Source organism: Pseudomonas sp. BF-B-26, from assembly GCF_019956495.1.
Taxonomy (GTDB): domain Bacteria; phylum Pseudomonadota; class Gammaproteobacteria; order Pseudomonadales; family Pseudomonadaceae; genus Aquipseudomonas.
The window spans coordinates 1-57,671 of sequence record NZ_JAHBDP010000055.1 but is presented as its reverse complement, the minus strand read 5'-3'; the positions used below and the strand labels follow the sequence as shown (position 1 = coordinate 57,671).

The 57,671-nt window shown below is 59.9% G+C and carries 50 protein-coding genes and 1 pseudogene (1 of these 51 running past the window's edge); 23 read left to right on the top strand and 28 right to left on the bottom strand.

The window, feature by feature from the left end:
* The 7 genes from pqqF to KGB03_RS05500 all read left to right on the top strand — a co-directional run.
* Positions 1-562 carry the 3' portion of a pyrroloquinoline quinone biosynthesis protein PqqF gene (gene pqqF, locus KGB03_RS05530; RefSeq protein WP_223526541.1) on the top strand. The gene continues 1,871 nt to the left of window position 1, outside the view, so the window shows 562 of its 2,433 coding nt (coding positions 1,872-2,433); its start codon lies off the left edge, out of view; it ends in the stop codon at positions 560-562.
* Between the two features lie 154 nt (positions 563-716).
* Complete coding sequence (pqqA, locus tag KGB03_RS05525) at positions 717-791, top strand: pyrroloquinoline quinone precursor peptide PqqA (protein WP_009045898.1); 75 nt, start codon at positions 717-719, stop codon at positions 789-791.
* A gap of 76 nt (positions 792-867) precedes the next feature.
* Positions 868-1,779 (top strand): pyrroloquinoline quinone biosynthesis protein PqqB, encoded by a 912-nt coding sequence (gene pqqB, locus KGB03_RS05520; RefSeq protein WP_223526540.1) that lies wholly within the window; start codon positions 868-870, stop codon positions 1,777-1,779.
* Between the two features lie 139 nt (positions 1,780-1,918).
* Positions 1,919-2,671, top strand: coding sequence for a pyrroloquinoline-quinone synthase PqqC (gene pqqC / locus KGB03_RS05515; RefSeq protein ID WP_223526539.1), 753 nt, complete (start codon positions 1,919-1,921; stop codon positions 2,669-2,671).
* Complete coding sequence (pqqD, locus tag KGB03_RS05510) at positions 2,668-2,943, top strand: pyrroloquinoline quinone biosynthesis peptide chaperone PqqD (protein ID WP_223526538.1); 276 nt, start codon at positions 2,668-2,670, stop codon at positions 2,941-2,943. Before pqqC ends, pqqD begins: the two co-directional genes overlap by 4 nt.
* Positions 2,915-4,090, top strand: a complete 1,176-nt coding sequence (pqqE, locus tag KGB03_RS05505; RefSeq protein WP_411739932.1) for a pyrroloquinoline quinone biosynthesis protein PqqE — start codon at positions 2,915-2,917, stop codon at positions 4,088-4,090. The genes pqqD and pqqE overlap by 29 nt, the downstream gene beginning before the upstream one ends.
* Positions 4,056-5,882: an alpha/beta hydrolase family protein gene (locus KGB03_RS05500; protein ID WP_223526537.1), complete on the top strand. Its 1,827-nt coding sequence runs from the start codon at positions 4,056-4,058 to the stop codon at positions 5,880-5,882. Before pqqE ends, KGB03_RS05500 begins: the two co-directional genes overlap by 35 nt.
* A gap of 133 nt (positions 5,883-6,015) precedes the next feature.
* Here KGB03_RS05500 and KGB03_RS05495 read toward each other — a convergent pair whose 3' ends face one another.
* The 4 genes from KGB03_RS05495 to KGB03_RS05480 all read right to left on the bottom strand — a co-directional run bounded on the left by KGB03_RS05495 (position 6,016) and on the right by KGB03_RS05480 (position 8,462).
* On the bottom strand, positions 6,016-6,174 hold the full coding sequence (locus KGB03_RS05495) for a YqaE/Pmp3 family membrane protein (protein WP_007904205.1): 159 nt from the start codon (positions 6,172-6,174) through the stop codon (positions 6,016-6,018).
* 83 nt (positions 6,175-6,257) lie between these two features.
* Positions 6,258-6,578, bottom strand: coding sequence for a helix-turn-helix domain-containing protein (locus KGB03_RS05490; protein WP_192409265.1), 321 nt, complete (start codon positions 6,576-6,578; stop codon positions 6,258-6,260).
* The gene (locus KGB03_RS05485; RefSeq protein WP_111448576.1) at positions 6,571-6,927 is read right to left on the bottom strand and encodes a type II toxin-antitoxin system RelE/ParE family toxin; all 357 of its coding nucleotides are present in this window, start codon (positions 6,925-6,927) and stop codon (positions 6,571-6,573) included. Before KGB03_RS05485 ends, KGB03_RS05490 begins: the two co-directional genes overlap by 8 nt.
* 251 nt (positions 6,928-7,178) lie before the next feature.
* The gene (locus KGB03_RS05480; protein WP_223526536.1) at positions 7,179-8,462 is read right to left on the bottom strand and encodes an aspartate aminotransferase family protein; all 1,284 of its coding nucleotides are present in this window, start codon (positions 8,460-8,462) and stop codon (positions 7,179-7,181) included.
* Between the two features lie 169 nt (positions 8,463-8,631).
* Between KGB03_RS05480 and KGB03_RS05475 the strand changes: the two genes are divergently transcribed.
* On the top strand, positions 8,632-9,561 hold the full coding sequence (locus KGB03_RS05475; RefSeq protein ID WP_111448574.1) for a LysR family transcriptional regulator: 930 nt from the start codon (positions 8,632-8,634) through the stop codon (positions 9,559-9,561).
* A 227-nt stretch (positions 9,562-9,788) separates the two neighbouring features.
* On the opposite strand, the gene KGB03_RS05470 is transcribed toward KGB03_RS05475, so the two are convergent.
* From KGB03_RS05470 to bioB, 10 genes are all read right to left on the bottom strand, one after another.
* Positions 9,789-11,567, bottom strand: coding sequence for an acyl-CoA dehydrogenase C-terminal domain-containing protein (locus KGB03_RS05470; protein WP_223526535.1), 1,779 nt, complete (start codon positions 11,565-11,567; stop codon positions 9,789-9,791).
* Positions 11,568-11,754: 187 nt separating this feature from the next.
* Positions 11,755-13,551: an acyl-CoA dehydrogenase C-terminal domain-containing protein gene (locus KGB03_RS05465; protein WP_223526534.1), complete on the bottom strand. Its 1,797-nt coding sequence runs from the start codon at positions 13,549-13,551 to the stop codon at positions 11,755-11,757.
* Between the two features lie 90 nt (positions 13,552-13,641).
* Positions 13,642-14,931 carry a GGDEF domain-containing protein gene (locus KGB03_RS05460; RefSeq protein WP_111448571.1) on the bottom strand — a complete coding sequence of 430 codons (1,290 nt, stop codon included), beginning with the start codon at positions 14,929-14,931 and terminating at the stop codon, positions 13,642-13,644.
* A 198-nt stretch (positions 14,932-15,129) separates the two neighbouring features.
* Positions 15,130-16,935, bottom strand: a complete 1,806-nt coding sequence (locus tag KGB03_RS05455) for a phenylacyl-CoA dehydrogenase (protein ID WP_111448570.1) — start codon at positions 16,933-16,935, stop codon at positions 15,130-15,132.
* A 277-nt stretch (positions 16,936-17,212) separates the two neighbouring features.
* Positions 17,213-17,509: a hypothetical protein gene (locus KGB03_RS05450; RefSeq protein ID WP_046045346.1), complete on the bottom strand. Its 297-nt coding sequence runs from the start codon at positions 17,507-17,509 to the stop codon at positions 17,213-17,215.
* A 120-nt stretch (positions 17,510-17,629) separates the two neighbouring features.
* Positions 17,630-18,310, bottom strand: coding sequence for a dethiobiotin synthase (bioD, locus tag KGB03_RS05445; RefSeq protein ID WP_218538431.1), 681 nt, complete (start codon positions 18,308-18,310; stop codon positions 17,630-17,632).
* The gene (gene bioC / locus KGB03_RS05440; protein ID WP_192409261.1) at positions 18,307-19,119 is read right to left on the bottom strand and encodes a malonyl-ACP O-methyltransferase BioC; all 813 of its coding nucleotides are present in this window, start codon (positions 19,117-19,119) and stop codon (positions 18,307-18,309) included. The genes bioD and bioC overlap by 4 nt, the downstream gene beginning before the upstream one ends.
* On the bottom strand, positions 19,112-19,843 hold the full coding sequence (locus tag KGB03_RS05435; protein ID WP_223526533.1) for an alpha/beta fold hydrolase: 732 nt from the start codon (positions 19,841-19,843) through the stop codon (positions 19,112-19,114). The genes bioC and KGB03_RS05435 overlap by 8 nt, the downstream gene beginning before the upstream one ends.
* Complete coding sequence (gene bioF / locus KGB03_RS05430) at positions 19,836-21,014, bottom strand: 8-amino-7-oxononanoate synthase (protein WP_223526532.1); 1,179 nt, start codon at positions 21,012-21,014, stop codon at positions 19,836-19,838. The genes KGB03_RS05435 and bioF overlap by 8 nt, the downstream gene beginning before the upstream one ends.
* A 156-nt stretch (positions 21,015-21,170) precedes the next feature.
* Positions 21,171-22,226, bottom strand: coding sequence for a biotin synthase BioB (bioB, locus tag KGB03_RS05425; protein WP_008147151.1), 1,056 nt, complete (start codon positions 22,224-22,226; stop codon positions 21,171-21,173).
* A 93-nt stretch (positions 22,227-22,319) separates the two neighbouring features.
* Between bioB and KGB03_RS05420 the strand changes: the two genes are divergently transcribed.
* The 5 genes from KGB03_RS05420 to rarD all read left to right on the top strand — a co-directional run bounded on the left by KGB03_RS05420 (position 22,320) and on the right by rarD (position 28,201).
* Positions 22,320-23,060, top strand: a complete 741-nt coding sequence (locus tag KGB03_RS05420; RefSeq protein WP_223526531.1) for a ComF family protein — start codon at positions 22,320-22,322, stop codon at positions 23,058-23,060.
* Positions 23,061-23,241: 181 nt separating this feature from the next.
* Positions 23,242-24,006 carry a TOBE domain-containing protein gene (locus KGB03_RS05415; RefSeq protein WP_223526530.1) on the top strand — a complete coding sequence of 255 codons (765 nt, stop codon included), beginning with the start codon at positions 23,242-23,244 and terminating at the stop codon, positions 24,004-24,006.
* A 58-nt stretch (positions 24,007-24,064) separates the two neighbouring features.
* Positions 24,065-25,966 (top strand): PhoX family protein, encoded by a 1,902-nt coding sequence (locus KGB03_RS05410; RefSeq protein ID WP_223526529.1) that lies wholly within the window; start codon positions 24,065-24,067, stop codon positions 25,964-25,966.
* 191 nt (positions 25,967-26,157) lie between these two features.
* Entirely contained in the window at positions 26,158-27,132 is a 975-nt protein-coding gene (locus KGB03_RS05405) for a serine/threonine protein kinase (protein ID WP_111448561.1), read from the top strand.
* Between the two features lie 181 nt (positions 27,133-27,313).
* On the top strand, positions 27,314-28,201 hold the full coding sequence (gene rarD, locus KGB03_RS05400) for an EamA family transporter RarD (RefSeq protein ID WP_218538425.1): 888 nt from the start codon (positions 27,314-27,316) through the stop codon (positions 28,199-28,201).
* Positions 28,202-28,416: 215 nt separating this feature from the next.
* On the opposite strand, the gene KGB03_RS05395 is transcribed toward rarD, so the two are convergent.
* Complete coding sequence (locus KGB03_RS05395; RefSeq protein WP_007947710.1) at positions 28,417-28,935, bottom strand: glycine cleavage system protein R; 519 nt, start codon at positions 28,933-28,935, stop codon at positions 28,417-28,419.
* 534 nt (positions 28,936-29,469) lie between these two features.
* Between KGB03_RS05395 and KGB03_RS05390 the strand changes: the two genes are divergently transcribed.
* Entirely contained in the window at positions 29,470-31,647 is a 2,178-nt protein-coding gene (locus KGB03_RS05390; RefSeq protein WP_223526528.1) for a malate synthase G, read from the top strand.
* A gap of 71 nt (positions 31,648-31,718) precedes the next feature.
* On the opposite strand, the gene KGB03_RS05385 is transcribed toward KGB03_RS05390, so the two are convergent.
* Positions 31,719-32,165, bottom strand: a complete 447-nt coding sequence (locus KGB03_RS05385; protein ID WP_111448558.1) for a response regulator — start codon at positions 32,163-32,165, stop codon at positions 31,719-31,721.
* Positions 32,166-32,418: 253 nt separating this feature from the next.
* On the opposite strand from KGB03_RS05385, the gene KGB03_RS05380 reads away from it, so the two are divergent.
* The 8 genes from KGB03_RS05380 to KGB03_RS05345 all read left to right on the top strand — a co-directional run bounded on the left by KGB03_RS05380 (position 32,419) and on the right by KGB03_RS05345 (position 41,642).
* Positions 32,419-34,359, top strand: a complete 1,941-nt coding sequence (locus KGB03_RS05380) for a putative nucleotidyltransferase substrate binding domain-containing protein (protein ID WP_223526527.1) — start codon at positions 32,419-32,421, stop codon at positions 34,357-34,359.
* A complete protein-coding gene (locus KGB03_RS05375) occupies positions 34,356-35,063 on the top strand; it encodes a PolC-type DNA polymerase III (protein ID WP_218538422.1) in 708 nt (235 codons plus the stop codon). Before KGB03_RS05380 ends, KGB03_RS05375 begins: the two co-directional genes overlap by 4 nt.
* Positions 35,064-35,302: 239 nt before the next feature.
* Positions 35,303-35,821 carry an RNA polymerase sigma factor gene (locus KGB03_RS05370; protein ID WP_223526526.1) on the top strand — a complete coding sequence of 173 codons (519 nt, stop codon included), beginning with the start codon at positions 35,303-35,305 and terminating at the stop codon, positions 35,819-35,821.
* Positions 35,818-36,792, top strand: coding sequence for a FecR domain-containing protein (locus KGB03_RS05365; RefSeq protein ID WP_223526525.1), 975 nt, complete (start codon positions 35,818-35,820; stop codon positions 36,790-36,792). The genes KGB03_RS05370 and KGB03_RS05365 overlap by 4 nt, the downstream gene beginning before the upstream one ends.
* 254 nt (positions 36,793-37,046) lie before the next feature.
* Entirely contained in the window at positions 37,047-39,476 is a 2,430-nt protein-coding gene (locus KGB03_RS05360; RefSeq protein WP_223526524.1) for a TonB-dependent siderophore receptor, read from the top strand.
* A gap of 72 nt (positions 39,477-39,548) precedes the next feature.
* Positions 39,549-40,679 (top strand): PepSY-associated TM helix domain-containing protein, encoded by a 1,131-nt coding sequence (locus KGB03_RS05355; RefSeq protein ID WP_223526523.1) that lies wholly within the window; start codon positions 39,549-39,551, stop codon positions 40,677-40,679.
* Positions 40,676-40,855, top strand: coding sequence for a hypothetical protein (locus tag KGB03_RS05350; protein ID WP_223526522.1), 180 nt, complete (start codon positions 40,676-40,678; stop codon positions 40,853-40,855). The genes KGB03_RS05355 and KGB03_RS05350 overlap by 4 nt, the downstream gene beginning before the upstream one ends.
* 157 nt (positions 40,856-41,012) lie before the next feature.
* On the top strand, positions 41,013-41,642 hold the full coding sequence (locus KGB03_RS05345; RefSeq protein ID WP_223526521.1) for a glutathione S-transferase: 630 nt from the start codon (positions 41,013-41,015) through the stop codon (positions 41,640-41,642).
* Between the two features lie 210 nt (positions 41,643-41,852).
* Here the strand turns inward: KGB03_RS05345 and creD are convergent.
* From creD to KGB03_RS05325, 4 genes and pseudogenes are all read right to left on the bottom strand, one after another.
* Positions 41,853-43,223, bottom strand: a pseudogene (creD, locus tag KGB03_RS05340) (cell envelope integrity protein CreD).
* 286 nt (positions 43,224-43,509) lie between these two features.
* A complete protein-coding gene (gene creC / locus KGB03_RS05335; RefSeq protein ID WP_218538415.1) occupies positions 43,510-44,931 on the bottom strand; it encodes a two-component system sensor histidine kinase CreC in 1,422 nt (473 codons plus the stop codon).
* Entirely contained in the window at positions 44,931-45,611 is a 681-nt protein-coding gene (gene creB, locus KGB03_RS05330; RefSeq protein WP_223526520.1) for a two-component system response regulator CreB, read from the bottom strand. The genes creC and creB overlap by 1 nt, the downstream gene beginning before the upstream one ends.
* Before the next feature lie 74 nt (positions 45,612-45,685).
* Positions 45,686-46,192, bottom strand: a complete 507-nt coding sequence (locus KGB03_RS05325; protein ID WP_192409243.1) for an ATP-dependent zinc protease — start codon at positions 46,190-46,192, stop codon at positions 45,686-45,688.
* Between the two features lie 299 nt (positions 46,193-46,491).
* Here KGB03_RS05325 and KGB03_RS05320 point away from each other — a divergent pair, with 299 nt between their 5' ends.
* Positions 46,492-47,379: an acyltransferase gene (locus tag KGB03_RS05320; protein ID WP_223526519.1), complete on the top strand. Its 888-nt coding sequence runs from the start codon at positions 46,492-46,494 to the stop codon at positions 47,377-47,379.
* A gap of 1 nt (position 47,380) precedes the next feature.
* On the opposite strand, the gene KGB03_RS05315 is transcribed toward KGB03_RS05320, so the two are convergent.
* The 8 genes from KGB03_RS05315 to glyA form a co-directional block, all read right to left on the bottom strand.
* Positions 47,381-47,932, bottom strand: a complete 552-nt coding sequence (locus KGB03_RS05315; RefSeq protein ID WP_223526518.1) for a DUF2780 domain-containing protein — start codon at positions 47,930-47,932, stop codon at positions 47,381-47,383.
* 203 nt (positions 47,933-48,135) lie between these two features.
* Entirely contained in the window at positions 48,136-49,335 is a 1,200-nt protein-coding gene (gene fdhA, locus KGB03_RS05310; protein WP_111448543.1) for a formaldehyde dehydrogenase, glutathione-independent, read from the bottom strand.
* Between the two features lie 205 nt (positions 49,336-49,540).
* Positions 49,541-50,398 carry a formyltetrahydrofolate deformylase gene (gene purU, locus KGB03_RS05305; protein ID WP_111448542.1) on the bottom strand — a complete coding sequence of 286 codons (858 nt, stop codon included), beginning with the start codon at positions 50,396-50,398 and terminating at the stop codon, positions 49,541-49,543.
* Positions 50,399-50,697: 299 nt separating this feature from the next.
* Positions 50,698-51,330: a sarcosine oxidase subunit gamma gene (locus KGB03_RS05300; RefSeq protein ID WP_218538411.1), complete on the bottom strand. Its 633-nt coding sequence runs from the start codon at positions 51,328-51,330 to the stop codon at positions 50,698-50,700.
* Between the two features lie 175 nt (positions 51,331-51,505).
* Positions 51,506-54,523, bottom strand: coding sequence for a sarcosine oxidase subunit alpha (locus KGB03_RS05295; protein WP_192409238.1), 3,018 nt, complete (start codon positions 54,521-54,523; stop codon positions 51,506-51,508).
* Complete coding sequence (locus KGB03_RS05290; protein WP_046818244.1) at positions 54,520-54,849, bottom strand: sarcosine oxidase subunit delta; 330 nt, start codon at positions 54,847-54,849, stop codon at positions 54,520-54,522. The genes KGB03_RS05295 and KGB03_RS05290 overlap by 4 nt, the downstream gene beginning before the upstream one ends.
* Positions 54,850-54,863: 14 nt before the next feature.
* Positions 54,864-56,114 (bottom strand): sarcosine oxidase subunit beta, encoded by a 1,251-nt coding sequence (locus tag KGB03_RS05285; RefSeq protein WP_007947735.1) that lies wholly within the window; start codon positions 56,112-56,114, stop codon positions 54,864-54,866.
* A gap of 23 nt (positions 56,115-56,137) precedes the next feature.
* Positions 56,138-57,391, bottom strand: a complete 1,254-nt coding sequence (gene glyA / locus KGB03_RS05280; RefSeq protein WP_223526517.1) for a serine hydroxymethyltransferase — start codon at positions 57,389-57,391, stop codon at positions 56,138-56,140.
* Positions 57,392-57,671 lie beyond the last annotated feature (280 nt).

The following is a 57,671-nucleotide window of genomic DNA, read 5'->3' as shown; positions in this document are numbered from 1 at the left end:
GGTCGATACCGGGTCCAGCGAACATGCGCTGCTGCTCTTCTGTCCGACCGCAACGGCAAACATCGCTGACGAAGCCGCCTGGCGCTTGCTGGCTCACGTCTGTCAGACGCCGTTTTACCAACGCCTGCGGGTAGAACTGCAGCTCGGTTATGCGGTGTTCAGCGCACTGCGGCAGATCCATGGGCAGACAGGGCTGTTGTTCGGCGTGCAATCACCCAGCGTTGCCCCTCTGGATCTGCTGGAACACATCGAACACTTCCTGAGCGGATTGGCCGGGATGATCAACGACCTCGATGACGAGACCTTCATCGACCAACGCCAGGCACTGGCCGATCAATTCGCTAGCGCAGCGCTGCCCAATGCGCAGGCCGCCGAACTGCTCTGGCAGGGCAAACTGGCCGGCCACTCGTCGGATTATCTGGAGCTGCTACCTCAGACGATTCTGAAGATCGACCGCGAAACGTTACTGGCCGCAGCACACCGACTGAATCAGGCCGAAGGCGGTTGGCGCTGTCTGGCCAGCGGACCGGGCCCGGGCTCGCCTTGGCAAGCGGCAAAATGATCATTACCGGTGCTGCAATTAGCTTTCTCAAAGATTCCCGGTCAATTGCCCTGTAATTTTGAGTAACATAGCCACCTAACTATCTGAACATCTCCGGCTGGAGGTGGACTATATGTATAGATCTCAACTGTCCCATCACCTGAAGGAGCGCTCTATGTCCTGGTCCAAACCTGCTTACACCGACCTGCGTATCGGCTTTGAAGTCACCATGTACTTCGCAAGCCGCTAATCTTTTTGTAGCGCAGTGCAACGCCTCGGCTCGCCGGGGCGTTTTTATTTTCAGTTTTCAAAATGATGGAGCGGCCATGTTTGTCCAGATTCTAGGTTCCGCCGCCGGCGGTGGTTTCCCCCAGTGGAACTGCAACTGCGTGAACTGCGCCGGTTTTCGCGATGGCAGCCTGAACGCCAAGGCGCGGACCCAGTCGTCCATCGCCATTTCCGATAACGGCGTGAATTGGGTGTTGTGCAACGCATCGCCGGACATCCGCGCCCAACTCCAGAGCTTCGCCCCGATGCAACCGGGCCGCGCCCTGCGCGATACCGGCATCAACGCGATCATCCTGATGGACAGCCAGATCGACCACACCACCGGCCTGCTCAGCCTGCGCGAAGGTTGCCCGCACCAGGTCTGGTGCACCGACATGGTCCACGAAGACCTGAGCACCGGTTTCCCGCTGTTCACCATGCTGACCCACTGGAACGGCGGGCTGACCTGGAACCCGATCGAGCTCGACCGCAGCTTCACCATCCCGGCCTGCCCAAGCCTGCGCTTCACCCCGTTTCCACTGCGCAGCGCCGCCCCGCCGTACTCGCCGCACCGTTTCGACCCGTACCCCGGCGACAACATCGGCCTGATCGTTGAAGACCTGAACACCGGCGGCAAACTGTTCTACGCGCCGGGCCTGGGCAAGGTCGACGCACCGCTGCTGGAGATCATGGCCGGCAGCGATTGCCTGCTGGTGGACGGCACGCTGTGGGATGACGACGAAATGCAGCGCCGTGGCGTCGGCACCCGCACTGGCCGGGAAATGGGCCACCTGGCGCAGAACGGCCCCGGCGGCATGCTGGAAGTGCTGGAACAACTGCCCAAGCAGCGCAAAGTGCTTATCCACATCAACAACACCAACCCGATTCTCGATGAGGATTCGCCGGAGCGTGCAGAACTGGCTCGGCGCGAGGTTGAAGTGGCGTATGACGGCATGAGTATTGTGCTGTAGGACATCGAGACCGCTGCGCGGTCTATCGCCAGCAGGCTGGCTCCCACAGTTGGTCGCATTCCAATGTGGGAGCCAGCCTGCTGGCGATAAGGCCCGACCAGACACCACATAATCCGATGGTTGTTCCCGGAGAACAGACATGACTGACACCGCACTGTCCCCCGTCGAGTTCGAAGCAGCGCTGCGCGCCAAAGGCGCCTATTACCACATCCATCACCCGTACCACGTGGCGATGTACGAAGGCCGGGCAACGCGCGAACAGATCCAGGGCTGGGTCGCCAACCGTTTCTACTATCAGGTGAACATCCCGCTCAAGGATGCCGCGATCCTCGCCAACTGCCCGGACCGCGAGATTCGTCGTGAGTGGATTCAGCGCCTGCTCGACCATGACGGCGCCCCCGGCGAAGACGGCGGCATCGAGGCCTGGCTGCGTCTGGGTCAGGCCGTCGGCCTCGAACCGGATCAACTACGCTCGCAGGAATTGGTACTGCCCGGTGTACGTTTTGCCGTCGATGCCTACGTCAACTTCGCCCGCCGTGCCAGTTGGCAGGAGGCCGCCAGCAGCTCGCTGACCGAACTGTTTGCGCCACAAATCCACCAGTCGCGCCTCGACAGCTGGCCGCAGCATTACCCGTGGATTGACCCGGCGGGTTACGAGTATTTCCGCACCCGCCTGGGTCAGGCACGTCGCGACGTGGAACATGGCTTGGCGATCACTTTGCAGCACTACACGACGCGGGCCGGCCAAGAGCGCATGTTGGAAATTCTCCAGTTCAAACTGGACATTCTTTGGAGCATGCTCGATGCCATGAGCATGGCCTACGAACTGAAACGCCCGCCGTATCACAGCGTGACCGAGCAGCGGGTCTGGCATAAAGGAATCACCTTATGAGTTTTGATCGCAGCAAGACCCCGACCTGGCGCACCGGCTACCGCTTCCAGTACGAACCGGCACAGAAAGGTCATGTGCTGCTCTACCCGGAAGGCATGATCAAACTCAACGAAAGCGCCGCGATGATCGGCGGTTTGATCGACGGCGAGCGTGACGTCGCGGCGATCATCGCCGAACTGGACGCGCAATTCCCCGGCGTGTCCGAGCTCGGTGACGACATCGAACAATTCATGGAGGTCGCCCGTGCTCAGCACTGGATCGAACTTGCCTGAATCGGCGTCAGACAAGTTACCGCGCAAACCGGAAATCGGCCTGCCGCTATGGTTGCTGGCCGAGCTGACGTATCGCTGCCCGCTGCAATGCCCGTACTGTTCCAATCCGCTGGACTTCGCCGAGCAAGGCAAAGAACTGAGCACCGAACAGTGGATCAAAGTGTTCCGCGAAGCGCGGGAGATGGGCGCGGCACAATTGGGCTTCTCCGGCGGCGAACCACTGGTGCGCCAGGACCTCGCCGAGCTGATTGCCGAGGCGCGCAAGTTGGGGTTCTACACCAACCTGATCACCTCCGGCATCGGCCTGACCGAGCAAAAAATCAGCGACTTCAAAAAGGCCGGTCTGGACCATATCCAAATCAGCTTTCAGGCCAGCGACGAGCAAGTGAACAACTTGCTGGCCGGCTCGAAAAAAGCCTTCGCCCAGAAGCTGGAAATGGCCCGCGCCGTGAAAGCCCACGGTTATCCGATGGTGCTGAACTTCGTGACCCATCGGCACAACATCGACAAGATCGACCGGATCATCGAGCTGTGCATCGCCCTTGAGGCGGACTTTGTGGAACTCGCCACGTGCCAGTTTTACGGTTGGGCGCAACTCAACCGGGTCGGTCTGTTGCCGACCAAGGAACAACTGGTCCGCGCTGAACGCATCACCAACGAATACCGCGCCAAACTGGAAGCCGAAGGGCATCCGTGCAAGCTGATTTTCGTCACCCCTGACTATTACGAAGAACGCCCGAAAGCCTGCATGAATGGCTGGGGCAGTATTTTTCTGACGGTCACGCCGGACGGAACCGCCCTGCCCTGTCACGGTGCCCGACAGATGCCGGTGCAGTTTCCCAACGTGCGCGACCACAGCATGCAGCACATCTGGTACGACTCGTTCGGCTTCAATCGCTTCCGCGGTTACGACTGGATGCCCGAGCCGTGCCGTTCCTGCGACGAGAAAGAAAAAGACTTCGGCGGCTGTCGCTGCCAGGCCTTCATGCTCACAGGGGACGCGAGCAACGCCGACCCGGTGTGCAGCAAATCGGAACATCACGGCGTGATCCTCAAGGCTCGCGAAGAAGCCGAACACACGACCCAGACCATTGAACAACTGGCCTTTCGTAATGAACGAAATTCACGACTCATCGCTAAAAGCTGAACCCTTCAGCGCTGCCAGGGCCGTCGCGGCCGGCATCGACTTCGCCGAGTTACAGGCCGGCCCACATGGCCTGTTCTGGAACGAATACCGACCCGAGGATGGCGCCTGCCGGATCTGGCATTGGCGTGACGGCCAGGCGCATTGCCTGACGCCAGCGGGCTTCAGTGTGCGCAGTCGGGTGTACGAATACGGCGGCGGCGCGTTCTGTCTGACCGATGACGGGATCGTGTTCGTCAACGAGGCGGACCAACAGCTGTATCGACAGTCGCTGGCCGGCGAGACACCTGAGTTACTGAGCTCAGGCGAATGTCGATATGGCGATCTGCAGTTCGCTGACGGGCAGGTATTGGCGGTTGAAGAAAACCGCGATCGGCATCGTCTGGTGGCTATCGACCTGGCTGACGGAGTACGTCATCTGCTGGCCGAAGGCGCTGATTTCTATGCCGCGCCGACGTTGAGTCCCGACGCGCAACGACTGGCGTGGATCGAGTGGAGCCGCCCGGATCAGCCATGGACCGCGACTCGCCTGATGGTTGCCGAACGCCAGAACGATGGCCGTTTTGCTCTGCCGCGATGCGTGGCGGGCGAAGGCGCTGAGGAATCGCTGCAACAACCGAGATTCGATACAAGCGGCCGTCTGTTTTGTCTGACTGATCGCGGCGGCTACTGGCAGCCTTGGGTGGAATCGGCAGACGGTCTGAGCCCGCTGCCGAGTGCCGCAGCGGATCACGGGCCTGCGCCGTGGCAGCTGGGTGGCTGCACCTGGTTGCCACTGAGCGAAGGTCGTTATCTGGCGAGCTGGACTGAAGACGGGTTTGGCAAACTGGGGCTTTGTGGTGATGCCGGTGAAGATTTCACCGGCGATTACAGCCGCTTCCGCTCTCTCGCACTGGATGAGCAGTTCATTTACTGCATCGCCGCTTCGCCAGTCAGTTCCTCGGCAGTCATTGCCATCGACCGCCAGACCCGGCAGGTCAAAACATTGGCTGGCGGTATTGCACCGTTGCCCGCCGAGCAGATCAGCGTCCCGCAAACCCTGCGTTACCCCAGCGGTTCGCGCGAGGCCCACGGCTTCTTCTATCCAGCGATGACCGGTGATGCGAAACCGCCTCTGGTGGTGTTCATCCACGGCGGCCCGACGTCGGCCTGCTACCCCATGCTCGATCCGCGTATCCAGTACTGGGCGCAACGCGGCTTTGCCGTGGCTGATCTCAACTACCGCGGCAGCAGTGGCTATGGTCGGGCTTATCGGCAAGCGCTGCATTTGAGCTGGGGCGAAGTGGACGTGGAGGACGCCTGCGCCGTCGTCGCTCATCTTGCCGAACGCGGATTGATCGACGGCAACAAGGCGTTTGTTCGCGGCGGCAGTGCCGGCGGCTACACCACTCTGTGTGCGCTGGCCTTTCACACAGTCTTCCGCGCCGGCGCCAGCCTGTATGGCGTCAGTGACCCCGTGGCACTGAGCCGGACGACTCACAAGTTCGAAGGCAATTATCTGGACTGGCTGATCGGCGACCCGGAGCAGGATGCCGAACGCTACGCCGCACGAACGCCGTTGCTGCATGCGGGCAACATCAGCGTTCCGGTGATTTTCTTTCAGGGTGAACTGGACGCTGTGGTGGTGCCGCAACAGACCCGCGACATGGTCACAGCGCTACAGGACAACGGCATCCTGGTTGAAGCGCATTACTACGCCGACGAACGCCATGGCTTTCGCAAGGCCGGCAATCAGGCCCATGCGCTGGAGCAGGAGTGGTTGTTTTATCGAAGGGTGATGGCGTTGGCGGACTGAAACCTGCGGCCCGTGCAGGAATGGTGTCGCCCCATTCGCGAGCAGGCTCGCTCCCACAATGGATCTGTGGTGTACAGAAATCCTTGTGGGAGCGAGCCTGCTCGCGAAAGCGATCTAACGGGCGCCGCTAAACTCAGCGCTTGGCAATGATGTACACCGCATGCACGATCCCGGGGATGTAACCGCACAGCGTCAGCAGAATATTCAGCCAGAACGCCCCGGCGAAACCAACTTGCAGAAACACACCCAGTGGCGGCAACAGAATGGCGATGATGATGCGAATAAAGTCCATGGGGTTAGCTCCTGATTGAAGTTGGCTCGTGTGGGCCTACAGCTAATCGACCTTTGCCGTTCGTCAGGGTTCAGTGCGGTTCTTCAGGCCAGTATCTCAAGACCGTGTTTCTGAACGATGCTCAACAACTTCAGCGCCATGCCGCTGGGGTGCTTGTCTCCCGCTTCCCATTGTTTAACCGTCGAGGCGCTGGTGTTCAGATAACGCGCAAACACTGGCTGGCTTACGTTGTTGCGTTCGCGTAACGCTTTGATCTGCTCAGCGGGGATCGCATCTGGAACTGTTGCAAGACATGATTCATCGAATTTGCGCATGGTTGCCTTGCTGATTGCACCGATGGCAAACAAGGCACTGGCTGACTCGTGTATCGATTCCGAAATTTCATTTTTGAATTTTTTACTCATGAGGTATCTCCACAAACTCCTTCATATCCAGCAAGCGCTGGATTTCCATCTCGGTCAGCCCTCCATACGTCTTGGCTAACTCGCGCAAGTCGGCCAACTGCCTCGGACTGATATTGCTCTGGTCTTTCTTGGCATACAGAAACTGATAAACCCAGTAACGGCCACCTTTGGCCAAAACAATTGACCGATGACGGTTGGCATTCAACCGTTTTTTCCAGACCCCGCCGCCGAGATTGTCCGCCTGGCCGTTGAGCATTTCGGCGAATGCTTCACGAAGCTCGTCATCATCGATCCAGGCCTTCCCGACTTGCATCGAAAAACGTTTCGTTTTGAATAACCTTGGTGACATCGGCTTCCCTTCCAAAACATACCACCCAGTGGTATAGAATTCAAAGCCAGTTCCACGACAATATTGTTTCACTGACACCGACACTCCTTGCCGATACGCTCTAAAAAGCCATTGATCCCACTACCGCTCAAGCACTGAATGGCATTTGGCAAAACGCAGAGACAAAAAAACGCCCCACGCCAAAATAATCAGGCATGGGGCGATGCGTTATACCGCGAGACGGTTCGGGAATTCGTGTAGGGCGGGTCTGATCAGACGGCAATCCCTTTGCGGCACTGCAGTTGCGCAGTGCGCACGCGGGAGAAGGCACGGGCCAGGCGCAGGAGCATTTCGTCGATGTTGGCTTTGCTGACGGTCAGGGCCGGGGTAAAGCGCAGGCAATCGGGCTGCGGAGCGTTGAGCAGCAGGCCTTCGTTCAACGCCGCCTTGACGACGGCGTCAGCCGATTCGTCGGACAAGGTAAGACCCCTGAACAGTCCTTGCCCGCGCAACTCGCCATGACCATAGCGATGGGATAAACGCTGCAGACCTTCGCTCAGGTGCTGACCGATTTCCCCGACATGATCGAGAAACCCCTTGTCCTGAACGCTGTCGAGGACGGCAAGACCGGCCGCCATCATCAGTGCATTGCCATGATGAGTACCTGTCACTTCGCCGACGTCGAAACAGCAGGCTTTGCCCCGCGCCAACAACGCCGCCAATGGCACGCCGCCACCCAGCCCTTTGCCGAGAACGACGATATCTGCCCGCACGCCGTAGGATTGTTCGGCGAGTAAAGTGCCGCAACGACCGATACCGGTTTGCACTTCGTCGAAGATCAGCAGAATCCCAAGCTCACGGCACAGGCGCTCGACGCCTTTGAGGTAATGCTCGGTGGCCGGTATCACCCCGGCTTCGCTCTGGATCGGTTCGAGCATGATCGCCACGGTCTGGGCGTCGACGGCCGCATGCAAGGCCGCAAGATCATTGAACGGCACGTGACTGAAGCCCGGAAGCAGCGGCTCGAATCGGTTAGTCAGATTCGAACTGTCCGACGCCGACAGCGTCCCCAGACTACGACCATGACAGCCGTTATTAGCAACGATGATCCGCGAAGCCCCGCCGCGATGTCGCTGGCCCCATTTACGCGCCAATTTGATCGCTGCTTCACAGGCTTCGCTGCCACTGTTGAGCAGGTAGGCCTGATCACTGCCGGTGCTGGAACACAGTCGCTCAGCAAGATTGAGCATGCCGCGGTTATGCAGGCCGAAGCCGGGGTTGATCAGCGACTGAGCCTGCGCCGCGATGGCGTTGACCAGAACCGAAGGACTGTGTCCGAGGCTATTGGCCCCGCCACCCTGTGAGAAATCCAGATACGCGCGGTCATCGCTGTCCCACAACCATGAGCCCTGGCCGCGCACGAATATCTGTTTCGGTCGCTCGACACTGGGCATCAGGCACTCGCTGGAAAGATTGTCGCCTTGGGACGGCAAGAAGGCGTCCACGGCCAAGTCATCAAGACTCGGAAGATTGCGCCGCAAGCTGAACAAGTTCATCTGATCAAACCTCGTGCGAGGTTTTTTGCCTTACCTATGTAAACACCATTGAAGCAAACGGTATTCATCGCGCTCTGTGGCCCTGTAAGCCTTGTGAATGCGGTTAGACTAGGCTCACGCGAGGCCTTGAGCCATTTCGTTTTCCCAGCATTTTCGATAAGCACACCTTATGGATTTCAAACAACTGCGTTATTTCGTCGCGGTCTACGAAGAAGGTCATGTGGGCCGGGCTGCCGAGCGGCTTTCAATCTCCCAACCAGCACTGTCCCAGCAGATCCGCCACCTCGAACAAAACCTCGATGTGAGCTTGTTCGAACGCAGCAGCAAACGCCTGCTGCCCACCCTGGCGGCACATACGTTGTACAACCATGCGCTGCCCTTGCTGGATGGATTGCAACGGGCACGGGAAGCCTTGGGCAACTTCAAGGGTCAGGCTTTGCGCACTCTGGCTATCGGCGTATTGCAGACTGTTCATAGCAGCCTGGTGCCACAGATGCTCGAACGCGTGCGCAAGGCGCAGCCGCATTTGGTGGTGCAAATCTATGAACTGACGGGGCTGGAAATCGAGCGGCGCTTGCTCAATGGCTCGCTGGACATCGGCATCGGCTATCTGCCACCTCGTCAGCCGGGGTTGCACGGCGTGATGCTGTACGAAGACGAGCTGACCCTGGTCATCCCGGCGGATCACCCGTTGCGCGAATTCAAGAAAGTCTCGATGAGTCAGGCTGCCGAATTGCCGATGTTGCTGCTGGGCGAAGAGTTTCAAGTGCGGCAGATCTGGCAAGCGCAACTGGCCAATCTGGGACGACGCCCGCAGGTACAGGCAGAACTGAACAACATGGCGGGGATTCTCGACAGTTTGCCGCACACGCGACTGGCGACGGTACTGCCCGGACGCTCACAACAGGCACACGGCAATAAGGAACTGTTGTGGAAACCACTGAGCGAGCCGAGGGTGCCGCTGAAAGTCGGATTGGTGTGTCGGGATGTGCAGCGACAACAGGCCTCGCTGACCTTGTTGCGTACGCTGTTGGAAGAAGTGATGAATGGCGCGGATGGGCGTTTGATCAGCCCGGCAACACTGGATGAGATGAGCTAAGCACTTTTTTGCAGGCAAAAGAAAACCCCGCCGAAGCGGGGCTTTGCAGACTGTTTCCCTGACATCCATTTCACTCCGCCGTCCTGGCAGAATCCTACGTGTCCGTGTTGTTGCTTTGCGCTTCCTGCGCGACGTCCATGTGAAGTAGATTAGCTGTGGATCCAATCTTCATCTATGGGAGAAGAGCAGCACGTCATGTAAGAGAATGCTTACATGATGTTACATTGTCAGAACTGTCCTGCGTCCAGCAGGAACAACGACTCGCTGCCGGCCTTCACCGACGCGCTCAACGAGTGAATACGCGGCAGCAGGCGTGCGAAATAGAACCGCGCCGTGCCCAACTTGCTCGCGTAGAAATCGTCCTGCGCTTCTTTGCCAAAAGCGGCCTTGGCCATCAGTGCCCACATGTACGCATACGCCGTGTAACCGAATGCTTGCAGATACTCGACCGAAGCAGCACCGATTTCGTTCGGGTTGTTTTTCGCCCGATCCAGCAACCAGGCGGTCAGTTCGTCGAGGGTAGTCACCGCATCGTTCAGCGGTTTGGTGAACTCCACCAGATCAGCGCTGGCGGTCGCAGTGAAATGACGGATCTCGTCGGCAAACAGATTGTAGAACGCCCCACCGGTGCCGACGATCTTGCGGCCTACCAGGTCCAACGCCTGAATGCCGTTGGTGCCTTCGTAGATCTGGGTGATGCGCACGTCACGCACCAGTTGCTCCTGGCCCCACTCACGGATGTAACCGTGGCCGCCGAAAACCTGCTGGCCGTGAATGGTGGTTTCCAGACCCAGGTCGGTCAGGAACGCCTTGGCCACCGGAGTCAGCAAGGCCACCAAATCTTCCGCGCGTTTGCGGGTGGTGGCGTCTTCGCTGAACTTGGCGGTGTCCAGTTGCATGGCCACGTAAGTCGAAAAGGCGCGACCGCCTTCGTTCGAGGCTTTCATGGTCAGCAACATGCGACGCACGTCTGGGTGGACGATGATCGGGTCAGCGACCTTGTCCTTGTTCTGCGCACCGGTCGGCGAACGGCTTTGCAGGCGGTCGCGGGCGTACTCGACGGCGTTCTGGTAAGAGCGCTCGCCAGAGGCCAGGCCCTGGATACCGACGCCCAGACGTTCGTAGTTCATCATGGTGAACATCGCGGCCAGGCCTTTGTTTGGCTCGCCGACCAGATAACCCACGGCCTCGTCGAAGTTCATCACGCAGGTCGCGGAGGCCTGGATGCCCATCTTGTGTTCGATTGAACCGCAGGTCGCCGGGTTCCGCGCGCCCAGGGTGCCATCGGCATTGACCATGAACTTCGGCACCAGGAACAGCGAAATACCCTTCGGCCCCGCCGGTGCGTCCGGTAGCTTGGCCAGCACCAGGTGAATGATGTTCTCGGTCAGGTCGTGCTCACCGCCAGTGATGAAGATCTTGGTGCCGCTGACTTTGTAGGACCCGTCGGCCTGAGGCTCGGCCTTGGTGCGAATGATCCCCAGGTCCGTGCCGGCGTGTGGCTCGGTCAGGCACATGGAGCCAGCCCAGACGCCGGCGTACATGTTCGGCAGGTACGCGGCTTTCAGCGCTTCGCTGGCGTGGGCGTTGATCGACAGGCAGGCGCCCGCGGTCAGCATCGGGTACAGGCCGAACGACAGGCTGGCGGAGTTGACCATCTCTTCGACTTGCGCCGAAACGGCCTTGGGCATACCCATGCCCCCGTAGGTCGGATCGCCGCCGACACCGACCCAACCGCCTTCAGCATAAGTCCGATAAGCCTGCTGGAAACCTGCCGGCGTGGTGACGGCACCGTCCGCCCAATGGCAACCTTCTTCGTCAGCCGCACGGCTCAGGGGCGCGATGCTTTTGCTGGTGACCTTGCCGGCTTCTTCAAGAATGGCTTCGACCGTTTCAGCATCGACAGTCTCGGCCAGCGCAGGCAGCTCGGCCCAGAGTTTGGCGACCTCGAAAACTTCATTGAGGACGAAGCGCATATCGCGCAGGGGCGCTTTGTAGTCAGCCATGGCAAACCTCGCAAGATCTAAACAGGTGATTCGTAGGAGTGGTACTTTCGTTGGGTTTGAGTGTAACCCAACAACTTTTACGACACATAGGGTCAGCTCATGACTGTATTGTTATTTTTAGTCACAGGAAAGCAAACCATTAAAGAAGCCCGCAACCAGGCGGGCTCTTTTACGTCGGTTTGAAACACTATAGTGCGAATAACTCCGCAGGCAGGTTCATCAGACAATCGCTGCCCGCCTCGATGGCCGCACGATGAGCCGCCGTGCGTGGCAACAATCGCTTGAAGTAAAACTCGCTGGTCGCCAGTTTTGCCTGGCAGTAATCGGCATCGCCGCTGCCCGAATCGAGCTGCGCCTGAGCGACCAACGCCATGCGCAGCCATAGATAGCCGAGGATGATGTAACCGCTGTACATCAGGTAATCCACCGATGCCGCGCCGACTTCATCCGGATTTTTCATCGCCGCCATGCCGACCTTGGTGGTCACCTCACCCCACTGCTGATTCAGGTCGTTGAGCTGCGCCACGTAGCTGGCGAGTTGCGGGTGTCCGGCGTTTGCCGCACAGAACTTGTGGACGATTCTGGTGAACCCGCGCAGCAGTTTCCCCTGGCTGCCGAGGACTTTTCTGCCAAGCAAGTCCAGCGCCTGAATGCCGTTGGTGCCTTCGTAGATCGGTGCAATCCGGCAGTCGCGTACCAACTGCTCCATGCCCCACTCGCGGATGAAACCGTGACCGCCGAACACCTGCATGCCGTGGTTGGTCACTTCCAGCCCGGTATCGGTCATGAAGGCTTTGCAGATCGGCGTGAGGAACGCCAGCAGGTCTTCGGCATCCTGACGCGCCGTTTGATCCGGGCTCAGATGCGCCACGTCCAGCAACTGCGCGGTGAAATAAGTCAGCGCCCGATTGCCTTCGTTGAAGGCCTTCATGGTCAGTAACATCCTGCGCACATCAGGATGAACGATGATCGGATCGGCGGCTTTTTCCGGCGCTTTCGGGCCGGTCAGCGCGCGCATTTGCAGACGATCATTGGCGTACTTGATCGCGCCTTGAAAGCTCGCCTCCCCGAGACATAAACCCTGCATGCCGGTGCCCAGCCGAGCATGGTTCATCATGGTGAACATGCAATTCAGGCCCTTGTTCGGCTCACCGATCAAGAAGCCCTTGGCGTCATCGAAGTTCAGCACGCAGGTAGCCGAGGCCTTGATGCCCATTTTGTGTTCGATCGAGCCGCAGGAAACGCCGTTGCGCTCCCCCGCTTCACCCTCGTCATTGGGTAGGAATTTAGGAACGATGAACAGCGAAATGCCCTTGGTCCCGGCCGGGGCGTCCGGCAGTTTCGCCAGCACCAGGTGAATGATGTTTTCACTCATGTCGTGCTCGCCGGCGGAGATGAAGATCTTGCTGCCGGAAATCGCATAGCTGCCGTCGGCCGCAGGCACGGCGCGGGTTTTGATGATGCCCAGGTCTGTGCCGCAATGGGCTTCGGTCAGGCACATGGTGCCGGTCCATTGGCCGGCGGTGAGCTTGGTCAGGTAAGTCTGTTTCTGTTCTTCAGTGCCATGGGCGTGGATTGCTGACATCGCGCCGTGAGTCAGGCCGGGGTACATGCCCCAGGAGGTGTTGCTGGAGCCGACCATTTCGCTAATGACCAGCCCCAGCGAACTCGGCAAACCCTGGCCACCGTAAACCGGATCAGCCGCCAGACCGTGCCAGCCACCTTCAACGTATTGTGCGAATGCCTGCTTGAAGCCTGTAGGCGTAGTCACCACGCCATTGTCGAAATGGCAGCCTTCTTCGTCGCCGCTACGGTTCAGCGGTGCGAGAACGTTCTCACAGAATTTCGCGCCTTCTTCGAGGATCGCATTGACCATGTCCGGGCTGGCATCGGTGGCACCCAGCGCGGCGTAGTTGCTGTGAAAATCGAAGACGTGGTCGATCAGAAAGCGCATGTCGCGCAGGGGAGCTTTGTACTCAGGCATGGTCATTTCTCCGGCAGCAGATTCCCCAAACCTACTGCCGCACACCCGACCTCACAATCACAGTCCAGACGCTGAATGCGCCATCATCACTCAATCAGTAGCAGCGTCCATGCGCACCGCACCACGACGGCTCTGACCGAACGCCACCACACAGTTTCGCCCCGCGCCCTTGGCACTGTAGAGCGCCTCGTCAGCGGACTTGAGCACTTTCTCAGGGGTGCGTTGCTCCAGTCGTTCGGCCACGCCGATGCTGACGGTAACCGACACACTTGAGGCGCCCGAGCCTGCGCGACGTTGACGACCTTGCTGGTCGTCCTGAGGGCGGCTGTCCTGATTGCGCAGCTGAATGTTGTAGGTGGCGATGGACTCGCGGATGACTTCCAGGTGCGGCATGCACTCTTCGAGGGTCTTGCCTGCGAACACCAGGGCGAATTCCTCACCGCCGTAGCGATACGCCCTACCGCCTCCGCCGATTTTCGACAGTTTGCTGGCGACTAGTCGCAGCACCTGATCGCCGACATCGTGACCGTGGGTGTCATTGAATTTCTTGAAGTGATCGACATCGCTCATCGCCAACACGTAATTGCGCCCCAACCGCTGCATCCGCTCGTTCAAGGCGCGGCGGCCCGGCAGGCCGGTGAGTTCGTCGCGGAAGGCCATTTGGTAGGCCTCGTGAGCGACCGCTGCGGCAATCATCAACATCACCTGACTGCACATGATGTTCAGGGTAAACGGCAGGATGAAGGTTTTCGGCAACATCCAGAACAACCCGAGCAGGCCCACCAATTGGGCAGCATGCAAGGGTCTCGGGTTGCGCCAGTATTGCCAGGCCAGCAATACAAACGAGGCGATGAACACGGGATAAGACAACTGGATCAGACTCATCCAGGCGCCATGCAACGCTGGCCAGCGGATCTCCGACAGCCACATCAACAGCGCCTGTGGGTAACTTTGTTCCAGTCCCAACGCCACGCTACCAAAAGCCAGCAACACGGCGAATCGCGCCACCATGTCCTGGAACAGGTGGGTGCGCTCCTGCCAGGCGGCGAACACACCAAATAGCAGCGGCAGCAACAGGCAGCACAGATGGAAGACCACAGCGGCGTCTTCACGAACCTTGCCGTTGTCGCGGTAATAATCGGTCTGGGTGTCGAGCAGGAAGTAGGCGATGTACACCGTGACCATCAGAAACAGCTCACGCTGACGTCGGTAAACCGCGCAGTAAGCACCGCCGAGCAACAACACCAAGGTTGGCAGTACGTTGAACAGCGAGGTGAAAAAGACGTTCAGATCCTTCACGTACGCAGCCGCCAGCCCCGCGAGCAAAAGCAGTAATGACGGCAGGAAATGGCTGAAACGTACAGCGGAAGAACGCGGCAAGGGTAAAGCTCCGACCCGGCAAACTAAGATGGCATTGTGCCTTCTCTTCGGGCGACATGTCACATCGCCACCCTCTTTAACGGCAGCAAAGGCATTCTTCTTAGCGTTTTAGTCAGGAATATTTACGCGTAGATATCGCGCACAAAAAAGCCGCTGCTCCCGAGGAAGCAGCGGCTTTATAAAGCGACAGCGTGGGGCTTAGTAACCCAGCGCGAAGTCTTCTTCTTTCATGTCCATCAGGTTGTTGGCGCCCGACAGCATGGTAACAACGTGAGTGCGGGTACGCGGCAGGATGCGCTGGAAGTAGAAGCGCGCAGTCTGCAGCTTGGCGGTGTAGAACGCCGTTTCGGTGGTGCCGGCAGCCAGTTTTTCGGCAGCCAGACGCGCCATGTCTGCCCAGAAGTAAGCCAGGCAGGCGTAACCGGAGTACATCAGGTAATCCACCGACGCCGCGCCGACTTCCTCGCGATCCTTCATGGCCGCCATACCGACCTTCATGGTCAGCTCGCCCCACTCTTTGTTCAGTGCAGCCAATGGCTCGACGAACTCTTTGACCGCTTCGTTTCCTTCGTTGGTCTGGCAGAACTTGTGGACGATCTTGGTGAAGCTCTTCAGAGCCTCGCCTTGAGTCATCAGCACTTTACGGCCCAGCAAGTCGAGTGCCTGGATACCGGTGGTGCCTTCGTACAGCATCGAAATGCGGCTGTCGCGAACGTTCTGCTCCATGCCCCACTCGGCGATGAAGCCGTGGCCGCCGTAGATTTGCACACCGTGGTTGGCGGATTCGAAGCCGACTTCAGTCATGAAGGCTTTGGCAATTGGCGTCATAAACGCCAGCAGTGCGTCAGCCTTCTTCTTCTCTTCTTCGTCCACGCCGTACTTGACGATGTCGACTTGCTTGGCAGTGAAGTAAACCATCGCACGGTTGCCTTCGGCGAAGGCTTTCATGGTCAACAGCATACGACGTACGTCAGGGTGAACGATGATCGGATCAGCGGCTTTTTCCGGCGCTTTCGGGCCAGTCAGGGAGCGCATTTGCAGACGATCACGAGCGTATTTCAGACCGCCCTGGAAGCCGATCTCGGCGTGAGCCAGACCTTGCAGCGCGGTGCCCAGACGTGCGGTGTTCATGAAGGTGAACATGCAGTTCAGGCCTTTGTTCGCCGGGCCGATCAGGTAACCGGTGGCCGCGTCGAAGTTCATCACGCAGGTGGCGTTACCGTGGATGCCCATCTTGTGTTCCAGGGAACCACAGGTCACTGCGTTGCGTGCGCCGACCGAACCGTCTTCATTCGGCATGAACTTGGGAACGATGAACAGCGAAATGCCTTTGGTGCCAGCTGGCGCATCCGGCAGACGTGCCAGCACGATGTGGACAATGTTGTCGGCCATGTCGTGCTCACCGGCCGAGATGAAGATCTTTGTGCCGGAGACTTTGTAAGAACCGTCGGCCTGAGGTTCAGCCTTGGTGCGCAGCATGCCCAGGTCGGTGCCGCAATGCGGTTCGGTCAGGCACATGGTGCCGGTCCATTCGCCGGAAACCAGCTTGGTCAGGTAAGCCTCTTGCTGCTCAGGCGTGCCGTGCTCGGAAATGGTGTTCATCGCGCCATGGGACAGGCCTGGGTACATGCCCCACGACCAGTTGGCTTCGCCAACCATTTCGCTGACGGCCAGACCCAGAGATTCCGGCAGGCCTTGGCCGCCGTGCTCTACGTCGTGGGCCAGGCTTGGCCAGCCGCCTTCGACGAATTGTTTGTAAGCTTCTTTGAAACCGGTCGGGGTTTTAACGCCGGACTCGCTCCAGGTGCAGCCTTCGGTGTCACCCACGCGGTTCAGCGGAGCCAGCACCTGCTCACAAAACTTGGCGCCTTCTTCGAGAATGGCGTCAACCATGTCTGGAGTAGCGTCCTGGCAAGCCGGAAGGCTCTGATAGTGCGCTTCGTAGCCGAGCAGTTCGTCACGAACGAAGCGAATATCACGCAAGGGGGCCTTGTAGTCAGGCATAGCGATAAACCTCTGCTGATGTAACCGGGAATGAACGACCGCGTTGATTTGTTGTGACGGTCAAACAGTTGTTTGAAACATACGTTTACGCCTAAATCTTGTCAAGCGTCGATCTTTTGCCGTTCGTCATTACCCGGGGTAAATACCAGACCCACAGCCACGCAACACCGTCGCCTGAGCAATACGCAGTGGAGGAAAGATTAGTTGAGGGAGAAGGATTTACGCAGAAAAACGCCGCGAATATTCGCGGCGTTGAGGGTGCGGGTTCAGCGAGGATTCAAGCGTAGGTATCAATCAGCGTACCGAGCATTTCATCGGATGCCTTGGCAACTTTGACACCCAGTTCAACCTGAAATTTGCCTTGGGACATCTCGACCATGTTACTGGCCAGGTCCGACTGCTGACTGCGATCCACCGAGCGCAGACGATCAACCTGAGCCTCGGAAGACTGGCTGGTCACCGAACGCTCAATCGTCGTGTTGGCAATCTGGCCAGAGGCCTGATCGACACGGTTCTGCCCTGTCTGAATAGTGCTCAGACCGGCATAAAAAGCGGTGTTTCCTGAGATTTCCATGGGAGAACTCGTCCTACAAAGGATCAACAGCGGCCATTGAACCAGACCCACTGACAAAAGGCCCGACAAAAACACTAATAGCACAGTGCCTTGTCATAGTTAAAACCCCTGCCAGAAAACTCAGTCCAGTAGATCCAGTTGCAGATGCTCCGCCACTGCTTCAGCCGTCACCGACTTGAGTTTCGGCACACGCCCAAGGCACGGTGCCGGGATCCGCTCAGCGAGTGTTGCGAGGTTTTCTTCCAGACGCGAAGTCTTCGGATCGATGATATTGGCCACCCACCCTGCCAACTGCAAACCGTCCTGAGCAATCGCCTCGGCCGTCAGTAGCGCATGGTTGATGCAACCCAGGCGCACGCCCACCACCAAAATCACCGGCAGGCCCAGCGCCATCGCCAGGTCCGACAGATTGTCCTGATCCGCCAAAGGCACTCGCCAGCCTCCAGCACCTTCGATCAAGGTGAAGTCCGCCTGCATATCGAGAATTTCCCGCATGGGCGTCAACAGTGATTGCACCGTCAATGCCACGCCGGCCTCCCGCGCGGCCAAGTGCGGCGCGATCGGCGGCTCGAACGCCATAGGGTTGACCTGTGCATAAGTCAAAGGCACTGAGCACTCCGCCAGCAACGCCAACGCATCGGCATTGCGCAAGCCCTTGGGTGTCACATCGCATCCAGAGGCGACCGGTTTGCCCGCCGCCGTGCTCAAACCGGCCGACCGCGCGGCATACAGCAAAGCCGCGGCAATGGTGGTCTTGCCGACATCAGTGTCAGTACCGGTGATGAAATAGGCGGCGCTCATAAGGGTTTCTCCAACACGGCGTAGACCACTTGATAAGTCGCCGGCAATCCTTTGGCCTGACGAAACCGCTCATAAGCCTCGATCAAACCGAGGATCCGCGCCCTGCCGGTCAAACCACCCGGCCGACCGGGGTTCAGGTTGTGGGCACCCAGCGCCTTCAGTTCATGGGTCAGGCTGCGCACATCCGGGTAATGCAACACGTGCGGTCGGGTTTCCAGACTCGCGACGCTCAACCCACTGTCCGCGCAAAGCTGTTGATAAACCCCGAACTCGCGAAAGCGGTTGACGTGCACCATGCCATCCACCTGTCGCCAGCTGTCACGCAGCTCGAACAGAGTGCCTACGCATAGACTAGCAAACGCGAAAATTCCGCCTGGTTTCAGCACCCGATTGGCTTCACTGAGCACCGAAGCGAAATCCGCGCACCACTGCACCGCCAGGCTGGAGAAGATCAGATCGCAGGTCGAATCCTGCAACGGTAACCGCTCGGCATCGCCTGCGATGAAATGCGTTGCACCACCTAACGGCCGGGCGTGATTGAGCATGCCTTCGGCGATGTCCAATGCCAGTCCGTGACTGGCAGGAAATCGCTCGCCCAATGCACGGCTGAAATGCCCGGTGCCGCAGCCCAGGTCCAGCCAGACACCCGGCACAAAGTCCTCAGGCAAACGACTCGACAATTCACTGCCAACATCGCGCTGAAATTCGGCCACGCTGTCGTAGCTTGCCGCCGCACGGGAAAAAGAGGCCGCCACCTGGCGTTTGTCGGGCAAACCGCCGGGCAGGTTGGGAAGGGATAAATCAGTCATCACCGCACTCATGCAAAAAGACCTGAATCGCCCCCGCCACACCGTGAGGGTCCTCCAGAAGAAACGCGTGACTGGCCTGCTCGATCAGACCGATTTCAACATCCGGCAGCAATGTCAGCAGATCACTCGCCGCTTCGGCTGGAACCAGTCCGTCGAGGCCGGCGAACAAGTGCAGTTGCGGGCCGCGGAACGCCTGCAAAGCCTGGCGGGTATCCAGTTGTGCGAGCAACTCCAGGCCGCTCATCAGCACCTCTGCCGAAGTGTGTGGCGCGCCACCGAGCAACAGCCGAGACAACCCGCGCGGGTCTTCAGCCCCCTGAGCGCAGAGCAGCGAAAAACGTTTCAACGTCATGCGCGGATCCGCCTTGCAACCGGCCAGAAACGCATCGAAGGTTTCGGCAGGCATCGCGCTTGGCCATTGCTCATGGGCGACAAAAGAAGGATTGCTCGCCAGGGTCAGCAAGCCGCAGCAGCGATCGCCGCGCCGGGCTGCCAACTCTGAAGCGAGCATGCCGCCCAGCGACCAGCCGCCGAGCCAGGCGTCCTGAGGCACCGTCGAATCCAGCTCATCGAGCCACGCCTCAAGATCGCTCGATTCCAGTTCCGGCAACGGTTCGATCTCGACCCGCAAGCGTTCATCCAGTCCCTGCAACGCTGCCGCCAAGGGCTCCAGGGGAGAAATGCCGAGCCCCCAGCCGGGCAGCAGAATCAGGCGATCACGCATGGCTTGGCTCCGGTCCCAGTTTTTGAAAACAATCGGCCAGTCCATTTAACAATAGCTGTACCTGCGCCTCGCTGTGGGCGGCGGTCAGGGTCACTCGCAGTCGGGCGCTGCCGGCGGGCACGGTCGGAGGACGGATCGCAGTGACCATCAGACCGCGTTCACGCAACATCTGCGACAGTCGAACCGCACGCCCGGCATCGCCGATCATGATCGGCTGGATCGGCGTGAAGCTGTCCATCAACTCCAAGCCGATCTGTTCGGCACCGTGGCGGAACTGGCGGATCAACGTTTTCAGATGTTCACGTCGCCAGTGCTCGGTACGCAGCAACTCAAGGCTTTTCAGCGTCGCGCAGGCCAGCGCCGGCGGCTGGCTGGTGGTGTAAATGTAGGGACGGGCGAACTGGATCAGGCTCTCGATCAGCTCTTCGCTGCCAGCCACAAAAGCCCCGGCGGTACCGAACGCCTTGCCGAGGGTGCCGACAAGCACCGGCACGTCTTCCTGACTCAGGCCAAAATGCTCGACGATCCCGCCGCCATTGGCACCCAGCGGACCAAAGCCGTGAGCGTCATCGACCATCAACCAGGCACCTTTGGCCCTGGCTTCCCGCGCCAACGCCGGCAGGTCGGCAATGTCGCCGTCCATGCTGAACACGCCGTCGGTGACCACCAGGGTATTGCCGGTCGCCTTCTCAAGCCGCTTGGCCAGACTCGCCGCGTCGTTGTGCAGATAGCGATTGAAGCGCGCCCCGGACAACAGACCCGCATCCAGCAGGGACGCGTGATTGAGCCGGTCTTCCAGCACCGTATCGCCCTGCCCGACCAGCGCGGTGACCGCGCCGAGGTTGGCCATGTAACCGGTGGTGAACAACAGCGCGCGCGGACGACCGGTGAACTCGGCCAGGGCTTCTTCCAGTGCGTGATGTGGGCCGCTGTGGCCGATCACCAGATGCGAAGCACCACCGCCCACGCCCCAACGGGCCGCACCGGCGCGCCAGGCTTCGATCACTTGCGGGTGATTGGCCAGGCCCAGGTAATCGTTGTTACAGAACGCCAGCAACGGCTGACCATCGACCACCACTTCCGGGCCTTGGGGGCTTTCGAGCAATGGGCGTTGGCGGTAGAGATTTTCGGCACGACGGGCAGCAAGGCGCGCGCTGAGATCGAAAGACATGCAGACCTCGGGCAGTCAGATTACATAATCCAAGGTTGGGCACAATCCAATGTGGGAGCGGGCTTGCTCGCGAAGACGGACTGACATTCAACAGTGATGTCGACTGTGCCGCCGCTTTCGCGAGCAAGCCCGCTCCCACACTCGATTTGTGTCGGATCAGACGGCAGCGTTATAGAACTGCTCGCTGCTCTTCTGCTCAACCAGCGCTTGTTCGATCGCGGCCTGATGGACTTCGTCAGCGTGCTCTTCACGCGCTTCCGGCAGGATGCCCAGGCGCGAAAACAGTTGCATGTCCTTGTCGGCCTGCGGGTTGGCGGTGGTCAGCAGTTTTTCGCCGTAGAAAATCGAATTCGCGCCGGCGAAGAACGCCAGGGCCTGCATCTGCTCGTTCATCGCTTCGCGGCCGGCGGACAGGCGCACGTGGGATTGCGGCATCAGGATACGTGCGACAGCCAGCATGCGGATGAAGTCGAACGGGTCGATATCGTCAGCATTTTCCAGCGGCGTACCGGCGACTTTCACCAACATGTTGATCGGCACCGATTCCGGGTGTTCCGGCAGGTTGGCCAGTTGGATCAGCAGATTGGCGCGGTCATCAAGCGACTCGCCCATGCCGAGGATGCCGCCGGAGCAGATCTTCATCCCGGACTCACGCACGTAGGCCAGGGTTTGCAGGCGCTCGCTGTAAGTGCGGGTGGTGATAATGCTGCCGTAGAACTCAGGCGAGGTATCGAGGTTGTGGTTGTAGTAGTCGAGGCCGGCGTCAGCCAGAGCGACGGTCTGGTCCTGATCAAGGCGACCGAGGGTCATGCAGGTTTCCAGGCCCATGGCTTTCACGCCTTTGACCATTTCCAGCACGTAGGGCATGTCTTTGGCCGACGGATGTTTCCACGCCGCGCCCATGCAGAAACGGGTCGAACCGATGGCCTTGGCGCGAGCGGCCTCTTCGAGGACCTTCTGCACTTCCATCAGCTTTTCTTTTTCCAGACCGGTGTTGTAGTGACCGGACTGCGGACAATATTTGCAATCTTCCGGGCAGGCACCGGTTTTGATCGACAGCAGCGTCGACACCTGGACCCGATTGGCGTCGAAATGCGCGCGGTGCACCGTCTGCGCCTGGAACAACAGGTCGTTGAATGGCTGAACGAAGAGTGCTTTGACTTCGGCCAAAGACCAGTCATGACGCAGGGTTGCAGTGGTGCTGGCGCTCATGGGCGTTTCCTTTGTTTTATGCTTGGCAAGCGGCTGGGGGAATGGAATACCCACAGACGCGACACGGATGTTCGGCATATTTAAGGAAGACTCATGCGCTGTCAACCACGATACGAAGGACCGGTTTACATCTGGTTAAAAAACGATCAATCCTGTTTGCTCTGTTCAGAACCCGCCGATGAATGCACCCCCATCTGCATGGCCTGTGAAACGGAGCTGCCTTGGCTGGGCGATCAATGCCAAACCTGCGCCCTGCCGTTGCCCACCGCTGACCTGACCTGCGGCCAATGCCTGAAACAACCGCCTGCCTTTGAGCGGGTCGCCACGCCCTGGACTTACAGCTTTCCGGTGGACACGCTGATCACACGCTTCAAACACGCGGCGAAGTGGCCGTTTGGTCGCCTGCTCGCCGAACTTCTCACTCAGTTCCTGCAACATCGCTTTGATGAAGACCTGAATCGACCCGATGCGCTCATCCCGGTTCCGCTGGCCTCCAAACGACTGCGCCAACGGGGTTTCAACCAGGCCGCGATGCTCGCTCGCTGGCTCAGCACCAGCCTCGACATTCCGTGCGATGAAACGCTGTTGCTGAGAACTCAGGACACCAGCGCCCAACAGGACCTGAATGCCGAGGCCCGCAAAAAGAACCTGCGCAACGCCTTCGCCCTGACGCCCGATGCATGCATCAAGGGTCGTCATTTAGCATTGGTGGACGATGTGTTGACCACCGGCGCCACGGCGCAAGCCCTGGCTCGTCTGTTGATGGACGCCGGCGCCGCTCGGGTCGATGTCTACTGCCTGGCCCGCACACCCAAACCTGGCGATACCCCCTGATTTAGTGGCATTCAGGGTGGGAGCGAGCCTGCTCGCGATGACGGTCTATCCGTCACATCTATGGTGAAATTGATGACCCCATCGCGAGCAGGCTCACTCCTACAAGAATATGACCTGACTTGACTCCCGGGCTCCCAGCAGCCAACGTCCTTCCCATCGTCACAGCCCAAAGCGTCTTGCCATGTCCTTGCCTACGTTGTTGTCGCAGCACATTGTCCGTCGTCCGCAGCGCATCGCGTTGCTGCAACACATTGCCGAACAAGGCTCGATCACCCGCGCCGCGAAAAGCGCGGGGCTGAGTTACAAAGCGGCCTGGGACGCCATCGATGAGCTGAACAACCTCGCGCAAAAGCCGTTGGTGGAGCGCAGTGTCGGCGGCAAGGGCGGCGGTGGCGCCAAACTCTCCAGCGAAGGCGAGCGCGTATTGCGCCTGTATCAAAAGCTGCAAGCCTTGCAGGCTCAGGTGCTGGAAGCCGCCGAAGAGGCCAGCGATCTCGACCTGCTCGGCCGACTGATGCTCAGAACCAGCGCGCGCAATCAACTACATGGCAAGGTCGTGGCGATTGATACCCAAGGGCACAACGACCGTATTCGTCTTGAATTGGCCGAAGGTTTGAGCATTGATGCGCAGATCACTCACGACAGCACCACGCGTCTGGAACTGGAAACCGGCACCGTAGTGGTCGCGCTGATCAAGGCCGGTTGGCTGGAGTTGCTGGGCATCGATCAAGTGGCAACACCTGGCAATAATTGCCTGAAGGGCATCATCGAAAAAATTCTCGACGCCGAGGACGGCCCCAGCGAAGTGCGCATCGGCCTGCCCAATGGCCAGACACTCTGCGCGCTGGCCGAACCGCTGCACTTGAGAACCCTCGGTCTGGCCGCCAATAAACCGGTGCGGGTGCAGTTCGCGCCCTCCAACGTTTTGCTCGGTACACCGCTTTGAAACACAAGTGTCATTAACGCTCATTAAGGTGACTGCAAAAACCCGCAGGGAGCCTGATGTGAGCCTATTAGAAGACAACCAATCCACCGACCTCGAGAACATGGTCGGCCTCAGCCGTCGAGGTTTCATCAGCGCCGGCGCCCTTTGCGGTGCAGCCATGTTCCTGGGCGGCAGCCTGCTGAGCCGCAGCGTACTGGCCGCCAGCGTCAGCGCCGGCTCCAGCAAACTGTTGGGTTTTGACAGTATTCCCGCCGCCACCAGCGACGCCATCACCCTGCCCCCAGGTTACAAATCTTCGGTATTGATCAGTTGGGGCCAACCCCTGCAGAAGAACGGCCCGGCGTTCGACCCGAGCGGCAACGGCACGGCCGAACATCAGGAAGTCCAGTTCGGCGACAACAACGACGGCATGAGCCTGTTTGAATTTCCCGGTGACAACAACCGGGCGCTGATGGCGATCAACAACGAATACACCAACTATCGCTACCTCTACGCCCACGGCGGCATGCCGCAATCGGCTGCTGACGTGCGCAAGGCACTGGCCTGCGAAGGCGTGTCGGTGATCGAAGTGCAGCGCAAGAACGGCCAATGGCATTTCGTCCAGGGCTCGCGCTACAACCGGCGGATTCACGGCAACGCGCCGATCAGTCTGAGCGGTCCGGCCGCCGGCCACGAACTGCTGAAAACCAGTGCAGACCCACACGGCAAGAACGTCCTCGGCACCTTCCAGAACTGCGCCAACGGCAAGACGCCGTGGGGCACGTATCTGACCTGCGAAGAGAACTTCACTGACTGCTTCGGCAGCAGCAATGCCGAACAAAAGTTCGACGCCGCGCAAAAACGCTACGGCGCAGTAGCGACCAGTAAAGAGATCAACTGGCACCCACACGACGAGCGTTTCGACCTGGCGAAGAATCCGAACGAACTCAACCGTCACGGTTGGGTCGTGGAAATCGACCCGTTCGACCCGAAATCGACGCCCGTCAAACGCACCGCGCTGGGCCGCTTCAAACATGAAAACGCCGCACTGGCCGAAACCAGTGACGGTCACGCCGTGGTGTACATGGGCGACGATGAACGCGGCGAGTTCATCTACAAATTTGTCAGCCGCGACAGGATCAACCACAAAAACCCCAAGGCCAACCGCGACCTGCTGGACCACGGCACCTTGTACGTGGCGCGCTTCGATGCGGGCGACGGCAATGCCGATCACCCGAAAGGCCAGGGCGAGTGGATCGAACTGACCCACGGCAAAAACGGCATCGACGCCAGCAGCGGTTTCGCCGATCAGGCCGAAGTGTTGATTCACGCCCGACTCGCGGCCAGCGTGGTGAAAGCTACGCGCATGGACCGCCCGGAATGGATCGTCGTCAGCCCCAAGGATGGCCAGGTCTATTGCACGCTGACCAACAACGCCAAGCGTGGCGAGGACGGGCAACCGGTGGGCGGGCCGAACCCGCGCGAGAAGAACGTCTACGGGCAGATTCTGCGCTGGCGCACTGACCGTGACGATCACGGCTCGAAAAGCTTTGCCTGGGATCTGTTTGTGGTCGCCGGCAACCCGGGCGTCCACGCCGGCACGCCGAAGGGCGGTTCATCGAACATCACACCGCAGAACATGTTCAACAGCCCGGACGGCTTGGGTTTCGACAAGGCTGGGCGGTTGTGGATTCTGACGGATGGCGATTCGAGCAACGCAGGCGACTTCGCGGGCATGGGCAATAACCAGATGCTCTGCGCTGATCCAGTCACCGGGGAAATTCGCCGCTTCATGGTCGGGCCAGTGGGCTGCGAGGTGACGGGGATCAGCTTTTCGCCGGATCAGAAGACCTTGTTTGTCGGGATTCAGCATCCGGGGGAAAACGGCGGGTCGACGTTCCCTGAGCATCTGCCGAATGGCAAACCGCGGTCTTCGGTGATGGCGATTTCTCGTGAGGACGGTGGCATCGTCGGCGCCTGATCGGGCCTCTTCGCGAGCAAGCCCGCTCCCACATTGGATCTGTGGCACACCGCAAATCTCCTGTGGGAGCGGGCTTGCTCGCGAAGGCGTCAACCCAGACAACACTCATCTCAAGCCCAACCCCTAAAGACACCCCGTCTGCGCTACCATGCTTGGCCGGACGCGGCAGCCTGCTGCGCGCAGGAGTCAGCATGGCCCACCCGTTTGCAACCCTCACCCCAGACCTCGTGCTCGATGCCGTCGAAAGCATCGGCTTTCTCAGCGACGCGCGCATTCTGGCGCTCAACAGCTACGAGAACCGTGTCTATCAGGTCGGTATCGAAGACTCCGAACCGCTGATCGCCAAGTTCTACCGTCCGCAGCGCTGGACCAACGAAGCGATTCTCGAAGAGCACCAATTCACTTTCGAACTTGCCGAATGCGACGTACCGGTGGTCGCGCCGATGATTCACAACGGTGCCAGCCTGCACGAACACAACGGTTTCCGCTTCACCCTGTTCCCCCGCCGTGGTGGCCGCGCGCCAGAGCCGGGCAATCTCGATCAGCTGTATCGCCTGGGGCAACTGCTCGGTCGCCTGCACGCCGTCGGCTCTACCAAACCGTTCGAACACCGCGAAGCGCTGGGTGTGAAGAACTTCGGTCATGACTCGCTGACGACATTACTCGAAGGCAATTTCGTACCCAAAAGTCTGCTGCCCGCCTACGAGTCCGTGGCCCGTGACCTGCTCAAGCGGGTGGAAGAGGTCTACAAGGCCACGCCGCACAAGAACATCCGCATGCACGGCGATTGCCACCCCGGCAACATGATGTGCCGCGACGAGATGTTCCACATCGTCGACCTCGACGACTGCCGCATGGGCCCTGCGGTGCAGGACATCTGGATGATGCTGGCGGGTGATCGTCAGGAATGTCTCGGTCAGTTGTCGGAATTGATGGACGGCTACAGTGAGTTCCACGACTTCGATCCGCGGGAACTGGCGTTGATCGAACCGCTGCGCGCCTTGCGCCTGATGCACTACAGCGCCTGGCTCGCCCGCCGCTGGGACGACCCGGCATTCCCGCACAGTTTTCCGTGGTTCGGCAGTGAACGGTATTGGGGCGACCAGGTGTTGGCCTTGCGCGAACAACTGGCTGCGCTCAATGAAGAGCCCCTAAAACTCTTTTAAACACCGCGTCTCCTTGTAGGAGCAAGGCTTGCCCGCGATGAACGATAACGCGGTCCGCCAGACAGACCGCATCGATCCAATCGCGGGCAAGCCATGCTCCTACAAAAAAAAAGCGACACGACACGTCTATACAACCGCCTTACAATCCCCTCTTTGTTAGCTGCCTAAGCAAGGATTCTGCATGCAAGCCGCCAACCCGCGTCGCGGGTACATTCTAGGCCTGAGTGCCTACATCATCTGGGGACTTTTCCCGCTCTACTTCAAAGCCATCGCCAGCGTGCCCGCCGTGGAGATCATCATCCACCGAGTGCTCTGGTCCGCGCTGTTCGGCACCTTGCTGCTGATGGTGTGGAAACATCCGGGCTGGTGGCGCGAGTTGCGTGACAACCCGAAACGCCTGGCGATCCTGGCCCTGAGCGGCACGCTGATCGCGGCCAACTGGCTGACCTACGTCTGGTCGGTGAACAACGGGCGCATGCTCGAAGCCAGTCTCGGTTACTACATCAACCCGTTGGTGAACGTGCTGTTGGGCATGCTGATCCTCGGCGAACGGCTGCGACGCATGCAATGGCTGGCGGTTGGCCTGGCGGCGGTCGGGGTCGCGCAACAGGTCTGGCAAGTCGGCAGTCTGCCTTGGGTGTCGTTGGTGCTGGCGCTGACCTTCGGTTTCTACGGACTGATCCGCAAACAGGCACCGGTCAAGGCGTTACCGGGTCTGGTGGTGGAAACCTGGATGCTGGTGCCGATTGCGATTGCCTGGCTGCTATTCAATCAGACGGCCACCAGCGCTCAGCCTGAATTCTGGACCACGTCCGAAGCCTGGTGGCTGGTGGCCGCCGGTCCGGTGACGCTGGTGCCGCTGGTGTGTTTCAACGCCGCTGCACGGCATTTGCCCTACACGACGTTGGGATTCCTCCAATACCTGGCACCGACCCTGGTGCTGTTGCAGGCCGTTCTGTTGTTTGGCGAAAAATTGTCGTCGAGCACACTGGTAGCGTTCATCTTTATCTGGGCGGGCCTGGCGGTTTACAGCATTGACGCGTGGATAAGTCTGCGACGTCGCCGCTGATCAAAAAACGCACAAACCTCTGCAAGCCACGGCTACCGTGGCCTGCATCGATCCTTCCCAAGGTTATCCACAGCGTGATCCCCGGCGTTTGTGTGCAAGTCCCTGAAACTGCTGGTTTTTTGATCAGCTCCTGAAGAGTCCCGGACGACGTGGCCTGGAGAACGGTCTCTACAGGTTATCCACAGGCAGGTGCACGTATAACTTGGATAACCTGTTCAGGGTTCACTGCGCAGCACCAATTCGACCATCAAATCATCCGCCAGGGTTTCCAGGCGCGATTGCAGCACGTCCAGGGACAGCGTCAACGGCACTGCGAGAATCGCTTCAGCGTGGAATAAAGGCTCGCTGCTCATCGGCGCCGGACGTACTTCAGTCACCAGACGCTCCAGGTTCACCCCCTGTTCACTCAGCAGACGCGTGATGTCGCGTACGATCCCCGGGCGGTCATTGCCCACCAACTCCATGGCTATCGGTTTCCAGGTGCAGGATTGCTCGATGCCGCTTTCGGCAATCAGCACACGAATGCCATGGGCGGACAACGCCTGTAGGGCATCGACCAATTCATCGTAGGCCTCGGCCGGCACGCCCACGCGAAGAATCCCGGCGAACTGCCCGGCCATGCGCGACATGCGACTCTCCAGCCAGTTACCGCCGTGCTCGGCGATGCATTGGGCAATGCGCTCGACCTGCCCAGGCTTGTCCGGAGCGAAAACAGTGAGTACGAGGTGGTCCATGGCGCAGCCCTCTTTTGTTATAGAAAAAGAAGTATAGGCAAAGGTGGTTGCTGCGCTGAATCGGCTGACGCCTTCGCGAGCAGGCTCGCTCCCATAGGATTCGCGCAGGCCTTTTTGGGAGCGAGCCTGCTCGCGAATGGGGCACCGCCGATCTAGTTGGAAAAACAAATCGTGTACAAGTTTTTATATTTAACTGGAACAATCCAATGGTTTTTTGAGAACATCCTGTTCCCCGACGTGACCGCAATGCGTCATGGCGTCGCAGAACGACGTAATTAGTCTAATTTTCACAAGCGCAATTCATCATGTAGTATGCCGCAGCGCGCACTACATAACGCTGGATCGATGTCTGCCGCAGGTGCAGCCACAACCCTGAAAGCCCCGTCAGCAAGGCCTCAACGCCGTTGATTGGTCAAAACCCAGCCGCCCGCAATGGCATGTACTGGTCAACAGGTTTGTGGTTTAAATGCCAGAGGCTTCATTGTTAAATTGAAGAGCTGAAAAGCGAAATAGCTGAGCAGAGTGAGGCAAGCAATGACTGAACACGTTCAAGTCGGTGGCCTGCAGGTCGCCAAAGTCCTGTTCGACTTCGTGAACAACGAAGCCATTCCCGGTACCGGCCTCACCGCCGATAAGTTCTGGGCCGGTGCCGACAAGGTCATTCATGACCTGGCGCCGAAGAACAAAGCCCTACTCGCCAAACGCGATGATTTCCAGGCTCGTATCGATGGCTGGCACCAATCCCGTGCCGGTCAACCACACGACGCCGTGGCCTATAAAGCCTTCTTGCAAGACATCGGTTATCTGCTGCCAGAAGCGGCTGATTTCCAGGCAACGACGCAAAACGTCGATGACGAAATCGCCCGCATGGCCGGTCCACAGCTTGTGGTTCCGGTGATGAACGCCCGTTTCGCGCTCAATGCCTCGAACGCCCGTTGGGGTTCGCTGTATGACGCGCTCTACGGCACCGATGCCATCAGCGAAGCTGACGGCGCGGAAAAAGGCAAAGGCTACAACAAGGTTCGCGGCGACAAGGTCATCGCCTTCGCCCGCGCCTTCCTCGACGAAGCGGCGCCATTGGCTGCCGGCACTCACGTCGATTCCACCGGCTACAAGATTGTTGACGGCAAACTGATGGTCGCCCTTAAAGGCGGCAGCAACACCGGTCTGCGCGATGATGCGCAACTGATCGGTTTCCACGGCGATACAGCGGCTCCAACCGCGATCCTGCTGAAAAACAACGGCCTGCACTTCGAAATCCAGATCGATGCCAGCACCCCGGTCGGCCAGACCGATGCTGCCGGCCTCAAAGACATCCTGATGGAAGCCGCACTGACCACCATCATGGACTGCGAAGACTCCGTCGCCGCCGTCGATGCCGATGACAAAGTGGTGATCTACCGCAACTGGCTCGGCCTGATGAAGGGCGATCTGTCGGAACAAGTCTCCAAGGGCGGTCAGACTTTTACCCGCACCATGAACGCCGACCGCACTTACACCGGTGTCGATGGTAAAGAACTGAGCCTGCATGGTCGTTCGCTGCTGTTCGTGCGCAACGTCGGTCACCTGATGACCATCGACGCGATCCTCGATAAAGACGGCAACGAAGTGCCGGAAGGCATCCTCGACGGCCTGGTCACCAGCCTCGCGGCCATCCACAGCCTCAACGGCAACAACTCGCGCAAGAACAGCCGCACCGGCTCGGTCTACATCGTGAAACCGAAGATGCACGGCCCGGAAGAAGCAGCGTTCACCAACGAGCTGTTCGGTCGCATCGAAGAAGTACTCGGTTTGCCACGTAATACGCTGAAAGTCGGGATCATGGACGAGGAGCGCCGTACCACGGTCAACCTCAAGGCCTGCATCAAGGCTGCCAGCGAGCGTGTAGTGTTCATCAACACCGGTTTCCTCGACCGTACCGGCGATGAAATCCACACCTCCATGGAAGCCGGCCCGATGGTGCGCAAGGCGGACATGAAGGCTGAGAAGTGGATCGGCGCCTACGAGAACTGGAACGTCGATATCGGTTTGAGTACCGGCCTGCAAGGTCGCGCGCAGATCGGTAAAGGCATGTGGGCGATGCCCGACCTGATGGCGGCGATGCTCGAACAGAAAATCGCTCACCCGCTGGCGGGTGCCAACACTGCGTGGGTTCCATCGCCGACCGCTGCCGCGCTGCATGCGTTGCACTACCATAAGGTCGATGTGTTCGCCCGTCAGGCCGAGTTGGCCAAACGTGCGCGCGCTTCGGTCGATGACATCCTGACCATCCCGCTGGCTGTCAATCCAGACTGGACTGCAGAGCAGATCAAGAACGAACTGGACAACAACGCCCAGGGCATTCTCGGTTATGTGGTGCGCTGGATCGACCAGGGCGTGGGCTGTTCGAAAGTGCCGGACATCAATGACGTCGGCCTGATGGAAGACCGTGCGACGCTGCGCATTTCCAGCCAGCACATCGCCAACTGGCTGCGTCACGGCATCGTCACCGAAGATCAGGTCATGGAAAGCCTCAAGCGCATGGCGCCAGTGGTTGACCGTCAGAACGCCAATGACCCGCTGTATCGTCCGCTGGCACCGAACTTCGACAGCAACATCGCCTTCCAGGCGGCGGTCGAACTGGTGGTCGAAGGCACGAAGCAGCCGAACGGCTACACCGAGCCGGTCCTGCACCGTCGCCGTCGCGAGTTCAAGGCTGCCAATGGCCTGTAACTGAGCGCTGACGCCGGACAAAAAAATGCCCTGATCGAGAGATCAGGGCTTTTTTTGTTTCAAATCGGTTACTACACATCCATTCCCAACTCATGCTTGACCAGCGCCAACAGCTTGCCGGTATCGACAGGCTTGAGCAGGAAGTCGACCACGCTTAAATGCATCGCGGCGATCGCGTCTTCCACGTCGGCGTCACCGGAAACGATGATGATCGGCATTGCCGCCCGAACCGACTCACGAACCTGACGAATCAGGTCCAGACCATCGACATTTCCCATCCGCAGGTCGGTAATCACCAGGCCAATCGATGGCGTCGTCTCCAACATTTTGAGTGCGCTTTCGCCACTGGCGGCGGTCACGCAGCGCACTCCGTCCAGGGCCAGAATCTCCGACAGCAACTCGCGCGCATCTTTATCGTCATCGACGATCAGCACCCGCTGCGGCGGCAGGTCGGGTTCCAGCATGACGTCACTCAGCGCCTTGCGCTCAGCGTCACTCAAAATATCGTGGTCGGACATGGCTTACTCTACGTTTTCATTTCTATTCCCTAGCACATCGGTCAGACATCGCTAAGCAGACCTTCAATGTGCACTTCGTCGGAAAAGTTTCCTATAGCCAATGTAGGAGGTTTTTCCCACAGTTGCGTCAGACATTTCCCAAATATCGACAGCCTCACTGCCTACCTAGACTTACGTCCAATGGGCACCCCGCGCGCAGGGGCCGACCATGGCTCAGTCATCCGACAACAACAATTCAAAAAAGACTGCGGTAATGGTTATGAGTAAAGCGGACGCCTTCACACAGGCAGGGAAAACCGCGGTGTTGCAAAACATCCAGGGCACTTTGCAATTCCTTCAGCGCTTCCCGCCCTTCAATCAGATGGAACACGCCCACCTGGCGTACCTGGTCGAGCAGTGTCAGCTGCGTTTTTATGCACCCGGCGAGAGCATCCTCAAGCCCGCCGACGGCCCGGTCGAGCATTTCTACATCGTCAAGCAAGGCCGGGTCGTGGGTGAACGCCCCCATACGGCCAAGGGCGGCACCGAAACCACCTTCGAAATCACCACCGGCGAGTGTTTCCCCCTCGCCGCGCTGCTGGGTGAGCGCGCGACGCGTACCGAACATCTGGCCTCCGAAGACACTTTTTGCCTACAGCTGAACAAGCTGGCGTTCATCAAACTGTTCGCACTTTCCAACGCGTTTCGCGACTTTGCCCTACGCGGCGTGAGCAGCCTGCTGGATCAGGTCAACCAGCAAGTCCAGCAAAAAGCCGTGGAAACTCTCGGCACGCAGTACTCGCTCAATACCCGCCTGGGTGAATTGGCCATGCGCCATCCGGTCACCTGCAACCCGACCACGCCACTGCGTGAAGCCGTGACCCTGATGCATGAGCAGCAGGTCGGCAGCATTGTGGTGGTCGACGAACATAAAGCGCCGCTGGGGATTTTCACCCTGCGCGACCTGCGCCATGTGGTGGCCGACGGCACTAACGATTTCAACGAAGCCATCGAGCGCCACATGACCCAGGCGCCGTTTTTCCTGTCGCCGGACCACAGCGCCTTCGATGCGGCGATTGCCATGACCGAGCGGCACATCGCCCACGTCTGTCTGGTGAAGGATCATCGCCTGTGTGGCGTGGTCTCGGAACGTGATCTGTTTTCCCTGCAACGGGTCGATCTAGTGCATCTGGCGCGGACTATCCGTAGCGCCCAGAAGGTGGAAAACCTGGTCGCGATGCGCGGCGAGATTGGCCAACTGGTGGAGCGCATGCTGGCCCACGGTGCCTCTTCAACCCAGATCACGCACATCATCACCCTGCTCAACGACCACACAGTGTGCCGGGTGATCGAACTGACCCTCGCCGAGAAAGGCGACCCCGGCATTGCGTTCAGTTGGCTGTGCTTCGGTAGCGAAGGCCGTCGCGAACAGACGCTGCACACCGATCAGGACAACGGCATTCTGTTCGAAGCCCGGGATGCGGCCCACGCCGCCGAGATTCGCGGCAAATTGCTGCCCATCGCCCAGCAGATCAACCAAAGCCTGGCGCTTTGCGGTTTCACCCTGTGCAAAGGCAACATCATGGCCGGCAACCCCGAGCTGTGTCTGTCCCGGGCCGAATGGTCACGACGTTTTGCCGCGTTTATCCGCGAGGCCACGCCGGAGAACCTGTTGGGTTCGAGCATTTATTTCGACTTGCGGGTGGTCTGGGGTGACGAGAAAGGCTGCGAGCAGCTGCGTCAGGGCATTCTCGATCAGGTGAATGACAACCGACTGTTCCAACGGATGATGGCCGAGAACGCCCTGCGCAACCGTCCGCCCGTAGGACGTTTCCGTGAGTTCGTACTGGCTCGCAAGAATGGCGAGAAAGCCACTCTGGACTTGAAAATCCAGGGGCTGACGCCGTTTGTCGACGGTGCCCGACTGCTCGCCTTGGCCCATGGGGTCGAGGCGAACAACACGTTGGAGCGCTTTCGCCAACTGGTGGACAAAGAAGTCATCGAACGGCTGGACGGTGCGGCGTACGAAGAGGCCTATCACTTCATTCAGCAAACCCGCATGCAGCAACATCAGCTACAGACCCGGGAGAACTTGCCCTACTCCAACCGGGTCGATCCGGACAGCCTCAATCATCTGGATCGACGGATCCTGCGTGAATCCCTGCGCCAGGCACAACGCCTGCAAAGCAGCCTGGCCCTGCGGTATCAGCTATGAGCCTGTTTTCATGGCTGCGCCCGGCAGGTCCGAGCCTTCCCGGCGAACTTCAACAACGTCTGCAACGCTTGCCTTCGGCGGCAGAGCTGGGCGAATGCAGCCTGCGCGAACAGCGCTGGGTGGTGCTCGACCTGGAAACCACCGGGCTGAACCTGAACAGGGATCGGGTGTTGTCCATCGGCGCGGTGGTGATCGAGGACGGCGCGATCGACTTCAGCCAGCAGTTCGAACGCACGTTGCAATGCGCCGACATGAAGTTGGCGCCCAGCGTGTTGATCCATGGCCTGGGGCCGAGTGCGATTGCCGCGGGCAGCGATCCGGCTCAGGCCCTGGTCGAGTTCATGGAGTTCGTCGGCGACAGCCCGGTGCTGGCATTTCATGCGCCGTTCGATCAGCACATGCTCGGGCGCGCGCTGAAAGATCATCTGGGCTACAAGTTGCAGCATCCGTTTCTGGATGTGGCAGACATCGCGCCGCTGCTTTGCCCTCAGGCGCACATTCGCGATGCCGGGCTGGATCAGTGGATCGACTGGTTCAAACTGGAAGTGTTCGAGCGCCACAATGCCAGTGCCGATGCGTTGGCCACCGCTGAGCTGGCGTTGATTCTGTTCAGCCGGGCGCGGCAGTTGCAGATTCATAGCCCGTTGAATCTGCAGCAGCGGTTGAGTCAGTGGAAGCGCAGACAGCGAGCGCCTTCCTTCTAAATCTCTGGCGCCTGTTCTGGCGCCTTCGCGAGCAAGCCCGCTCCCACATGGTTTTGTGTCGTTCGCCAATTTCGTGAACGACATAAGACCTGTGGGAGCGTGGCTTGTCGGATCGCCGCACCGCCGCGATGAACGATGACGCGGTCCACCTGACCAGTGGCCAATTGCTTACCACCCCCGCCTCTGCCACAATCGCGAACAATTCTCGTTAGTTAACACTTCCCAATCGGTGATGCTGCGTGTCGTCAGTCCAAAGCCCTCAAAGTGAGCTCGTTGGTGCGTTGTATCGCGACCATCGCGGTTGGCTATTGGCTTGGCTTCGACGCAATGTGGCGTGTCCGCAAAGGGCCGAAGACCTGAGTCAGGACACTTTCGTGCGTTTGCTGGGTCGTGAAGAACTGAAGGAGCCGCGTGAACCGCGCGCGTTTCTGGTGGCGATTGCCAAGGGTCTGCTGTTCGACTATTTCCGCCGCGCCGCGCTGGAACAGGCCTACCTCACCGAACTGATGCTGATCCCCATAGGTTTACAACCGTCGGTGGAGGAACAGCAGCTGATCCTCGAAGACCTCAAAGCCATCGACCGCCTGCTCGGCAAGCTCTCAAGCAAGGCACGGGCAGCGTTTCTGTATAACCGTCTCGACGGCCTCGGCCACGCCGAAATCGCCCAGCGCCTGGGCGTGTCAGTGCCCCGGGTGCGTCAGTATCTGGCCCAAGGCATTCGTCAGTGCTACATCGCGTTGTACGGTGAGCCGGTATGAGCCCGGTCAGTTCCAAACCCGTCTCGGCGCAGGTGCTGGATGCCGCGATTGCCTGGCAATTGTCCCTGGATTCCGGCAACCCGGTGGAGCGCGAAGAGTTCGCCAAATGGCACGCGGCCCACGAAGAGCATGCGCGGGCCTGGCGTCAACTGGGCATGCTCGACCAGCGCTTCAGCGTTGCCAGCGGCCCGGCCCGCACCGCGTTACTGCAATCGCGCGAAAGCATTCGCCGGCGCGTGCGCAAACTCGGCAGCGGCGTGGCCAGCATCGTCGCGGTGATCGGGTTGGCGTTGTTCGCCGGCGATCGTTATCTGCCGATCGACTATTGGCTGGCCGACCAGCGCACCGCCACCGGCGAGCAACGCACCCTGCGCCTGACTGACGGCACACTGATCAACCTCAACACCCACAGTGCCGTGGATGTGCGTTTCGATGAAAAACAACGGCTGATCATCCTCCAGGAAGGGGAAATCCTCGTCGAAACCGGTCATGGCGACGCCCGGCCATTTATCGTCGAAACCCGCGAAGGCAGCATGCGTGCACTGGGAACAAGGTTCCTGGTCAAGCGTGAAGAAGAAGGTACGCGCCTGAGCGTGCTGAAATCGGCGGTGGCCGCCAATCCCGGGGCGAGCGCTGAAGAGCAGATTCTGCGTGAAGGCCAGCAAGTCCTGATGCGCAGCAATGGCCTCGGGCCGATCGTCGCGCTCACCCTCGGCGCCGATGCCTGGACCCGCGGCATGCTGGTGGTGGACAACACACGGCTGGAAGACCTGGTGCATGAACTCGGTCGTTATCGACGCGGGTATCTTGGCGTTGCGCCAGAAATCGCCGACCTGCGAATCACCGGCAGCTTCCCGCTGCACGACACCGATCTGGCCCTGAGCGCCCTGCTGCCGACCCTGCCGGTGCAGATCGAACAGCACACGCCGTGGTGGGTGACGGTGGCGGCAAAAACTGAGGCCAAGCCCTAAAAGGTGCTGCGCCTGATAGACCGCCTTCGCGAGCAAGTCGAATCGTCGCACCGCCGCTCCCACATTCGACCGGGTTCCTCCAGGGGAATACGGTCAAATGTGGGAGCGGGCTTGCTCGCGAAGAGGCCATCAGCCTCGCCACATCAAAACGACGTATTTCCTGAATCGAAATTATTTTCAATCAGCCCTATCACTTTTGAACTCTCATCCGGCACCTAGGCAATTGAGAAATATTTCCATTCAGGAGCCGCTGTATGTCCCGTTCGCTAGACACCGTGTTGCGCCCCAGTTTGCTGGCGATTGCCATTGCCCTTTGTGCCCCTCTGGCCAGCAGTCAGCTGATGGCCGCTGAACAGGCGTCCAGCGTTCGCGCCTACAACCTGCCGGCCGCGCCATTGGCCAGCACCCTGAACCAGATCGCCAGCCAGGCGGGTCTGGCGCTGTCATTGAATCCTTCACTGGCGGCAGGCAAGACCTCGGCGCCGGTCAAAGGCCAGTTCGACGCAGCCGGCGCCCTGCGCGAAGCCTTGCGCGGCACCGGTCTGCAACTGGAACAGAGCAGCACTGGCACCTTCAGCCTGGTGGCCGTTCCCGAGGGCGTGATGGCCCTGCCGGAAACCGCCGTCATTGGCGTGGAAAACACCGAAAGTGCCTGGGGACCGGTGCAAGGTTACCTGGCGACCCGCACCGCCGCCGGCACCAAGACCGATACCGCGCTGGTCGAAGCGCCGCGCTCGATTTCGATCGCCACCCGCGAGCAAATGGACGACCGCAATGTGCATAGCCTCGATGACGCGGTGCGCTACATGCCCGGCATCACTTCCAGCAGCTACGGCAGCGACACCCGTGCCGACTGGTTGCGCGTGCGCGGTTTCGAGCCGACGCAATTCCTCGATGGCCTGCCACTGCCAAAAGGCGTGTACGCCAACCCGAAACAGGAAACCTGGAACCTCGAACGCCTCGCCCTGCTACGCGGCCCGGCCTCGTCGGTTTACGGCCAGACCCCGCCAGGCGGCTTGCTGGACATGGTCAGCCGTCGTCCCAGCGCCGAGTCGAGCAGCGAAATCCAGGTGCAATACGGCAGTGACAATCATCGCCAGATCAACTTCGCCAGCAGCGGCAAGATCGATGACGAAGGCCAGTTCCTCTACGGTTTGAGCGGTGTGGTGCGCGACAGCGGCACGCAGATCGACCACGTCGACAACAAGCGCTACAACATCGCGCCGAGCCTGACCTGGAACATTGACGAAGACACCAAATTCACCCTGCTGACGCAATTCACCCGCGACGATACCGGCATCACCAGCCAATTTCTGCCGGTGCAAGGCACCAAGATCCATTCGCCCCTCGGCAAGATTTCCCATCATAAAAACCTGGGCGACCCGGACTGGGAATTCTACGACCGCACTTACTACGCACTGGGCTACGCCTTTGAACATCGTTTGAACGATGTCTGGCAGTTCAAGCAGAACCTGCGTTACACCAAATCGGACCTGTCCTTCCAGGCCCTCACCCCCGGCGCCTACCCGTTCACCCAGGTGGATGCCGAAGGCAACGTTGGCCGCTCGAGCACCAGTGTCGACGAGGACATCAGCCAGTTCGCCGTGGACAACAACTTCCAGGGCGACTTCGCGACCGGCGACATCCGTCACACCCTGCTGATCGGCCTCGATCATCAGCGCACCAACACCAACTACACCTCGATTTACGGTGACGGTCTGACCACCAACGTCAACAACCCGATCTATGGCCAGCCCATTGTTCGTCCGCCACGTTCGGCGGCGTTCTATGACTACGACCAGAAAACTTACCAGACCGGCCTGTACGTTCAGGACCAGATGGCCCTCGACCAATGGCGTCTGACGCTGGGTGGGCGTGAAGACTGGGTCCACACCGGCACCAAATTCTTCAATAAAGGCGATGCCACCCATACCGAGCGCGACAAGAACTTCAGCGGCAACGCGGCGATCAGCTACGTGTTCGACAACGGCATCGTGCCGTACCTGTCGTACGCCGAGTCGTTCCAGCCGACCAGCAACGCCACCGCATCGCCGACCGATTCGTTCAAGCCGACTGAAGGCAAACAGTGGGAACTGGGCATCAAGTACCAACCGCCTGGCAGCATCACCCTGTTGACCGCAGCGGTCTATGACCTGACCCAGAAAAATGTCTCCGTCACCACGACCAACTCGGACAACGTTTCGGTCACCAGCCAGACCGGTGAAGTGAAAGTCAAAGGCCTGGAACTGGAAGCCGTCTCCGACGTGACCGAGAACCTCAAGGTCATCGCCGCTTACACCCTGGCCAAATCCGAAGTGCAGAACGGCACTTTCAAAGGCAATCGTCTGCAACTGATGCCTAACCAGCAGGCGTCCCTGTGGACCGATTACACCTGGCACAACGGCATGCTGGACGGTTTCGGCATTGGCGCCGGCGCTCGCTACACCGGCAACACCTACGGCGACCAGGGCAATACCTCGCTCGGCAAGGCGGACGCCTACACCGTGTTCGACGCCGCGGTTCATTACGACCTGGGCCGCCTGGACAACAGCCTCAAAGGCGCCTCCCTGGCACTGAACGCCACCAACCTGTTCGACAAGGACTACATCTCCACGTGCGACAGCTTCTACTGCTACTACGGCGACCAACGCAGCGTCGTCGCCAGTGCTACTTACAAGTGGTAATGGCCTGACCCGGCACGCCCAAGACCCGAGCCGTCCGACAGGGGCGGCTTTGGTATTTCTGAAGGCTATGAAATGAAAAGCAAAACAATTCGCCGCTGGTCCTTCGTCCACACCTGGACCAGCCTGATCTGCACCGTGTTCCTGCTGATGCTCGCACTGACCGGCCTGCCATTGATCTTTCACCACGAGATCGACCACTTGCTGGGCGATGCCGCTGAATTGAAGACGATGCCGGCGGACACCCCGCAGCTGAATTTGCAGCAATTGGTGCAGGCCGCTGAAAAACATCGCCCTGGCGAAGTCATGCAGTATTTCGGCTTCGACGAAGACCAGCCCAACGCCGCGATCACGATCATGGCGGCCACCGCCGGCACCGAGCCGAACTCGTCTCACACCTTCATGCTCGACGCCCGCACCGGTGAAGCGCTGGGGATGCCGTCGGCCAACGGCGGCTTCATGATGATCATGTTGCGCCTGCACGTGGACATGTTCGCCGGTCTGCCGGGCAAGTTGCTGCTGGCGTTCATGGGCATTCTGTTCGTGGTGGCGATTGTCTCCGGGACGGTGCTGTACCTGCCGTTCATGCGCCGTTTGAAATTTGCCACCGTGCGCCAGGACAAATCCACGCGCCTGCGCTGGCTCGATCTGCACAATTTGATCGGCGTGGTGACCTTGACCTGGGCCTTGGTGGTCGGCGTCACCGGCGTCATCAGTGCCTGCGCCGACCTGTTGATCGCCGCGTGGCGCAACGACAGCCTGAGCGCGATGGTCGCGCCGTACCGTGACGCACCGCCACTGACACAACTGGCGCCCGCGACCCGCTTGCTCGACATCGCCAAGGAAGTCGCACCGGGCATGCAGCCGGACTTCATCGCCTTCCCCGGCACACGATTCTCCAGCGAACACCATTACGCGGTGTTCATGAAAGGCAGCACTCACCTGACCTCGCACCTGCTGACACCGGTGCTGATCGACGCCAACACCCTGCAAGTCACCGCCGTGGCCGAACGCCCGTGGTACATGGACGCCATGGGCATGTCCCAGCCGTTGCACTTCGGTGATTACGGCGGCATGCCGATGAAGATCCTCTGGGCCACACTGGATGGGCTGACCATCATCGTCCTCGGTAGCGGGGTTTATCTTTGGGTGGTGCGGCGCAAGGCTGCGAAACCGGTGTTCGAGAACGCGGAGAGTCCAGCATGAGGCCGCGGCAGTCGAATTTCTGGAAGGTGTTCTCCACCCCAACGGTTATCGCCCTGTTCAGCGCGGCGGGGTTGTTCGCCGCGTTACTGGGGGATGGCGTGTGGGACGCATTGAGTTGGCTTGGCCTGGGCATTCCCGCCGCCCTTGCCCTGCGCGGCCTGCTGCTGCCTCGCTAACAACACAAAACCTGTAGGAGCAAAGCTTGCTCGCGATGGCATCGACTCGTTCATTCGGTCAGACCGCGGTGATCCCATCGCGAGCAAGCTTTGCTCCTACAAGTTGCGTGATCCACGCGCTATGCTGCCCAGCACCGCCCCATACCGAGACGCTGCCATGTCCGCCGCCAGCATGACCCTGTTCCACAACCCTTTATCGCCCTTCGTTCGCAAAGTCATGGTGCTGCTGCACGAAACCGGTCAACAGGACCGCGTGACGCTGCAAGACTGCGTGCTCACACCGGTCAGCCCGGACCTGATGCTCAACGAAGACAACCCGCTGGGTAAAATCCCGGCCCTGCGCCTGGCCGATGGCAACGTCATTCATGACAGCCGGGTGATCCTCGATTACCTCGACCACCAGCACGTCGGCAATCCGCTGATCCCGCGTGACGGCTCAGCCCGCTGGCGGCGCCTGACCCTGGCCTCCCTGGCCGACGGGATCATGGACGCTGCGGTGCTGATTCGTTATGAAGTCGCCCTGCGTGCCCCGGAAAAACACTGGGATGAGTGGCTCGATGGCCAGCGCGAGAAGATTCGTCGCGCCCTGGCACTGCTGGAAGCGGACACGATTGCCGAGCTGACCAGCCATTTCGATGTGGCGGCGATCAGTGTTGCCTGTGCGTTGGGCTACCTGGATTTGCGCCATCCGGATCTGGAATGGCGTACGGTAAATCCGAAGCTGGCGAACTGGTACTTTGAGGTGAGTCAGCGGGCTTCGATGCTGGCGACTATGCCGAAGGTTTAGAACTTCGCTCGCTGTCCGGGCCTCTTCGCGAGCAGGCTCGCTCCCACAGTTGATCGGTTGTGTGCACGAATTTTGTGTTCACTGGAGATCCCTTGTGGGAGCGAGCCTGCTCGCGATGGCACCACAGCGGATCCACTGGAAACAACCCGAATATCAGCGTCGCCAACACCTCGCCCTCACGCTGATCCTCGCGCAACCCCAACGACCGGCTCATTCCACCGCTCCAATATCAAACACCAACGGCTTGGCCGGCTTCTGCCCGATCCCATACCAATCCAGCTTGCGGGTCAGCACCATGAACACGCCCAACAACCCGAACAACAGCAGCGAACCCATCAGCAACGCGTAATCCTCGGCACTCAGCAAGCCATAGAGCAAGCCATACAACGCCGCCAGCCCTGCCGAAAAACTCAAGCCGTGACGCACGCTGCGCAGCACATGGCAGACATAAAACCCGATCAACAACACACAGCTGCCCGCCGACAACAGGTATGCCAGAGCAAAGCCGATGTGTTCGGACAGCGACAGCAACAGCAGGTAGAAAAACGCTAGCGCCACCCCCACCAGCGCGTACTGGATGGGATGCACGGCCATGCTTTTGAGCACTTCGAACAGGAAGAATCCGGCGAAGGTCAGGGCAATGAACAGCAGCGCGTATTTGATCGCCCGATCACTCTTGAGGTACTGATCCACCGGATCGATGAAACTCACCCCGAAGTTGCGGCTCTTGAACTCGTCACAACGGTCGCTGGTCAGGCAGTTGGTCAAGGCTTCTTCCAGGTTGGTGGAAAAGAACGAAGTCTGCCAATTCGCGGTAAAACCTGTCCCGGTGACGTCACGCTGAGCCGGCAAGTAGTTGCCAATAAAGCTCGGGTGAGGCCAGTTGGCCGCCAGTTGCACCTTGCTGGTTTTGCCGACCGGAGTGATCTGCAACTGGCCGGTGCCCTGCAGGCGCAGGTCAAAGGCGAACGCCAGTTCCGCGCCTTTGTGCCTGTCCAGCGCGGGCAACTTGACGTGTGCCCCCTCGCCTAGCCAGCCCAGCTGCGTGCCCGGTTCAAAGTCCAGACTCTGACCATTGAGGTCCAGTTTCAGGGCATTTTCGATCCCGCGGATATCGCTGATGCCTATCGTCAGAAATGCTTGATCAAACTGATAGTCGGCGAAATCTTCCTAGATGCCCAGCTGCGCGGGAATCGAAAACAGGCCGCTGATGTGGTTGTCGGCGTGGTACAGCCGCGCCTCGTAAATCCCCCGCGAGCGCAACTCGGTCTGCACCTTGCCGTCGAGCTCGAAACGTTCCGGCAGAAAATACAGTTGGCCGCGTTCTTCGCCGGTTTCCTGGTAGCGCTTGTTGGTTTTCTCATTGGTCTTCCAGATCCGCACCACTTTGCGATACGGCACCACCATGATCGGACCGCTCAGTTGCTGGCTGTAGCTGGAACTGCGGGCGATGTCTTCGAGCACGCCGTCGCGCAGTTGCTGGCGGTCCTGGATCACGCCGTTAATCATCAGGAGTGGGATCAGCAACAACAGAATCAGAAGGGCAATGGCCCCGAGCTTTAGGGTCAGGCTGCGGTTCATGGGACTCTCCCTGTTTGGATGGGGAGAGTTTGGGATCGATGTGTGAGGGATTTGTGGGGGGAATGTGGAGACTTTGTGGAGAGTGTTTTCGGCAAGGAAAACCACCCCTCACCCTAACCCTCCCGAAACGTCGGACCGCCCCAGGGGGTAGAGGGGACTGACCGAGGTGTTCTTGAGAAATTTTGCGACCGGGGAAATAGAGTCGAACTCAGGTTTTGAAAAGCTTGAAGATCTGCTCCCTTTCCCCCTCTCCCCCGGGGGGAGAGGGCTGGGGTGAGGGGTGGATCTAAGCAGGCATACGCAATATGACTTGAACACCACCATCGACATTACCGATGCTCACCGCGCCACCATGCAACTTAACCACCTCTTCAACGAAGTTGAGCCCCAACCCCGTACTCTTGCGCCCGCTGTCCGGCCGCGGTAGCGAATAGAATCGTTCGCTCAACCGCTGTAACGCATAGCCGGGAATCGCCTCAGCCTGGTTAAAAAGTTTGAACTCGATTTGCTCGCCGGCCTTTGCGGCACTGAATCGCAACACGCCCGTTGCAGGCGTGAAATCCAACGCATTCTCCAGCAAATTACCCAGCGCCTGACGCAACAGGAACGGTTCACCGGTCAGCATCAGATCCGCTGCAATGGTTTGTTCCACGCGCAATTGCTTGCCTTCAATGCGCGCCGCCTGAGCGCTCAGCAACTCATCTACCAACTTCGCCAGCGGCACCGCCACCCGTTCCTCCAGCCCTTGGCGTTGTTCGACCAGGGCCAGGTTCAACAGACGCTCGATCAACTGCTGCATCCGCGCGCTTTCGCTGTCGATGTTGCTGACAAAACGCTGTTGCTGGGCCAGCGGCATCTCGCTTTGCAGCAATTCCGCCGCACCACGAATCGCCGCCAGCGGGCTTTTCAGTTCGTGGGTCAAGGTGTGCACGTAACGTTCGACGTAGGCTTTGCCTTCGAGCTGCGTGCGCATCTGCTCCACCGCTGTCGCCAGTTGTTCCAGTTCGCCGCCACGGTAGTGCGGAACCTCGACCCGCCGGCCTTCACTGACGGCCTGAGCGTAAGCAGTCAGCCGCCGCAGCGCCGCGCTCAACCACCACGACAACAGCGCGCCAAACAGCAGACCGAGGCCGATCAGCCCGGCCCCCCAGGCAAGCAATCGCCGTTCGGTGCGATCAACGTATGGCTGCAACGAGCTGTTGGGTTTGGCGACGGTGACCACACCGATGATCTGGCCGTTGTCGCGAATCGGGGCACCGACGTGCATCACTGAGGAGTTCGGATCGTCCGGATCGCTGCGGCTGGAACGAGCGCCGTACTCGCCGCGCAGGGTCAGTAAAACGTCGTTCCAGCGCGAGTAATCCTGCCCCACTGCCACTCCGCTGGAGTCCAGCACCACAACGCCCTTGGCATCGGTGACGTAGATGCGGTGGTTGACCTGATTCTTCGGCAAGCCCCAGATGCTCGCCTTCGGCTGCCGTTCGCCATAAGCCTTGAGCAGTTCGGGCCAGCGGTTCTGGTTCAAGGTGCCGGCCTTGAAGTCATCGCGCAAAATCTCGGCCATCAGGTTGGCGGTGTCGACCAGCGTTTCTTCGGTGGACTGGCGCACGCCGGGACGGATTTCTTCCATCACGGTGTTCAGCACGAAATAACCGGTCAGGCCGATAAACAGCACGTAGACCAGAAAAATCCGGATCCCCAGAGGCATCAGCTACGCCCCGGGCTGTAGCTGTAGCCGAGGCCGCGATGGGTCTGGATCGGCTCCGCATCGGCCCTCACCTGGCGCAGTTTGGCGCGCACGCTCTTGATGTGGCTGTCGATGCTGCGCTCGTACCCGGCATCTGCAGCGACGCCCAGCGCATCGAGCAATTGCTCGCGGCTGAAGACGCGTTCGGGTTGCTCCAGCAGGCATTGCAGCAGACGGAATTCATGGCGGGTCAAGGATAGAAGCTGACCGCGATAGCTGATCTGCACCCGTTCGCTGTCGATGCGAAACAGCGTCGATGCCACTTCGGCGGTCGCTCGCGGCGCCATGCGTTTGAGAATCGCACGGACTCGCGCCGCCACTTCTCTTGGGCTGAACGGCTTGACCACGTAATCGTCGGCACCGATTTCCAGGCCCACGACGCGATCGATTTCGGCATCCCGGGCGCTGAGGAAGATCACCGGCACTTCGCTGAAACGCCGCAATTGCTTGCAGGTCTCGAAGCCGCTGATGTCCGGCAGACCAATGTCGAGAATGATCAGGTCGGCCGGAATCTGGCGCTGATGCTCAAGCGCAGCGGCGCCAAGGCTCAGCCAGGTGGTGGTGAAGCCCTCGCCCTGCAAGGCGAAAATCAGGGTGTCGGCAATCGCCGCTTCGTCTTCGACAATCAGGATATGAGGCATGGCGTCCGAGCCCGGGGATTAAGTGGGCGAACGGTGCCCCAAGGCTCACGTCACGTCAATGAGACCACTTGAAATCAGCAGTCGGGTTTGTCCGCCGTAAAGCGCCGTGCCGGGTTCACCGCCGCGCCGAACTCACGCAAGGCTTTGGCACCGATCAACAAAGGGTAGTTGAAGCTGCTGCGGTCAGTGAGGTTGACCTCCACGGTGCGCTTGACGTTGCCCAGGCACAGTTCCAGATCAACCACCGGACGCTTGGTGGGTGCGACCGCTTCTTTGTCGTCCTCGTCTTCTTCGGAGCGGGTCTTGATCTTGCTGATCCGCGCGACCTTGTGTTCGTAGACCTTGTTGCTCGCGCCTTTGGTAGCGAGGCGGAAACGCACCCACTCGTCGCCATCGCGGGTGAAGGTTTCGATGTCTTTGGCCGACAGCGACGCGGTCAGGGCGCCAGTGTCCATCTTGGCCTTGAGGACTTCGCCACCGATTTCCGGCAGCGCGATGTATTCATAGCGCCCGTACAGGGTCGGCTCAGCAGCCAGGACCGGCAGGGCCACGAGGGAAAGCAGTGCAAGGATAGATTTCACGTAATGGGCTTCCTTGGGCAATTGGGGCGTAGAACGCGGAATTTTAGACCGCCCGTAGGGAATTCGTTCGTTCTTCAGATCTTTCGCGAGCAGGCTCGCTCCCACAGGGATCTCTGTTGCTCACAGTTCATGTGCTCAACACACAAATCCTGTGGGAGCGAGCCTGCTCGCGATGGGGCCGGAATGATCACGAAAGGACCAGCATAACCACGTAAAGGTGAAACATTCGTCGTCACCGATTTGGCCTGCCGTCCGAAGCTGCTTATCATTGCGCGCCCAAAGGCTTTCAAGAGTTACTTATGCGCCGCCTGCTCACCGGCTGTTTCGTTACCCTGCTGCTGTTGCTCAACACCCTGGTCCTGTTCGGGCCGCTGATGGTGTTCGCCTTGCTCAAACTGGTCCTGCCCGGGCGCTTGCGTGATTACGCCTCATGGACGGTGATGGGGATCGCCGAGACCTGGGCCGAAATCGACAAGCTGATTTTCCGCCTGTGCATCCCCACGCAATGGGACATCCGTGGCGGCGATGATCTGCGGGTCGACACGTCGTATCTGGTGATCAGCAACCATCAATTCTGGGTCGATATCCCGGCGCTGATCCAGGCCCTGAATCGGCGCACGCCGTTCTTCAAGTTCTTCCTCAAGAAAGAGCTGATCTGGGTGCCGTTTCTCGGGTTAGCGTGGTGGGCGCTGGATTACCCGTTCATGAAACGCTACACCAAGGCATTCCTGGCGAAGCACCCTGAACTGGCTGGCAAGGACCTGGAGATCACCAAAGCGGCGTGCGAGTTGTACAAGCGTCAACCGGTGACGGTGGTCAATTACCTGGAAGGCACTCGCTATACCGCGGCGAAAAGTGCCCAGCAGCAATCACCCTTCACCCACCTGCTCAGGCCCAAGGCTGGTGGCGTGGCGTTTGTTCTGGCGGCAATGGGCGAACAGCTGGACGCCGTCCTTGATGTGACGGTGGTGTATCCGCAGCAGACGATTCCGGGGTTTTGGGATTTGCTCAGCGGCAACGTGCCGAGGGTCATCATCGACATCAAGACCCGCGAACTCGACCCGGCGCTGTGGCAGGGCGATTACGAAAACAATCCGCAGTTTCGCGAAACCATCCAGAACTGGGTCAACCAGCTCTGGATCGAGAAGGACCTGCGCATCGACGCGTTGCGCGCCGAGCGCCGCTGAATCAGGTACCGGTGCCTGCGCCCCAGATCCCGCCCAGGTTTGTCAGCAGTGAACCGCCGACGCCCTGCTGACCGAAAAATTTCAGAAGCACGGGGGCAAACAGGCCGATCATGCCAGTGTCCATGCCCAACGCGTTGAAGGCACTGTTCAGGTCGTTGGTGTTACTCACGTTGCCCAAGAGGTTGTCCAGACCTGACGCTTTACCGGACGAGCCAAGCAAGCCGCTGAGGACGCCCAGTTCACCGCCACCGGACAGCAAGTCGATTCCGGGCACGCTTTTGGCCAATTCTGAGTAGTCGGTCGAACTCAATTGATTCTTCGCCAGACCCAGCATCGCCCCGGCACCGCCAATGGCTTGTTCTGTCGTCACGTCCAATTGGCTGAGCGCACTTAGCAGATCGGCCGTCTGCGCGGTTGGCGCGGCTGCGGCGGCGTCATCGTCCTGCGTGCCGGAGAGGGCATTGGCCGCATCGAACAGGCTGAACTGAGCAAAGACCGGACTGGCCGCCAGACACATCAGCGAAGCCAGTGCAAAACCGCGTGAAATCTTCATCCAGACATCCTCATGTGCCATGAAAACCGCCCGGCAATGGGCGGCGGAAAATCGTGGTTTGGACTGGCATCCCGGGGGATTGTTCCCAGGTTTGGCAAGCCCCTGACGAACAGTCGAAAAAGAATGGACCAAACGTGGGAACGATCATCACAGCCATAAAAAACGGCGACCCGAGGGTCGCCGTTTTGTTTTGCCTGAAGCCGTTACGCTGCGCTGAACAGTTTGTGCGGATCGATCACAAACTTCTTCGGCACGCCCGCATCGAACTCGCCATAACCACGTGGCGCGTCGTCTAGGTTGATCACCTCAACACCCACGATGTCGGCAATGTGGATACGGTCCCACATGATCGCTTGCATCAGTTGGCGGTTGTACTTCATCACTGGCGTTTGACCCGTGTGGAAGCTGTGGGATTTGGCCCAGCCCAGACCGAAGCGGATGCTCAGGCTGCCCATCTTCGCGGCGGCGTCGACTGCTCCCGGATCTTCAGTCACGTACAGGCCCGGGATACCGATTTTGCCAGCCACCCGAACCACGCCCATCAGCGAGTTGAGCACGGTGGCCGGAGCCTCGTGTTTCACGCCGTCATGACCGTGACCACGCGCTTCGAAGCCCACGGCGTCGACGGCGCAATCCACTTCAGGCTCGCCCAGCAGCGCAGCGATCTGTTCGTGCAGCGGGGTGTCCAGGGACAGGTCGGCGATTTCAAAACCTTGAGCCTTGGCATGCGCCAGGCGGACGGTGTTGACGTCACCGATGATCACCACGGCCGCGCCCAACAGGCGAGCGGAAGCGGCAGCGGCCAGACCGACAGGACCGGCACCCGCGATGTACACGGTGCTGCCCGGGCCAACGCCCGCCGTCACTGCGCCGTGGTAACCGGTTGGCAGGATGTCGGAGAGGCAGGTCAGGTCACGGATTTTTTCCATGGCCTTGTCGCGGTCAGGCAGTTTGAGCAGGTTGAAGTCGGCATACGGCACCATCGCGTATTCAGCCTGACCGCCGGTCCAGTCGCCCATGTCGACATAACCGTAAGCACCGCCCGGACGCGCCGGGTTAACACTCAGACAGACACCGGTGTGCATCTCTTTGCAGGAACGGCAGCGCCCGCAAGCGACGTTGAACGGGACGGACACCAGGTCGCCGATCTGCAGGTTCTCGACGTCGCTGCCCTTCTCGATCACTTCACCGGTGATTTCGTGACCCAGTACCAGGCCGGTTTGAGCCGTAGTACGACCGCGCACCATGTGCTGGTCGGAACCACAGATGTTGGTGGACACCACACGCAGGATGACAGCGTGATTAATCTTCCTGCCGCGCGGGTCCTGCATTTTCGGATAGTCGATTTTTTGTACTTCGACTTTGCCATTGCCGAGATACACCACACCACGATTGCCAGACATGCTTTCACCTCGCTGTTGTTTTTATGTAACGGGCGCGTCGCCATGGATCGGCGGCGCGTTGATTGCTCGGGTTATTGCCTGTGTGTCTTGTGTTGTCTGTTATGGCCTCATCGCTGGCAGGCCAGCTCCCACAGTGATTCGGGTGAGCACAGGATTTGTGAACAACCCAAAACCCTGTGGGAGCTAGCCTGCTAGCGATGGCGATCTAAAGAACGACGGTGCGATTGGCGTTCAAAAACACCCGTCGTTCAATGTGATAACCAACGGCCCGGGCCAGGGTCAGCCCTTCGATATCCCGCCCCTTGGCGATCAAATCTTCCGGGTAATGACTGTGGTCCACCGCCTCCACGCCCTGGGCAATGATCGGGCCTTCGTCCAGGTCGTTGTTGATGTAGTGCGCCGTGGCGCCGACCAGTTTCACGCCCTTGTTGTAAGCCTGGTGATAGGGCTTGGCGCCCTTGAAACCCGGCAGCAGGGAGTGATGGATGTTGATCGCCTTGCCGTCGAGTTTGCGGCACAGTTCTGGCGACAGGACTTGCATGTAGCGGGCAAGGATCACCAGTTCGGCGCCGGACTCTTCGATCACCTGCCAGACCTGACGCTCTTGCGACGGTTTGTCGTTCGGGTCCAGCGGGAAGTGGTAGTACGGAATCTGATGCCAGTCCGCCAACGGCTTGAGGTCCGGGTGGTTGGAGACCACGGCGGCCACGTCCATCGAGAGTTGGCCGATGCGCTGGCGGTAGAGCAAATCGTTGAGGCAGTGATCGGCTTTGGAAACCATGATCACCACTTTCGGGCGGTAGTTCGGCGGCGTCAGTTCGAAGATCATGCCGAAGGCTTTACCACGCTCTTCGAGACCGGCGCGGAAGGCTTGTTCGTCGAAGCCGTCGGGCTGGCGGAATTCCACGCGAATGAAGAAACGGCCCGAAAGCCGATCATCGAAGGAATGGTGCTCAGTGACGTAGCAGCCCTGCTCGAACAGAAAGCGGGTCACCGCATCCACGGTGCCGAGGACGCTTGGGCAGTCGGCGGTCAGAATCCATGTGTCTGGGGCGCGGCTCATAGTGCGGTGACTCCTGTTCATTGTGCTGGGTGTCAGGGAAATCCACCCCTCACCCTAACCCTCTCCCCAAAGGGGCGAGGGGACTGACCGAGTTGTTCTTGGAGCTACATCGACCTGAAACATCGAGATGAACTCAGGTTCTATAAAAGCGCTTCCAAGTCGAACCTAAACATCGAAAACACTGGAGATCTGCCCCCTTTCCCCCTCTCCCCTCTGGGGCGGTCCGACGTTTCGGGAGGGTTGGGGTGAGGGGTCGATCTCAGGTCAACCCCAAATATCAGGGCCAACCCGGCTCATTCCTAAGCCTGGACGCTCAGGCCATATTCAGCGGCCGCATCCTGCAACCACAACCACCAGTAATCCGAGAAGCTGCGACGAATCAGCAGTTCCCAGGTGTCTTCGGCGGTATGGCGGATCACCAGTTGCGATTTGGCAAACACGGTGCCCACAGCCTTGCCCACCGGGAAGTTGTTGGGGTGTACGTCATAGCTAGTGGACTTCATCAGCACCTGGCGCACGTTCGGGCCGCTCAGTTCGAGGAGCTGCTGGCCGCCACTGACGTTGGTGATCGCGATGTGCAGGTCGCCCAGCGCTTCACGCAGTTTCTTCTCGGCGGCGAATTCTTCACCGGTCGGCACGATCAGCAGCCATTCATCCGGCCCCATCCATTGCAGGCTGGTTTCGCCTTTGACGACGACGGTCAGCGCGCTCGGCAATTCGATACCGAGGGCTTTGTGCACACCGGCAGCGAACGCAGCATCGTGGCCATCGCCACGAATGGTCAGGTGGCCGAGGAGTTTTTTCTCACGCACGATCACGCCGGCGCTTTTGCGGCCCTTGCCCACCAGGCTGGCGAGGTCGGCGTGATGCAGCGACGACTCGGCCTTGGCCCCAGTGGTTGGGCGTTGTTGGTAAACATTGGCTGCGGTCATAAAGCACCTGTTCCTGAATTCTGTTGTGCGGTTGGTCTCAACCCTTGTGGTGACCGGGCTGCCGTCTTCGCGAGCAAGCCCGCTCCCACCTTTCGACCGCGGTCCCCTGTGGGAGCGGGCTTGCTCGCGAATGGGCCGACTCGGTGTCATTGCCCACCCACAAGATCTAGGGCCGTTAGATGTTCTGGCGATCGCCTTTCGGATCGAAGAACACCGAAGAAACGATTTCCGCCTCGATCACGCTGCCATCGGCCAGCGGTGCGAACACACGCTCACCCATGCGCTTCAAGCCGCCCTTGACCACACCCATGGCAAACGAATAGCCCAGGGAGTTGTGCAAGTAGCTGGAGGTCACGTGACCAACCATGGTCATCGGGATCGCTTGCTTGGTGTTGAACACCAGTTGCGCCCCTTCCGGCAGCCATTTGGTCGGATCGATCGGTTTCAGACCGACCAACTGTTTGCGTTGATCACGCACGCAGTCTTCGCGGTTCATGCCACGCTGGCCAATCCACGAGAACGGTTTGGTGCGACCGACACACCAGCCCATGTTCAGGTCATCCGGGGTCATCGAGCTGTCAGTGTCCTGACCGACGATGATGAAGCCCTTCTCGGCCCGCAGCACGTGCATGGTTTCGGTGCCGTACGGGGTCAGGTTGTACTTCTTCCCGGCCTCGACGATTTTTTCCAGAACGCCCATGGCGTAGTCGGCCTGAACGTTGACTTCGTACGACAGTTCACCGGTAAACGAAATCCGGAACACCCGCGCCGGCACACCGCCGACCAGACCTTCTTTCCAGGTCATGAACGGGAAGGCTTCGTTGCTCAGGTCGATGTCGGTGACTTCGCTGAGCAGCTTGCGGCTGTTCGGCCCGGACAGAGTCATGGTTGCCCAGTGATCCGTCACGGACGTGAAGTACACCTTCAGGTCTGGCCATTCGGTCTGGTGGTAGATTTCCAGCCATTGCAGCACGCGTGCAGCGCCGCCGGTGGTGGTGGTCATCACGAAATGGTTGTCGGCCAGGCATGCAGTCACGCCGTCGTCGAACACCATGCCGTCTTCTTTGCACATCAGGCCGTAGCGAGCCTTGCCCACGTCGAGCTTGGTCCAGGCGTTGGTGTAGATGCGGTTGAGGAACTCACGGGAATCCGGGCCCTGGATGTCGATTTTGCCCAGGGTCGAAGCGTCCAGCAGGCCGACGCTGTCGCGCACGGCTTTGCACTCGCGCTTCACGGCGGTGTGCAGGTCTTCACCGTTTTTCGGGAAGTACCACGGACGCTTCCATTGACCGACGTCTTCGAACTCGGCGCCGTTCTTCACGTGCCAGTGATGCAGCGCAGTGAAACGCACCGGCTCGAAGATGTGCCCACAGTGACGGCCGGCCACGGCGCCAAATGTTACCGGCGTGTAGTTCGGACGGAACATGGTGGTGCCCATCTGCGGGATGGTCACGTTCAGCGAACGGGCGGCGATGGCCAGACCGTTGACGTTGCCGAGCTTGCCCTGGTCAGTGCCGAAGCCCAGCGCGGTGTAGCGCTTGACGTGCTCGACCGACTCGAAGCCTTCACGGGTCGCCAGCTCGATGGCGGCAGCGGTAACGTCGTTCTGCAGGTCGACGAATTGCTTCGGCGCACGGGCAGTGGCTTTTTCGTGAGGCACCTGGAACAGCGCCAGCGTCGGCTCTTCCAGACGGCTCAGGGCTTTGGGCAGTACGCCTTCGACCTTGCCGAAACCGGCTTCGCTGGCGGCGCGAGCGCCACCTTCAAAACCATCGGCCAGGGAATCGCCGAGGCCGTAGACGCCATTGATGCCACCGACGCACACGCGTTTTTGCGGTGCTTCGCCCGGTACGAAACCGAGGATGTCTTCACGCCAGATCGGCTTGCCGCCCAAGTGCGATGCCAGGTGAACCACCGGGCTGTAACCGCCGGAGCTGGCGACCAGGTCGCAATCGAGCCACTCGCCCGGGCTGGTCACGGTGTGCGCTTTTACATCGATCGCGGCAACGCGAGCGGCGGTCACGTGCTTACTGCCACGGGCCTCGATCACGGCGCTGCCGGTCAGGATGCGGATGCCTTTGGCGCGTGCTTCTTCCACCAGCGCACCGCGCGGATTGCTGCGGGCATCGGCGATGGCGACGACTTGCAGACTGGCGTCGAGCCAATCCAGTGCAACACGGTAGGCGTGATCGTTGTTGGTCGACAGCACCAGTTTTTTGCCCGGTGCCACGCCGTAACGACGCACGTAAGTCGACACAGCGCCGGCGAGCATGTTGCCCGGCACGTCGTTGTTGCCGTAAACCAGTGGACGTTCGTGAGCGCCGGTCGCCAGCACGACACGCTTGGCGCGAACCCGGTGGATGCGCTGGCGCACCTGGCCAATCGGAGCGCGGTCGCCGAGGTGATCGGTCAGGCGCTCGTGAATGGTCAGGAAGTTGTGGTCGTGGTAACCGTTGACCGTGGCGCGCGGCAACAGCAGCACGTCCGGGGTGTTTTTCAGCTCGGCGATGACGCTGGCGACCCACTCGGTGGCAGGCTTGCCGTCGAGGCTTTCACGGGAATCGAGCAGGCTGCCGCCGAACTCTTCCTGCTCATCGGCGAGAATCACACGGGCACCGCTGCGAGCAGCCGCCAGTGCAGCGGCCAGGCCAGCCGGGCCACCGCCGACGATCAGCACGTCGCAGTGCTGGTTCATGTAGTCGTAGGTGTCCGGATCGTTCTCGGTCGGCGAACGGCCAAGACCGGCGGCCTTACGAATGTACTTCTCGTAAGTCATCCAGAACGATTGCGGGTACATGAAGGTTTTGTAGTAGAAGCCCGGCGGCATCAGCTTGCCGCCGACCTTGCCGAGAATCCCCATCATGTCGTTGTTCACGCTCGGCCAGCCGTTGGTGCTGGTGGCGACCAAACCTTGATACAGCGCTTGTTGCGTGGCGCGTACGTTCGGGATCTGCGTGGCTTCGGTCGCGCCGATCTGCAGCACAGCGTTCGGCTCTTCGGCACCGGCGGCGAAGATGCCGCGCGGACGGGAATACTTGAAGCTGCGACCGATGATGTCGACACCGTTGGCCAGCAAGGCCGCGGCCAGGGAATCGCCTTCAAAGCCTTTGTAGGTCTGGCCGTTGAAAGTGAAGCTCAGCACTTTGTTGCGGTCGATCCGTCCGCCGTTGGACAGGCGATTGATCTGGCTCATACCTTCTCTCCCAGAGCCGTGGCGGCCGCTTTCGGGCTATCGGTCTTGTCGGTGAATTGTGGCTTGGTGCCGATCTTGTAAGTTTCGAGAATCTCGTAGGTCACGGTGTCACGGGTGGCGTTGAAGTACTGACGGCAACCGGCGACGTGATCCCACAGCTCGTGGTGCAGACCGCGAGGGTTGTCGCGGAAGAACATGTAGTCGCCCCACTCCTCGTCGGTGCAGCTGTTCGGGTCCAGTGGGCGCGGGATGTGCGCCTGGCCGGATGCGTGGAATTCCTCTTCGGAGCGCAGTTCGCCGCAGTGAGGACAGAAGATATGCAACATGGGGATTTCTCCTGTTAGTGGGCAACCGCAGCAGCGCCGTGTTCATCGATCAACGCACCGTTGTGGAAACGGTCGATGGAGAAAGGTGCAGCCAATGGGTGCATTTCACCCTTGGCCAGACTCGCGGCAAACACGTTGCCCGAGCCAGGTGTTGCCTTGAAGCCACCGGTGCCCCAACCGCAGTTGAAGAACATGTTCGGGACCGGGGTTTTCGAAATGATCGGGCATGCATCCGGCGTGGTGTCGACGATGCCGCCCCACTGACGGTTCATGCGTACACGGGACAACACCGGGAACATCTCGACGATGGCCTGAATGGTGTGCTCGATCACCGGGTACGAACCACGCTGGCCATAGCCGTTGTAGCCGTCGATACCGGCGCCGATCACCAGGTCGCCCTTGTCGGACTGGCTGATGTAACCGTGTACGGCGTTGGACATGATCACGCTGTCGATAATCGGCTTGATCGGCTCGGACACCAGCGCTTGCAGCGGGTGGGATTCGATCGGCAGACGGAAACCGGCGAGTTTGGCCATGTGCCCGGAGTTACCGGCAGTCACCACACCGACGCGCTTGGCGCCGATGAAGCCTTTGTTGGTTTCAACACCGATGCACACACCGTTTTCCTTGCGGAAACCGATCACTTCGGTCTGCTGGATCAAGTCCACGCCCAAGGCGTCGGCCGCACGGGCAAAGCCCCAGGCCACGGCATCGTGACGGGCCACGCCGCCGCGACGCTGGACGGTGGCGCCCATTACCGGGTAGCGAGTGTTTTTCGAGCAGTCGAGGTACGGAATCTCGTCGGCTACTTGTTTGGCATCGAGCAGTTCGCCGTCCACGCCGTTGAGGCGGTTGGCGCTGACCCGACGCTCGGAATCACGGATGTCCTGCAGGGTGTGGCACAGGTTGTAAACGCCGCGCTGGGAGAACATCACGTTGTAGTTCAGGTCCTGGGACAGGCCTTCCCACAATTTCATCGCGTGTTCGTACAGGTGCGCCGACTCGTCCCACAGGTAGTTGGAGCGAACGATGGTGGTGTTGCGCGCGGTGTTACCGCCGCCCAGCCAGCCTTTCTCGACCACGGCCACGTTGGTGATGCCGTGCTCTTTGGCCAGGTAGTAGGCGGTCGCCAGACCATGCCCGCCACCGCCGACGATGACCACGTCATAGACCTTTTTAGGGGTCGGCGTGCGCCACATCTTCTGCCAGTTTTCGTGATGGCTGAGGGAGTGTTTGAAGAGGCCGAAGCCTGAGTAGCGTTGCATAGTCATTTACTCCAAAACCGCGCTCAGCGATAAACCGGGAAGTCCGCGCACAAGGCCGAAACATGCTGCGCAACATTGGCCTCGACGTCGGCGTCGCCGAGGTTGTCGAGGATGTCGCAGATCCAGCCGGCCAACTCGACGCACTGGGTAACCTTGAAGCCGCGAGTGGTCACCGCCGGGGTGCCGATGCGCAGGCCGGAGGTCACGAACGGCGACTGTGGATCGTTCGGGACAGCGTTCTTGTTCACGGTGATGTGGGCGCGACCGAGTGCTGCATCCGCGTCTTTGCCGGTGAGGCCCTGACGGATCAGGCTGACCAGGAACAGGTGGTTATCGGTGCCGCCGGACACTACATCGTAGCCGCGTTTGATAAATACGCCGGCCATGGCCTGGGCGTTGTCGATAACTTGTTGCTGATAGACCTTGAAACCAGGCTCCAGCGCTTCCTTGAAGCACACCGCTTTACCAGCGATGACGTGCATCAGCGGCCCGCCCTGTGCGCCGGGGAATACCGCGGCGTTGAGCTTTTTCTCGATCTCTTCGTTGGACTTGGCCAGGATCAACCCGCCACGTGGACCGCGCAGGGTCTTGTGGGTGGTGGTGGTGACCACGTCAGCGTACGGCAGCGGATTCGGGTACAGACCAGCGGCGACCAGACCGGCCACGTGAGCCATGTCGACGAACAGCAGCGCACCGACCTTGTCGGCAATCTGCCGGAAACGCGGGAAGTCGAGGGTCTTGGAGTAAGCCGAGAACCCGGCGACGATCATTTTCGGCTTGCACTCGACGGCCAGACGTTCGACTTCGTCGTAGTCGATCAACCCGGTCTTGGTGTCGATGCCGTACTGCACGGCGTTGTAGAGCTTGCCCGAGGACGACACTTTCGCGCCGTGGGTCAAGTGACCGCCGTGAGCCAGGCTCATGCCGAGAATGGTGTCGCCCGGCTGGATCAGCGCCAGGTAAACGGCGCTGTTGGCGGAAGAACCGGAGTGCGGCTGCACGTTGGCGTAGTCGGCACCGAACAATTGCTTGGCGCGTTCGATGGCCAGCGCTTCAACTTTATCGACGTGCTCACAGCCACCGTAGTAGCGCTTGCCCGGATAACCTTCGGCGTATTTGTTGGTCAGGCCGCTGCCTTGCGCTTCCATCACGCGCTTGCTGGTGTAGTTCTCGGACGCGATCAGCTCGATGTGATCTTCCTGGCGTTGCTCCTCGGCATTCATCGCCGCCAGCAGTGCATCGTCGTAACCCTGGATCTGGTCTTGCTTGCTGAACATCGCGTCTCTCCCAGCGGCATCTATGCGCCATTCGTCTCGGTAAGGCACTGGTGTTTCGACAGTGCCCTTTGAATGCGATGGTATGACCGGCGCAGACAGGCCAAATGCCTACGGACGCCACGCAAAGGTGCGTTTACGACATGGATCGAAATGGCTGGCCGGACACAACTCTTGAAGTAGCCAGGATCCCCTGTGGGAGCGGGCTTGCTCGCGAATGCGCCGGGCCAGTCAACATCAGTGTCGGATGACAAACCGCATTCGCGAGCAAGCCCGCTCCCAC

What these genes read in the sequence shown, in the direction of transcription:
- KGB03_RS05455 (WP_111448570.1), bottom strand. Translation starts at nt 16,935, where the DNA reads ATGCCTGACTACAAGGCCCCCTTGCGTGATATTCGCTTCGTTCGTGAC.
- pqqC (WP_223526539.1), top strand. Translation starts at nt 1,919, where the DNA reads ATGACTGACACCGCACTGTCCCCCGTCGAGTTCGAAGCAGCGCTGCGC.
- bioC (WP_192409261.1), bottom strand. Translation starts at nt 19,119, where the DNA reads ATGACTGATTTATCCCTTCCCAACCTGCCCGGCGGTTTGCCCGACAAA.
- KGB03_RS05395 (WP_007947710.1), bottom strand. Translation starts at nt 28,935, where the DNA reads ATGGACCACCTCGTACTCACTGTTTTCGCTCCGGACAAGCCTGGGCAG.
- KGB03_RS05450 (WP_046045346.1), bottom strand. Translation starts at nt 17,509, where the DNA reads ATGGAAATCTCAGGAAACACCGCTTTTTATGCCGGTCTGAGCACTATT.
- KGB03_RS05355 (WP_223526523.1), top strand. Translation starts at nt 39,549, where the DNA reads ATGAAAAGCAAAACAATTCGCCGCTGGTCCTTCGTCCACACCTGGACC.
- KGB03_RS05285 (WP_007947735.1), bottom strand. Translation starts at nt 56,114, where the DNA reads ATGCAACGCTACTCAGGCTTCGGCCTCTTCAAACACTCCCTCAGCCAT.
- pqqD (WP_223526538.1), top strand. Translation starts at nt 2,668, where the DNA reads ATGAGTTTTGATCGCAGCAAGACCCCGACCTGGCGCACCGGCTACCGC.
- KGB03_RS05490 (WP_192409265.1), bottom strand. Translation starts at nt 6,578, where the DNA reads ATGAGTAAAAAATTCAAAAATGAAATTTCGGAATCGATACACGAGTCA.
- creB (WP_223526520.1), bottom strand. Translation starts at nt 45,611, where the DNA reads ATGCCTCATATCCTGATTGTCGAAGACGAAGCGGCGATTGCCGACACC.
- glyA (WP_223526517.1), bottom strand. Translation starts at nt 57,391, where the DNA reads ATGTTCAGCAAGCAAGACCAGATCCAGGGTTACGACGATGCACTGCTG.
- pqqB (WP_223526540.1), top strand. Translation starts at nt 868, where the DNA reads ATGTTTGTCCAGATTCTAGGTTCCGCCGCCGGCGGTGGTTTCCCCCAG.
- KGB03_RS05375 (WP_218538422.1), top strand. Translation starts at nt 34,356, where the DNA reads ATGAGCCTGTTTTCATGGCTGCGCCCGGCAGGTCCGAGCCTTCCCGGC.
- KGB03_RS05360 (WP_223526524.1), top strand. Translation starts at nt 37,047, where the DNA reads ATGTCCCGTTCGCTAGACACCGTGTTGCGCCCCAGTTTGCTGGCGATT.
- KGB03_RS05485 (WP_111448576.1), bottom strand. Translation starts at nt 6,927, where the DNA reads ATGTCACCAAGGTTATTCAAAACGAAACGTTTTTCGATGCAAGTCGGG.
- KGB03_RS05475 (WP_111448574.1), top strand. Translation starts at nt 8,632, where the DNA reads ATGGATTTCAAACAACTGCGTTATTTCGTCGCGGTCTACGAAGAAGGT.
- rarD (WP_218538425.1), top strand. Translation starts at nt 27,314, where the DNA reads ATGCAAGCCGCCAACCCGCGTCGCGGGTACATTCTAGGCCTGAGTGCC.
- KGB03_RS05390 (WP_223526528.1), top strand. Translation starts at nt 29,470, where the DNA reads ATGACTGAACACGTTCAAGTCGGTGGCCTGCAGGTCGCCAAAGTCCTG.
- bioF (WP_223526532.1), bottom strand. Translation starts at nt 21,014, where the DNA reads ATGTCTTTCGATCTCAGCGCGCGCCTTGCTGCCCGTCGTGCCGAAAAT.
- creC (WP_218538415.1), bottom strand. Translation starts at nt 44,931, where the DNA reads ATGCCTCTGGGGATCCGGATTTTTCTGGTCTACGTGCTGTTTATCGGC.
- KGB03_RS05320 (WP_223526519.1), top strand. Translation starts at nt 46,492, where the DNA reads ATGCGCCGCCTGCTCACCGGCTGTTTCGTTACCCTGCTGCTGTTGCTC.
- KGB03_RS05415 (WP_223526530.1), top strand. Translation starts at nt 23,242, where the DNA reads ATGTCCTTGCCTACGTTGTTGTCGCAGCACATTGTCCGTCGTCCGCAG.
- KGB03_RS05350 (WP_223526522.1), top strand. Translation starts at nt 40,676, where the DNA reads ATGAGGCCGCGGCAGTCGAATTTCTGGAAGGTGTTCTCCACCCCAACG.
- KGB03_RS05500 (WP_223526537.1), top strand. Translation starts at nt 4,056, where the DNA reads ATGAACGAAATTCACGACTCATCGCTAAAAGCTGAACCCTTCAGCGCT.
- KGB03_RS05345 (WP_223526521.1), top strand. Translation starts at nt 41,013, where the DNA reads ATGTCCGCCGCCAGCATGACCCTGTTCCACAACCCTTTATCGCCCTTC.
- bioD (WP_218538431.1), bottom strand. Translation starts at nt 18,310, where the DNA reads ATGAGCGCCGCCTATTTCATCACCGGTACTGACACTGATGTCGGCAAG.
- fdhA (WP_111448543.1), bottom strand. Translation starts at nt 49,335, where the DNA reads ATGTCTGGCAATCGTGGTGTGGTGTATCTCGGCAATGGCAAAGTCGAA.
- KGB03_RS05470 (WP_223526535.1), bottom strand. Translation starts at nt 11,567, where the DNA reads ATGGCTGACTACAAAGCGCCCCTGCGCGATATGCGCTTCGTCCTCAAT.
- KGB03_RS05405 (WP_111448561.1), top strand. Translation starts at nt 26,158, where the DNA reads ATGGCCCACCCGTTTGCAACCCTCACCCCAGACCTCGTGCTCGATGCC.
- KGB03_RS05480 (WP_223526536.1), bottom strand. Translation starts at nt 8,462, where the DNA reads ATGAACTTGTTCAGCTTGCGGCGCAATCTTCCGAGTCTTGATGACTTG.
- bioB (WP_008147151.1), bottom strand. Translation starts at nt 22,226, where the DNA reads ATGAGCGCCAGCACCACTGCAACCCTGCGTCATGACTGGTCTTTGGCC.
- purU (WP_111448542.1), bottom strand. Translation starts at nt 50,398, where the DNA reads ATGAGCCGCGCCCCAGACACATGGATTCTGACCGCCGACTGCCCAAGC.
- KGB03_RS05435 (WP_223526533.1), bottom strand. Translation starts at nt 19,843, where the DNA reads ATGCGTGATCGCCTGATTCTGCTGCCCGGCTGGGGGCTCGGCATTTCT.
- KGB03_RS05385 (WP_111448558.1), bottom strand. Translation starts at nt 32,165, where the DNA reads ATGTCCGACCACGATATTTTGAGTGACGCTGAGCGCAAGGCGCTGAGT.
- KGB03_RS05295 (WP_192409238.1), bottom strand. Translation starts at nt 54,523, where the DNA reads ATGAGCCAGATCAATCGCCTGTCCAACGGCGGACGGATCGACCGCAAC.
- KGB03_RS05420 (WP_223526531.1), top strand. Translation starts at nt 22,320, where the DNA reads ATGCGCTGTCAACCACGATACGAAGGACCGGTTTACATCTGGTTAAAA.
- KGB03_RS05380 (WP_223526527.1), top strand. Translation starts at nt 32,419, where the DNA reads ATGGTTATGAGTAAAGCGGACGCCTTCACACAGGCAGGGAAAACCGCG.
- KGB03_RS05290 (WP_046818244.1), bottom strand. Translation starts at nt 54,849, where the DNA reads ATGTTGCATATCTTCTGTCCTCACTGCGGCGAACTGCGCTCCGAAGAG.
- KGB03_RS05315 (WP_223526518.1), bottom strand. Translation starts at nt 47,932, where the DNA reads ATGAAGATTTCACGCGGTTTTGCACTGGCTTCGCTGATGTGTCTGGCG.
- KGB03_RS05365 (WP_223526525.1), top strand. Translation starts at nt 35,818, where the DNA reads ATGAGCCCGGTCAGTTCCAAACCCGTCTCGGCGCAGGTGCTGGATGCC.
- KGB03_RS05465 (WP_223526534.1), bottom strand. Translation starts at nt 13,551, where the DNA reads ATGCCTGAGTACAAAGCTCCCCTGCGCGACATGCGCTTTCTGATCGAC.
- KGB03_RS05300 (WP_218538411.1), bottom strand. Translation starts at nt 51,330, where the DNA reads ATGACCGCAGCCAATGTTTACCAACAACGCCCAACCACTGGGGCCAAG.
- KGB03_RS05495 (WP_007904205.1), bottom strand. Translation starts at nt 6,174, where the DNA reads ATGGACTTTATTCGCATCATCATCGCCATTCTGTTGCCGCCACTGGGT.